The sequence below is a fragment of the Flavobacterium praedii genome (assembly GCF_026810365.1).
GTDB lineage: Bacteria > Bacteroidota > Bacteroidia > Flavobacteriales > Flavobacteriaceae > Flavobacterium > Flavobacterium praedii.
Map to the genome: position 1 here is coordinate 315343 of NZ_CP113948.1, position 57671 is coordinate 373013.

48 protein-coding genes and 3 tRNA genes (2 of these 51 only partly in view) are annotated in these 57671 nt (G+C 33.6%); 28 read left to right on the forward strand and 23 right to left on the reverse strand.

The genetic code is table 11. The features are described 5' to 3' along the window. The 3 genes from OYT91_RS01455 to OYT91_RS01465 all read left to right on the forward strand — a co-directional run. Positions 1-572: the end of a glycoside hydrolase family 27 protein gene (locus tag OYT91_RS01455; protein WP_281239208.1), read on the forward strand. 667 nt of this gene lie to the left of the window's left edge; only the last 572 of its 1239 coding nucleotides appear in the window; the start codon falls outside the window, past its left edge; its stop codon occupies positions 570-572. A gap of 106 nt (positions 573-678) precedes the next feature. Then, complete coding sequence (locus OYT91_RS01460) at positions 679-1644, forward strand: glycoside hydrolase family 5 protein (RefSeq protein ID WP_281239209.1); 966 nt, start codon at positions 679-681, stop codon at positions 1642-1644. 106 nt (positions 1645-1750) lie between these two features. Further along, positions 1751-3865 carry an ATP-binding protein gene (locus OYT91_RS01465; protein WP_281239210.1) on the forward strand — a complete coding sequence of 705 codons (2115 nt, stop codon included), beginning with the start codon at positions 1751-1753 and terminating at the stop codon, positions 3863-3865. Between the two features lie 54 nt (positions 3866-3919). On the opposite strand, the gene OYT91_RS01470 is transcribed toward OYT91_RS01465, so the two are convergent. The 3 genes from OYT91_RS01470 to OYT91_RS01480 form a co-directional block, all read right to left on the reverse strand. Next, positions 3920-5254, reverse strand: coding sequence for an aminotransferase class III-fold pyridoxal phosphate-dependent enzyme (locus tag OYT91_RS01470; RefSeq protein WP_281239211.1), 1335 nt, complete (start codon positions 5252-5254; stop codon positions 3920-3922). A 25-nt stretch (positions 5255-5279) separates the two neighbouring features. Beyond that, complete coding sequence (locus tag OYT91_RS01475) at positions 5280-5729, reverse strand: GNAT family N-acetyltransferase (protein ID WP_281239212.1); 450 nt, start codon at positions 5727-5729, stop codon at positions 5280-5282. Between the two features lie 196 nt (positions 5730-5925). Next, the gene (locus OYT91_RS01480) at positions 5926-7383 is read right to left on the reverse strand and encodes a CoA-acylating methylmalonate-semialdehyde dehydrogenase (RefSeq protein WP_281239213.1); all 1458 of its coding nucleotides are present in this window, start codon (positions 7381-7383) and stop codon (positions 5926-5928) included. 257 nt (positions 7384-7640) lie between these two features. On the opposite strand from OYT91_RS01480, the gene OYT91_RS01485 reads away from it, so the two are divergent. The 20 genes from OYT91_RS01485 to OYT91_RS01580 all read left to right on the forward strand — a co-directional run bounded on the left by OYT91_RS01485 (position 7641) and on the right by OYT91_RS01580 (position 31053). Then, on the forward strand, positions 7641-9167 hold the full coding sequence (locus OYT91_RS01485; RefSeq protein WP_281239214.1) for a Na+/H+ antiporter NhaC family protein: 1527 nt from the start codon (positions 7641-7643) through the stop codon (positions 9165-9167). A gap of 11 nt (positions 9168-9178) precedes the next feature. After that, positions 9179-9832, forward strand: a complete 654-nt coding sequence (locus OYT91_RS01490; RefSeq protein WP_281239215.1) for a GNAT family N-acetyltransferase — start codon at positions 9179-9181, stop codon at positions 9830-9832. A 116-nt stretch (positions 9833-9948) separates the two neighbouring features. After that, positions 9949-10596 carry a GNAT family N-acetyltransferase gene (locus OYT91_RS01495; RefSeq protein WP_281239216.1) on the forward strand — a complete coding sequence of 216 codons (648 nt, stop codon included), beginning with the start codon at positions 9949-9951 and terminating at the stop codon, positions 10594-10596. Between the two features lie 44 nt (positions 10597-10640). Then, entirely contained in the window at positions 10641-11987 is a 1347-nt protein-coding gene (gene gabT, locus OYT91_RS01500; protein WP_281239217.1) for a 4-aminobutyrate--2-oxoglutarate transaminase, read from the forward strand. 79 nt (positions 11988-12066) lie between these two features. Then, a complete protein-coding gene (locus tag OYT91_RS01505) occupies positions 12067-13644 on the forward strand; it encodes an amidohydrolase (RefSeq protein WP_281239218.1) in 1578 nt (525 codons plus the stop codon). Positions 13645-13742: 98 nt separating this feature from the next. Further along, positions 13743-14228: an Lrp/AsnC family transcriptional regulator gene (locus OYT91_RS01510; protein WP_269223394.1), complete on the forward strand. Its 486-nt coding sequence runs from the start codon at positions 13743-13745 to the stop codon at positions 14226-14228. Beyond that, entirely contained in the window at positions 14221-15522 is a 1302-nt protein-coding gene (locus tag OYT91_RS01515) for an aspartate aminotransferase family protein (RefSeq protein ID WP_281239219.1), read from the forward strand. The genes OYT91_RS01510 and OYT91_RS01515 overlap by 8 nt, the downstream gene beginning before the upstream one ends. Before the next feature lie 54 nt (positions 15523-15576). Further along, entirely contained in the window at positions 15577-16995 is a 1419-nt protein-coding gene (locus OYT91_RS01520; RefSeq protein WP_281239220.1) for an NAD-dependent succinate-semialdehyde dehydrogenase, read from the forward strand. Positions 16996-17080: 85 nt separating this feature from the next. Next, positions 17081-17731, forward strand: a complete 651-nt coding sequence (locus OYT91_RS01525) for a GNAT family N-acetyltransferase (RefSeq protein ID WP_281239221.1) — start codon at positions 17081-17083, stop codon at positions 17729-17731. Positions 17732-18012: 281 nt separating this feature from the next. Beyond that, a complete protein-coding gene (locus OYT91_RS01530) occupies positions 18013-19110 on the forward strand; it encodes an ABC transporter substrate-binding protein (RefSeq protein WP_281239222.1) in 1098 nt (365 codons plus the stop codon). A 25-nt stretch (positions 19111-19135) separates the two neighbouring features. Continuing rightward, positions 19136-20212 (forward strand): CaiB/BaiF CoA transferase family protein, encoded by a 1077-nt coding sequence (locus tag OYT91_RS01535; RefSeq protein ID WP_281239223.1) that lies wholly within the window; start codon positions 19136-19138, stop codon positions 20210-20212. A gap of 19 nt (positions 20213-20231) precedes the next feature. Continuing rightward, the gene (locus tag OYT91_RS01540; RefSeq protein WP_281239224.1) at positions 20232-21077 is read left to right on the forward strand and encodes an ABC transporter permease; all 846 of its coding nucleotides are present in this window, start codon (positions 20232-20234) and stop codon (positions 21075-21077) included. Between the two features lie 2 nt (positions 21078-21079). Then, positions 21080-21853 carry an ABC transporter permease gene (locus OYT91_RS01545; RefSeq protein ID WP_281239225.1) on the forward strand — a complete coding sequence of 258 codons (774 nt, stop codon included), beginning with the start codon at positions 21080-21082 and terminating at the stop codon, positions 21851-21853. Between the two features lie 2 nt (positions 21854-21855). Beyond that, on the forward strand, positions 21856-22890 hold the full coding sequence (locus tag OYT91_RS01550) for an ABC transporter ATP-binding protein (RefSeq protein ID WP_281239226.1): 1035 nt from the start codon (positions 21856-21858) through the stop codon (positions 22888-22890). A gap of 65 nt (positions 22891-22955) precedes the next feature. Next, positions 22956-24401, forward strand: a complete 1446-nt coding sequence (locus OYT91_RS01555) for an aldehyde dehydrogenase family protein (RefSeq protein ID WP_281239227.1) — start codon at positions 22956-22958, stop codon at positions 24399-24401. Positions 24402-24503: 102 nt separating this feature from the next. Further along, positions 24504-25856 (forward strand): NAD-dependent succinate-semialdehyde dehydrogenase, encoded by a 1353-nt coding sequence (locus OYT91_RS01560; protein WP_281239228.1) that lies wholly within the window; start codon positions 24504-24506, stop codon positions 25854-25856. A gap of 157 nt (positions 25857-26013) precedes the next feature. Next, on the forward strand, positions 26014-27696 hold the full coding sequence (locus OYT91_RS01565) for a flavin monoamine oxidase family protein (RefSeq protein ID WP_281239229.1): 1683 nt from the start codon (positions 26014-26016) through the stop codon (positions 27694-27696). A 38-nt stretch (positions 27697-27734) separates the two neighbouring features. Next, positions 27735-28589, forward strand: coding sequence for a TorF family putative porin (locus OYT91_RS01570; RefSeq protein ID WP_269223381.1), 855 nt, complete (start codon positions 27735-27737; stop codon positions 28587-28589). A 491-nt stretch (positions 28590-29080) separates the two neighbouring features. Then, entirely contained in the window at positions 29081-30172 is a 1092-nt protein-coding gene (locus OYT91_RS01575; RefSeq protein WP_281239230.1) for an outer membrane beta-barrel protein, read from the forward strand. 140 nt (positions 30173-30312) lie between these two features. Next, on the forward strand, positions 30313-31053 hold the full coding sequence (locus tag OYT91_RS01580) for a tyrosine-protein phosphatase (protein WP_281239231.1): 741 nt from the start codon (positions 30313-30315) through the stop codon (positions 31051-31053). 189 nt (positions 31054-31242) lie between these two features. On the opposite strand, the gene OYT91_RS01585 is transcribed toward OYT91_RS01580, so the two are convergent. The 18 genes from OYT91_RS01585 to OYT91_RS01670 all read right to left on the reverse strand — a co-directional run bounded on the left by OYT91_RS01585 (position 31243) and on the right by OYT91_RS01670 (position 53537). Further along, complete coding sequence (locus OYT91_RS01585; RefSeq protein ID WP_281239232.1) at positions 31243-33612, reverse strand: GumC family protein; 2370 nt, start codon at positions 33610-33612, stop codon at positions 31243-31245. 7 nt (positions 33613-33619) lie between these two features. Next, positions 33620-34411 (reverse strand): polysaccharide biosynthesis/export family protein, encoded by a 792-nt coding sequence (locus OYT91_RS01590; RefSeq protein ID WP_269223377.1) that lies wholly within the window; start codon positions 34409-34411, stop codon positions 33620-33622. A 42-nt stretch (positions 34412-34453) separates the two neighbouring features. Further along, a complete protein-coding gene (locus tag OYT91_RS01595; RefSeq protein WP_281239233.1) occupies positions 34454-35596 on the reverse strand; it encodes a DegT/DnrJ/EryC1/StrS family aminotransferase in 1143 nt (380 codons plus the stop codon). Positions 35597-35739: 143 nt separating this feature from the next. Further along, positions 35740-36741, reverse strand: coding sequence for an ATP-grasp domain-containing protein (locus OYT91_RS01600; RefSeq protein WP_281239234.1), 1002 nt, complete (start codon positions 36739-36741; stop codon positions 35740-35742). 2 nt (positions 36742-36743) lie between these two features. Continuing rightward, positions 36744-37340, reverse strand: coding sequence for a sugar transferase (locus OYT91_RS01605; RefSeq protein ID WP_281239235.1), 597 nt, complete (start codon positions 37338-37340; stop codon positions 36744-36746). Then, entirely contained in the window at positions 37330-38487 is a 1158-nt protein-coding gene (locus OYT91_RS01610) for a glycosyltransferase family 4 protein (protein WP_281239236.1), read from the reverse strand. The genes OYT91_RS01605 and OYT91_RS01610 overlap by 11 nt, the downstream gene beginning before the upstream one ends. Continuing rightward, positions 38487-39557 carry a glycosyltransferase gene (locus tag OYT91_RS01615; protein WP_281239237.1) on the reverse strand — a complete coding sequence of 357 codons (1071 nt, stop codon included), beginning with the start codon at positions 39555-39557 and terminating at the stop codon, positions 38487-38489. Before OYT91_RS01615 ends, OYT91_RS01610 begins: the two co-directional genes overlap by 1 nt. Next, positions 39558-40448 (reverse strand): glycosyltransferase family 2 protein, encoded by an 891-nt coding sequence (locus OYT91_RS01620; protein WP_281239238.1) that lies wholly within the window; start codon positions 40446-40448, stop codon positions 39558-39560. It abuts the gene before it with no gap. After that, a complete protein-coding gene (locus OYT91_RS01625) occupies positions 40445-41521 on the reverse strand; it encodes a glycosyltransferase (protein ID WP_281239239.1) in 1077 nt (358 codons plus the stop codon). Before OYT91_RS01625 ends, OYT91_RS01620 begins: the two co-directional genes overlap by 4 nt. Continuing rightward, positions 41514-43331 (reverse strand): asparagine synthase (glutamine-hydrolyzing), encoded by a 1818-nt coding sequence (gene asnB, locus OYT91_RS01630; protein WP_281239240.1) that lies wholly within the window; start codon positions 43329-43331, stop codon positions 41514-41516. The genes OYT91_RS01625 and asnB overlap by 8 nt, the downstream gene beginning before the upstream one ends. 14 nt (positions 43332-43345) lie before the next feature. Further along, positions 43346-44470, reverse strand: coding sequence for an O-antigen ligase family protein (locus tag OYT91_RS01635; protein ID WP_281239241.1), 1125 nt, complete (start codon positions 44468-44470; stop codon positions 43346-43348). After that, positions 44467-45753, reverse strand: coding sequence for a murein biosynthesis integral membrane protein MurJ (gene murJ, locus OYT91_RS01640; RefSeq protein WP_281239242.1), 1287 nt, complete (start codon positions 45751-45753; stop codon positions 44467-44469). The genes OYT91_RS01635 and murJ overlap by 4 nt, the downstream gene beginning before the upstream one ends. 76 nt (positions 45754-45829) lie before the next feature. Further along, entirely contained in the window at positions 45830-46915 is a 1086-nt protein-coding gene (locus OYT91_RS01645; RefSeq protein WP_281239243.1) for a glycosyltransferase family 4 protein, read from the reverse strand. Positions 46916-47353: 438 nt separating this feature from the next. Then, positions 47354-48259 (reverse strand): N-acetylmuramoyl-L-alanine amidase, encoded by a 906-nt coding sequence (locus OYT91_RS01650; protein ID WP_269223368.1) that lies wholly within the window; start codon positions 48257-48259, stop codon positions 47354-47356. A gap of 35 nt (positions 48260-48294) precedes the next feature. After that, on the reverse strand, positions 48295-48759 hold the full coding sequence (locus OYT91_RS01655) for a hypothetical protein (RefSeq protein WP_269223367.1): 465 nt from the start codon (positions 48757-48759) through the stop codon (positions 48295-48297). A gap of 41 nt (positions 48760-48800) precedes the next feature. Next, entirely contained in the window at positions 48801-50114 is a 1314-nt protein-coding gene (gene rimO / locus OYT91_RS01660; RefSeq protein WP_269224531.1) for a 30S ribosomal protein S12 methylthiotransferase RimO, read from the reverse strand. 836 nt (positions 50115-50950) lie between these two features. Next, entirely contained in the window at positions 50951-52540 is a 1590-nt protein-coding gene (locus OYT91_RS01665; protein WP_281239244.1) for an OmpP1/FadL family transporter, read from the reverse strand. 40 nt (positions 52541-52580) lie between these two features. After that, positions 52581-53537 (reverse strand): hypothetical protein, encoded by a 957-nt coding sequence (locus OYT91_RS01670; RefSeq protein ID WP_281239245.1) that lies wholly within the window; start codon positions 53535-53537, stop codon positions 52581-52583. 103 nt (positions 53538-53640) lie between these two features. Here OYT91_RS01670 and proS point away from each other — a divergent pair, with 103 nt between their 5' ends. From proS to rpsT, 5 genes are all read left to right on the forward strand, one after another. Then, positions 53641-55119, forward strand: coding sequence for a proline--tRNA ligase (proS, locus tag OYT91_RS01675; protein ID WP_281239246.1), 1479 nt, complete (start codon positions 53641-53643; stop codon positions 55117-55119). A gap of 78 nt (positions 55120-55197) precedes the next feature. Beyond that, positions 55198-55269: transfer RNA gene (locus tag OYT91_RS01680), tRNA-Glu, on the forward strand. Positions 55270-55315: 46 nt separating this feature from the next. After that, a tRNA-Glu gene (locus OYT91_RS01685) sits at positions 55316-55387 on the forward strand. Positions 55388-55429: 42 nt separating this feature from the next. Beyond that, positions 55430-55501: transfer RNA gene (locus OYT91_RS01690), tRNA-Glu, on the forward strand. A 34-nt stretch (positions 55502-55535) separates the two neighbouring features. Continuing rightward, complete coding sequence (gene rpsT / locus OYT91_RS01695; RefSeq protein WP_035673520.1) at positions 55536-55787, forward strand: 30S ribosomal protein S20; 252 nt, start codon at positions 55536-55538, stop codon at positions 55785-55787. A 101-nt stretch (positions 55788-55888) separates the two neighbouring features. Here rpsT and OYT91_RS01700 read toward each other — a convergent pair whose 3' ends face one another. Both OYT91_RS01700 and OYT91_RS01705 read right to left on the reverse strand, forming a co-directional pair. After that, positions 55889-56290, reverse strand: coding sequence for a response regulator (locus OYT91_RS01700; RefSeq protein WP_281239247.1), 402 nt, complete (start codon positions 56288-56290; stop codon positions 55889-55891). 4 nt (positions 56291-56294) lie between these two features. After that, positions 56295-57671 carry the 3' portion of a PAS domain-containing sensor histidine kinase gene (locus tag OYT91_RS01705; protein WP_281239248.1) on the reverse strand. It continues 333 nt past the right edge of the window, so 1377 of the gene's 1710 nt are visible here — the last part of the coding sequence; its start codon lies off the right edge, out of view; it ends in the stop codon at positions 56295-56297.

A 57671-nucleotide genomic window follows, 5' to 3' on the forward strand; every position in this document is an offset into this window, starting at 1 on the left:
ACCACGAAGAAGGAAATTGGTCGTCTTGGGGATTCATGAAAATTGCCGAAATGCGCAAAGACATCCGTAAATTTTCAGGCCCAGATCATTGGAACGATTTTGATATGATGGAAGTGGGTGACGGAATGACTAATACTGAGGACAAAACCCATTTTGCGATGTGGTGCATGATGGCTTCCCCATTAATCGCAGGAAATGATTTCCGAAAAATGTCCAAAGAAACCTTGGCTATTTTGACCAATAAAGAATTGATTGCCGTAAATCAGGATAAATTAGGAATACAAGGATTCAAACTTTCTGCCGAAGATGGACTGGAAGTTTGGGTAAAACCTTTATCCGATGGCGCTTGGGCTGTAACTTTCTTAAACAGAACCGATGCTCCAAAAAAAATAAATTACGATTGGAAAAAGAACTCTATTAAAGATGCTGATTTTGGTTATGATGCCGATTTTAATAAATCAATCTTCAAAATCAAAGATCTTTGGAAAAACAAAGAAGCAGGAACAACCAAAAAGAATTTCACTGGTGATATTGCTTCTCATGATGTAATTACATTAAAACTAATTCCTTAAATGTATAAGTCTGAAATATTATTTATCCTAACAGGTTTCTTTTAACCTGTTAGGTATTATTTTAATCTAAATTATCATCCATCGTCAAAATAATATATAATAAAATATGAACTTCAAATCAAAAATAATCCTGCTTTTACTTGCATTGAGTTGCAGTATGGCAAATGCACAATTTGTTAAAAAACACGGGCAACTTAGCGTAAAAGGAACACAGCTAGTAGATAAAGATCAAAACCCAATTGTTTTAAGAGGGGTGAGTTTGGGCTGGCATAGTATTTGGCCCAGATTTTATACAGAAAAAACGGTAGCGTGGCTAAAAAAAGATTTTGATTGCACAATTATTCGTGCCGCAATGGGTATCGAAATAGGAGAGCATCCTTATATGAAGGAGCCCGATTTTGCCAAAGATAAAATTGAATCTGTTATAAAAGGAGCCATCAAATCCGATATTTATGTAATCATCGATTGGCACAGTCACAATGTTAATCTGAAAGAAGCCAAGGAATATTTTGATGAAATCTCTAAGAAATACGGAAAATATCCAAATGTGATCTACGAGGTTTTTAACGAACCGGACTATGAAACGTGGCCAGAAGTAAAAGCATACTCCGAAGAAGTAATCAAAGTGATTCGAGCCAATGATCCGGATAATATTATTTTGGTGGGTTGTCCAAAATGGGATCAGGATGTCAATTTACCTGCGGCAGATCCCATCAAAGGTTATAGTAATTTAATGTACACCATGCATTTTTATGCGGCAACTCACGAAAAATGGTTGCGTGACAGAACTGACGAAGCTATAAAAAGTGGTTTACCTATTTTTGTGTCAGAATCGGCTGGGATGGAAGCATCAGGAGATGGACCAATGAATTATAAAGCTTGGCAAGAATACATTGATTGGATGGAAGAAAGAAAATTAAGTTGGATCGTTTGGTCTGTTTCAGATAAAGATGAAACTTGTTCGATGTTAAAAACGACAGCAGGATCTGAGGGGAACTGGAAGGCTGATGATCTTAAAGAATCAGGTTTTAAAACAAGGGAATTTCTTAAAAAATACAATATTAAGAAATAGATTAACAAATATAAAACACGACTTATCAATGAGTTGTGTTTTTTTTGTTTTCTGAAAAAAAATGTATATTGCAATTTATTTCGGATGATAACCCTATATCTATTGTATGAAATTAACACTTAGGTTAACGACTTATTCCAAACTGGTTATACTTATCATTGGCATTTGCTCGCTTTTTTTATTGTTATTTCTTTCTCTTTATCTTTATACAGTTCAGCAAGAAAGAGGTGTTTACAGAGACAATTCAAGTCAGTACAAAACCGAAGTGAATCGATTATTTGATTTTAATTCAAAGACACAAATTGTTACTATAAATGACTTAACTTATTGGGATGCATTAGTAAAATTCACAAAAAGTAAAGACACAATTTGGTATAAAAATTATATTGCCAATGAGTTTCCAACTTATGAAGTTGACTATGTTGCAGTATATGATTTAAATAAAAAACTGATTGTAAAAACTGCCAAACCGAATTTTAAAACTAAAGATTTTATCTCTATACAAGCAATGAAACATTTGTATAGAAATAGATATTCTAGATTTTACATGCATATTCCAGAAGGTGTTATTGAGGTTTTTGGTGGAACCATACATACATCCAATGATCCAAAAAAAACAAAGACCAAACCTTCAGGGTATTTCTTTATGGCTCGTCTTTTAGATGACAAATTTTTTAGGAATCTAGAAGAAATTACTTCTTCCAAAATTCAACTTTTTAATAAAGTCGAAATGGATTCTAATAGTAATAAAAAAGTAACTTCAATTATTAACCTCAGAGATACTGATGCTAACATAGTAGCGAAGTTGTTTTTTGAAAGGCCTTCAAATCTTAATTTTGAAAGAACCAAAGAGTTGTTGCTAATTGTAGTAATTACAACTTTTATTAGTCTTATTAGTGTTTTTTATTACTCTAGAAAATGGGTATACAGACCACTTCGGTTAATAACAACTATCCTTGAAACCGATCAAGAAATAGCAATAAGTCATCTCAAAAGAGAACCTGGTGAATTTGGTTATATTGGTAATTTATTTGACGACCATAGAAAGAATCGGTTTCAATTGAAAAAGGCTAAAGAGAAAGCAGAAGAAAGCGATAAGCTAAAATCAACTTTTTTGGCCAACTTGTCGCATGAAATCCGAACACCTATGAATGCCATTTTGGGTTTTTCGGATTTACTTATGGATGAAAAACTAACAGATGAATCAAAAAGGAAATACCTTCAAATAATTAATAGTAGCGGCAAAAGCTTGGTTTCAATTATTGAAGATTTAATTGAAATGTCTAAAATTGATGCCAAACAAATTGCACCAAAGGTTATAGGATTGAATATTGATAAATGTTTGAAAGAATTATTTAATACATTGAGAGTTACTATTCCTGAGGAAAAAGAAATTCAGTTTTATTTATTAAAAAGCAATTGCAAATTATACAATACTATTTTAACAGATGAAATAAAATTAAAACAGGTTATTGTTAATTTGTTGACCAACGCTATAAAATTTACAGATAAAGGGCATATCGCTTTTGGATATACTATCAGTCCTGATTATAAATTTTTAGAATTTAGAGTTGAGGATACAGGAATTGGAATTAGTGAAAAAGATTTAGAAGTTATTTTTAATCGTTTTAGAAAAGTAGATAATGATTATTCTATTTCTATGAGTGGATTGGGATTGGGTTTGTCTATTTCCAAGGCTTATGTTGAAATGCTTGGAGGAGAAATTTCAGTAGAATCAATTTACGGTAAGGGTTCCGTTTTTAAGTTTACTATACCATTACTATATGACGAAAGTAAATCCAATGAATATAATGATGATTTTCAGATTGTTCCAAATGACTCTGAAGGAAAAAATATATTGGTTGCCGAGGATGATAATATTAACTACCTATTGCTTAAAACTATTTTAGAGAAAAAAAATCATCGTATCATAAGAGCAAAAAATGGACAAGAAGCAATTGATCTGTACCAATCAAATACGGATATTGATTTGATATTTATGGATATAAAAATGCCAGTTTTAGATGGTTATGAAGCATTTGAAATAATAAAGGCTAAAGATCCAGAATGTATTGTAATTGCTCAAACGGCACATTCCTCATCTGAAGTAAAAGAAAGTATAATGAATGCAGGTTTTTCGGGGTATATTACAAAGCCCTTGGATAAAGACAAAATTTATGAAATTATAAATAATGTTTTTCAAAATGATACAATTTGTTAATATTATAATTTTATAAAAAAAGAGGATTTCTTATGAAATCCTCTTTTTTTATACTTATACAAGATGCTCATCGGCTATAGACAACGCTTGTGAAATAATAGACAAGCCTTCGTCTATTTCAGCTTCGGTGATGCATAATGGTGGAGCTATGAAAATATATCCCCAACGTACAAAAGTGTATAATCCCAATGCTCTCACTTTGGCAGCAATAAGATTAGTAACTTTTAAATCATCACCACTGGCGTTGTAAGGAGCAATCAATTCGCCTGTAGTTTTGTTTTTTAGAATATCCAAACATCCTAAAAGACCTGTGTTTCTAAAAGCGCCCATACTTGGATGCTTGGCTCTCATTTCTTCAATTTTGGATTCTAGATAAGCACCCATTTTTCTGGTATTGGCAATCAAATTATCACTTTCGTAAATATTAATTACAGCCAATGCAGCTGCCAAAGCAACAGGATGAGCATTGTAAGTAAGTCCAATCATCATTGGAGTATTATCGAATTTTGCAGCTATTTTATCAGAAACCATTAAGCAACCTAAAGGAAGATAAGAGGAAGTTAATCCTTTGGCCATACAAACCATATCGGGAATGATATCGTGATTTTCAAAACCAAACCATTTTCCGGTTCTTCCAAATCCACTCATTACTTCATCGGCAATAAAAAGAATTTCGTATTTTTCGCAAAGCGCTTTAACGCCTTTCAAATAGCCTTTTGGATAATGCAAACAGCCCGAAGAACCACTTTCTCCTTCAAAAATAAAAGCAGCAATATTCGTTTTACCTTCAAACTGGATTACTCGCTCTACATATTCTAAACTTAAACTTAATTTTGTGGTATCATCTAAATCTTTCATGCCAAAGAAATAGTAGGGATCATCTAGTAAAACTGCATTGGGCATTTGTTGCGAATCATTAGCCAGTTTTCTAGGATCACCACCCACAGACATTCCACCAATGGATCCACCATGAAAAGCTCTATATCGACCAATAATTTTATGTCTTCCAGTATACAATCTGGCTAATTTGATAGCATTGTCTACAGAAGAAGTTCCACATAAGGTAAAGAAAGCTTTATTCAAATCACCAGGACATATTTCAGAAAGTTTTTTTGATAATTTGGCTCTAATTTCGGTGGTGCAAGTCGGGGTTACAAAACTTACTTTTTGCATTTGTTCCACCACTGCTGCCGTAACTCTTTGATCACCATGACCAATATTTACGGACATTAAACCAGAGGAAAAATCAATTATTTTGTTACCGTCATAGTCATATAAATAAACACCTTCAGCTCTTTCTATAGCTATTGGGTTTACATTGGCTTGTGCTGACCATGAAAATAAACTGAATTCTTTACTGTCACTTATGATTTGTTCTTTACTTAACATTATGTGTTTAATTTATTTATTAATATTAGTTGACTGTAAGGTCATAACTATAGAGATAGTCCTCCCTTACAAAACCCATTTTATGATACAATCCTTGGGCTGCTGTGTTGTTTTTTGCGGTTCTGAGTCGGATAATGTTGGACCCAATTTCTTTTGCTAATGCTACAGTTTTTAAAATTAATTTTTCTCCAATTCCATTTTTTCGAATAGAAGAATCTACAAAAAGATCGTTTAGAATTAAAATTTTGTTCAATGCTAATGAAGAAAATGTAACGTAAATAAGAGCAAAACCATTAATTACTTCTTGATTTGTCTCATCAGTTGATACAAATATTGTGGCTTCATTATTTTCTAATCGTTCCTTTAAATAGGAATAATGTTTCTCCTTATTTGAAGGCTTTTTATAAAAAACTACATATTGATCAAAAAGATTTGTCAATTGATCTAAATCCTGAATTGTGGCTTTTCGTATCATAATGAATTGGTTTTAAGTGGTTAGAAGACTAAATTTACAAAAAAAACTTTAATTTTTGAATATTATACTTTTTGTTTCCAATCTTCATTTGCAAATACCCCTTTTTGTTTTTAATTTTTTTCTAAAAAGCTAAAATCAAATTCAAAACTCTATTTCTATATTCTAAAATCAGGAATCTAGAATCTGCCATATATTCTTAGCTCATCCAGTTGGTTCCTGCTTCAGGATTCCATTTGGTTGTTGTTTTCTTTTCTTTGGTAAAAAAGCCAATTGAACTTTTTCCTGTAATGTCTCCTGAACCAAATCGGGATTCATTCCATCCTCCAAAACCAAATGGCTCTCTAGGAACTGGTACTCCAATATTTACGCCACACATTCCAGCGGAAGCATTTTCCGTCACATAATTGGCCAAACCGCCGCTTTGTGTAAATACAGAACACGCATTGCCATACGGATTCGCGTTTTCTATTGCCAAAGCTTCGTCAATAGTATTTACACGAACTATTGCTAATACTGGACCAAAAACTTCTTCTCTTGCAATCTTCATATCTGCAGTTGCATAGTCAATAATAGTAGGTCCTACATAAAAACCATTTTCTTTTCCTGGTACTACTGTATTTCTACCATCCAAAATAATTTTGGCTCCTTGTTGTTCGGCTTCTGTAATGTATCCTTCAATTCGGTCTTTGGCGGCTTTCGAAATTACAGCTCCTAAAGTTGTACCACATTGAATTTTTTGAGCATCACCAATTAATTTGTCAAGGATGGCATCGCAATTTCCAACAGCAATTAAGGTAGCTGCCGCCATGCAACGTTGGCCAGCACAACCGCTCATTGAAGCAACAATATTTGATGATGCCATTTCAGGATGTGCGTCTGGTAATAATAGGATGTGGTTTTTTGCACCACCAAGAGCCAATACTTGTTTTAGGTTATTGCTAGCTCTTTGGTACACAATTTTGGCCACTTTGGTAGATCCTACAAAAGTAACGGCTTGAATTGCTGGATGATCACAAATGTTTTCTACCGTGCTTTGTGTTCCATTTATAATATTGAACAATCCATCAGGAAGACCTGCTTCTTTAAGGAGTTTGGCAGTATATTGACTACTGATAGGAACAGCTTCAGAAGGTTTTAAGATAAATGCATTCCCAAGGGCAATAGCGTTTACAATTGTCCAATGGGGAACCATAGTTGGAAAGTTAAAAGGAACAATTGAAGCTACAATTCCTAATGGCACTCTGGTCGATGAACAAAAAACCCCTTTGCTTACTTCCATATTCTCTCCATTTACAAATTGTGGTAAAGAACAAGCAAATTCAGTAAGTTCAATCGCTTTGTCAATTTCGGCTTTGGCTTCGCTATGAATTTTTCCGTTTTCTCTATAAATGATCTCGGTTAATTCTTCGCTGTTTTTTTCTAATAATTGTTTGTACTTATAAAAAACTTGAGCTCTTTCTTTTAAGGTGACTTTTTGCCATGCTTTTTGGGCTATTTGTGCTGAGCTGATAATTTCATTCAAATCCTCCATGGTTGATTCGTTGAAAGTAGTCAATTCCTTACCGTCTAAAGGCGAGATAACGGAATGTTTTTTTGTAGAACTACCGGGGGTAAACTCCCCGTTTATAAAGTTTTTTACTTCGTTAAATGACATAATTTTTACTTTTAAATTTTTTCAAATATACAATATTTTACAAAAAAACAATAAATATTTTTGCGTGTATTAAAAATATTGTTAGATTTACAAAATAATCATATACATGTTGATTTATTTACAAACAAGAATAAGTTGGGAATAAGGCGTTATGTATAGATTATTAATTTAAAGAATAACCCATTTAAATTATTTAAAAAAACCAAAAACCAAAAACCAAAAACCAAAAACCAAACCAAACTAAAACTATTAAATTTATGAAATCAGTCTCTACTATTATTGGTGTAGCCTTATTGTTCTTAGCTACTCTTTGTTATTTTATCCATTGGCACGCTTTAGTTCCTGCATTTACTGTTTTGGGAATTGCAATGATTACTAGAAAAGCATTGGAACCTTTAATTATAGGTTGTGCGATCGGATTTGCATTATTGGCACAACATGGAGGGTCTACAGAATATTTTCCTGAAGGAAAAGGAATGATTTTTCCGCTGAATATGTTTGACGGTATGTTTACTTCTATCGCTAGAGACGCACACGATCAAGGACTGATTTGGGTAATTTTAGTTTGTATATTATATGGAGCATTTGTTCAATTGTTAAATGTCTCTGGAGGTATCAAAGCAGTAGCCCGATATTCTGAAAATCATGTAAAAAACAAAAAACAGTCCTTAATAATGACTTATTTCTTGAGTTTTTTCTTTTTTCTAGATGATTATTTAAGCGCTTTGTCTGTTGGGAATACTATGAGACCTATTACTGATAAGTTTGGAGTTTCTAGAGAAAAATTAGCATTGGTATTGACAATGGTTTGTGTGCCTTTTACTATTATTTTTCCTATTTCGACTTGGACAATTTTTTACGGTACACAAATTGTCGCTATAGATGGTGGTGTTTTGGATGCGGCAGGAGTTGCAATAACAAATCCTATTCAAGCATTTTTGGGAACAATACCTTATAATTTTTCGGCATGGATTTCATTGATTATGGGAGGTTTAATTGTTTTTCAATTGATTCCAGATTCTAAAGCAATTAAATTAGCTGAAGCCAATGTAAAACCAATAGAACCAGCCGCAGTTAAAATAGCAAAACCAAATGCTAAACAAGGAAAATTACTTTATTTTATACTTCCAATTCTAGTTTTAATTTGGTGTACTGTTTTTCCTTACCCTTTTGATATGGATTATTGGGGAAGTTTTACTTTCTCTTCTGAATATATTTTTGGTAGTATTGATGCGTTGCGCGGTATTGTTACGGCTGTTGTGTTTACTTACCTTTATTTTTTACTTTTCAAAGTGATTAAATTTAATAAAATTTCGAAACATTTTGTATTGGGATTGGAGACAATCACATTTGTTTTAACTGTTTTGGGTTTTACATATTTATTGAAAGATGTTCAAAATGCTTTAGGATTCAACGAGTTTGTTGTAGAGAACTTACAAGGAATTAGTTGGTTGAATAGTGCTACTTTGCCTTTTATCGTTTTTGCTTTAGTAGCATGGATTTGTTGGGCAACTGGTTCAAACTGGGGGATCTATGCTATTTTGGTTCCTACAACTGCATTGTTGTCTCATACGTTGGGAGCCAATTTTTGGTTGGTTCAAGGAGCATTAGCTTCAGGTACCGTTTGGGGAGCAGCTGCCTGTTTCTTTTCAGATAATAGGGTACTAACGGCTCAATCTTGTAAAGTGAATATGATGCAACATGGAATTTCACAATTTCCGTATCAATTGGTAATATTTGCTGTTTCTTCAATTTTGTATTTGTTAGCAGGTTTTGTTTTGTAAATAAATGGCTTATGATTCCAAAGGATGTTTTATTTAATGAATTTGTGATTCGAAATGCAACTCCAGAAGATGCAGTTCAGATGGAATATGTTCAAAAGCAATGTTATCCTTCTTTGGATCCGACAGAGTTGTTAAATAGGAATCATTTTATCAATCATATCAAAGTATTTCCTGAAGGTCAAATTGTATTGGAAAGAGATGGCGTAATTGTAGGTTCGGCGAGTACATTTCGATCTCATTTTCCAACACACGAAGCTACTTTTTTAGAGTCTTCGGATAATTTATGGATTACCAATGCCCATATTCCAGATGGAGAATGGATGTACGGAATAGATATGGGGATTTTACCTGAATATCGCGGCTTGGGACTTTCGACAGAAATGTATTTGGTTCGACAAGAAATATGTAAAAAACTTGGGTTGATAGGACAACTTATTGCAGGAATGACTATAGGTTACGGAAAAGTAAAACATAAAATGACAATTGAAGAGTATTGTTACGCATTAGAAATTAAAAAATTTACGGATCCTACAGTAACTCCACAAAAAAAAGCAGGTTTTCGATGGATAAAACCATTATACAATCATATCAATGATCCCGAAGCTGGTTTTGCTTGTATTTTAATGTATTATCCAGTAGATGAGAATTTTAAATTAAAAGTATAATAGATTCTAAGTCACTAAGTGGCTAAGATTTATAGAAACAATTTAAAAGAGAAATTTTTTTTAAAAACTCAGAGTCTTAGATGCTTAGAATCTTAGTCTCTTAATAAAATCAAAATATGATTGCTAAAAAGATTTTGAATGATGCATTTATAATTAGAATCGCAAAAGAAGAAGATGCCGTTCAGATGGAATATGTACAATCAAGATGTTATCCAACATTGCACGTGTCTGAAATATTAGATAGGAATCATTTTGCAAATCATGTAAAAGTTTTTCCAGAAGGTCAAATTGTAGTTGAAAAGGATGGAACTATTGTAGCTTCGGCAAGTTCTTTTAGGTGTGATTTTCCAGAACATGATAGTACTTTTTTGGAAGAGACTGATAATTTATGGATTACTAATGTACAAATTCCAAATGGCGATTGGATGTACGGAATAGATATGGGGGTTTTACCAGAATACAGAGGATTGGGACTCTCAAAAGAGATGTACAAAGCCCGTAATGAAGTCTGTGAAGAATTAGGATTGAAAGGACAAATAATTGCAGGAATGACAATTGGTTATGGAAAAGTGAAAGACCAAATGACAATCGAAGAATATTGCAAAAGGGTGATGAATAACGAAATAATAGATCCTACAATTACGCCACAACGCAGTGCAGGTTTTCGATGGATTCGGCCTTTATACAATTACATAAATGATCCTGAATCGGGATTTGGCAGTATATTAATGTATAAACCAGTTGACGAAAATTATTATTTATAGTAATTAAAAGAATAAAGAGTAAAAAGCAAAAAAAAAAAAATAAAATGGGAACTCAAATTAAAAAAGTATCAGAAATTCCTGGTCCAAAAAGTAAAGTAATATTAGCAAGAAGAGCTGCAGCATTACCAGCAGGTCTAGGTAAATCTACCGAAGTGGTGGTTGAAAAGGCTGAAGGTGCCTTAGTATGGGATGTAGATGGAAATCAATTGATTGATTTTGCAGGTGGAATCGGAATGGTAAATTTAGGTCATAGACCACAAGTGGTGATTGATGCTGTAAAAGATCAGCTGGACAAATACATTCATCCAGGTGCTCTTGTTACAACATTTGAACCTTATTTGGAATTTGCAGAATTGCTAAACGAAATTACGCCAGGTGATTTTCCAAAAAAGACTTTGTTGGCAAACTCTGGTTCTGAAGCTGTAGAAAATGCAGTAGCGATTGCAAGATATTATACAAAAAGACCGGCCGTTATTTGTTTTGAAGGCGCCTATCACGGTCGTACCATGCTTACCTTAAGTTTGACTAGTAAATATGGTTTATTCAAAAAAGGTTTTGGAAGCTACGCTCAAGATATTTATCGTTTTCACTCTCCAAATGTGTATAGAAGACCAAATTCTATGACAGAAGAAGAATATATTGATTTTTGTATCGAACGTTTTGATCAAAATTTGATTTCTCACGTTGATCCATCTGCAGTTGCGGCAATTATCATTGAGCCTGTTCAAGGTGAAGGTGGTTTTATTCCGGTACCAAAACGTTTCTTAGAAAAAATCAGAAAAGTATGTGATGAGCACGGAATCGTATTTATTGCCGATGAGGTTCAAGCAGGAGCGGGTAGAACAGGAAAATTCCTTTCTATCGAGCATTCTGGAGTGATTCCAGATATTGTTACCATGGCAAAATCAATTGGGTCTGGACTGCCAATATCTGCCATTACTGGAAAAGCAGAAATCATGGATGCACCGCATTTGGGTGGAATTGGAGGAACATACAGTGGAAGTCCAATTGCAGTTGTTGGAGCTTTGGCAACGGTAAAAGAAATTATCAAGCCAGAATTTTTGGATCGTGCAACGCATGTTGGTAAAATAATTACAGACAGAATCAATGCCATGAAAGAGAAATTCTCGATAATTGGTGAAGTTCGTGGACTTGGAGCTATGCTTGTGGTAGAGTTTGTAAAAGACCGAACAACCAAAGAACCCGATATGGATTTTGCAATGGCTGTAATCAAGAAGTCGGTTGCTAATGGTTTGATTTTAATTAGAGCCGGATTGTATACCAACTGTATTCGTTTCTTGCCTCCAATAGTAATTACAGATGAACAATTGAATGAAGGTCTTGATGTAATTGAAGCCGCTATTCAAGACGTATTGAACGAGAGAGGATAATATATTTTAGAATGTGTTTCCAAACCAGTTTCTAAAACGGGTTAGTAACTTGAAAATCTATAATTAAATAAAAAAAAGAGTGCTACTAATTTTAATACATAATGCCACAATTATTACTATGGATGAGGCTTTCGCCATTGCTGATTCCATAGTAATTAATGATTTGGGAAAAATTGAAGCCATTGGTACAGCAACCGAACTTCGAAATCAATTTGGTTCTTTTGAGAAAGAAATTAATTTTCAAGGGAAAACTATAGTTCCAGGACTCAACGACGCGCATATTCATGTTTGGAAAATTGGACATCTTCGCACCTATATGCTGGATGTTCGAGGCGTAAAATCGATAGTCGAATTCAAACAAAAGCTAAAAGATTTCGCTACCAAAAATCCAAACTCGGAGTGGATTATGGCTCGCGGAATCAATGAAATGGTACTCGAAGAAAAGCGTTTACCTACCAAAGAAGATTTGGATGAAATCATTTTAGACCGACCTGTTTTTGTCATAAGAACTTGTGCCCATATTGGTATTGCCAATTCCAAAGCGATTGAGATTTCGGGAGTGAGTGAAGCTACCGAAGTGCCTTTTGGAGGTGAAATTCGCAAAAATCAAGACGGCAGTTTACAAGGTATTTTTACAGAGAGAGCTTTGGGGTTAATAATGAATAATATTCCGCCTTTTACTTTCGAGGAGTATAAAAATATGATTCTGGAAGCGCATGATTATCTGTTAAGTCTCGGAATCACGAGTGCTACAGATCCTGCGGCCAACGAAGAATTGCTTGCGGCCTATATTCAATTGGATCAAGAAGGCTTGCTAAAAGTGAGAATGAATGTTTTTCCGCTTCGAATTCCAGACGGAAGCGATGAAATTCAGGTTTTGCCGGAACAATATGAATCGGAGTTTTTACAGATAAAAACGGTGAAGTTCTTTTCGGATGGCGGTTTGAGTTCGGCTACTGCTGCCTTGAATGTTCCTTATAAAAACACCGATGGTTACAAGGGAGTTTTGCGATTGGATTATGATAAATTTTATACCACCGCCAAAGAAGCGGTTGACAAAGGTTTCTCTGTAGCAACGCATGCCATTGGTCATCAAGCAGTCGATTTGACTTTGAAAGTGTACAGTGATTTGTTCAAAATCGATCCTACTTTAAGACACAGAATCGAACATGTTGGGTTTTTATCCCAAGAAAATATAAATGATTTCAAACGAATGAATATGACTGCTGCCATGCAACCCATATTTATTTATGAATTGGCTAATAATTTCAAAAGCACATTGACTGATGCATTATTAGATGTGGTTTATCCCTGCAAAACGGTTTTGGATAACGGAATCAATTTGGCTTTATCAACAGATGGACCGGTGGTAAAAGAGATTAATCCTTGGGTTAATATCGAAACTGCCGTAACCCGAAAAGCTGCCGATGGTTTTATTATTGGCGAAAGCCAAAAAATAACACTGCAACAAGCGTTGTACGCATACACGCAAGGAAGTGCTTTTGCCGATAATTTGGAAAACGTAAAAGGAAGCTTATCTATAGGTAAATATGCCGATTTTATAGTTTTAGATAAAAATCCTTTTGAGTTAAAAGATGTTTCTAATGTTGAATCACTCGAAACGTGGGTTGCTGGAGAATTAAAATACAAAAAATAAGTTTGTTTTTTAAAAATAAAACCAAAAAATTGTATTTTATTGTAAATAAATTAATTACTTTTGATTTGTTATTAAAATTTTACAAAAATTAGCTAAAGATGAGTGTATTAGATGATGAATTGGATTTCCAAATATTGACATTATTGCAAAAAGATGGTAGAATGTCTTTTACCGAAATTTCAAAGGAAATTAATGTTGCAGTAAGTACCATACGACACCGTTATATCAATTTGGTTGAAGATGGAACGTTAAAAATTATAGGTAGAATTGATCCTAACAAAATTGGATTCAATGCTTATGCCAGTATTTTAATTTCGGTCAAGCCAAAAACGTTCATGAGCTCTATTTTTGAAGAATTGTCAAGATTACCAGAAGTTAGTTTTTTGGCATCCGTTTCGGGGGATTTTGATATTGAAGCAAATGTTATGTGCCGAGATATGGAGCATTTAAATGAATTAATTGGTGACAAAATTCATCTTTTGGAAGGGGTTTTTGATACCAAAACCAATATGTATATGAAGATTTATAAAATAGCACAACCCGATTTGGAGTTGGCAAAATTATCAAGCAAACAAAATGAGTAATACAGATAAATTATACGAAAGAAGAAAAAAAAGTGTTCCAAACGCTTTGGGAATTTTCAATCCATCAAGTATTCAATCGGCCAAAGGCGCTATAATTATTGATGCTGATGGCAGAGAATTGATTGATTTTGCAGGTGGAATTGGAGTAAATAATGTAGGACATGGCGTTCCTGAAATTATTGAAGCCATTCAAAAACAAGCCGAAAAATTCATTCATGCTTCCTTTAATGTTTCGGTTTACGAACAATATATGGATTTGACTGAGAAATTATGTGAAATACTACCTCACGGAGAATCTACAAAAGCAATGCTAACATTATCTGGTGCTGAATCGGTAGAGAATGCTATCAAAATTGCTCGTGCGGTTACAGGAAAATCGGGAGTTATCTGTTACGATGGGTCTTTTCATGGTCGTACCATGATGGCGATGACTTTGACATCTAATGTGAAATACAAAGAAGGAGCAGGACCTTACGCACCCGAGGTATATCGATTGGAATATCCTTACTACAAGCCGAGCATGAAAAATAGAATGACTCATGATGAGTTTGATGATTTGATGATTATGAAGTTGCATAAAACTTTTTCGTCAACTGTTTCTATCAGTCAAACGGCTGCGATTATTCTTGAATTAGTTCAAGGTGAAGGCGGTTTTACAGTAGCTTCCAAAAAATACGTTCAATATTTACGCAAGTTTTGTACCGAAAATAATATCTGTCTGATTTTTGATGAGGTGCAATCCGGTTTTGGGCGTACTGGAAAATGGGCAGCTTATGAACATTATGATGTAACACCGGATTTGTCTACTTGGGCAAAATCCATGGGTGGTGGAATGCCGATTGGTGCTGTAATTGGTAAACAAGAAATTATGGATGCCATAAAACCAGGACTTATTGGAGGAACTTATTTAGGAGGTCCTTTGAGTTGTGTGGCTTCTTTGGCAAGTATCAATTACATGGAAAAGAATGACATCAATGCTGCCGGTAAAAAAGTCGGTAAAATTGTTCATGATAAATTCAAACACATACAATCTTTATATCCGGAAACCATTACTGATGTTCGCGGATTGGGAGCAATGTTGGCTATAGAATTTACCAATCCCAAAACAGGAATTCCAGATGGTGTGGCCACAAAAGCAATTGTTGATAAATGTTTGGCCAATGGATTGATTGTGATTACTTCAGGAACGTACGGAAATTGTATTAGAATTTTAAGCCCGTTGTTTATCGAAGACGAAGTGTTGCACAGAGGTTTAATGATTTTGGAAGAAGCGATAGAAGAGGTTTTGAAGTAAAATAATCTTTGTCAAAGTTCAAAACTTTGACAAAGATATCTTAAAAGAAAAAAAATGAGAAAGCAATATATAAATGGAGAATGGTGCGACGCAATAGATGGCGCAAAATGGGATTTGCAAAGTCCATCGACGGAAGAAATAGTGGATAAAGTTCCTTTCGGTAATGCTGCCGATTGTAGTTTGGCCATTGATGCTGCCGATGCCGCTTTCAAAGGATGGAAAAATACAACACCTTATTATAGAGCAGAGTTTCTAAAAAAAGCGGCCAACTATATGAGGGAAAATGCGGAGGCTTTCGCCAAAGAAACCGCTTTAGAAACTGGGAAACCAATGCTGGAAGCAAGGGGAGAATGGCAAGTTTCTGCCAACCTTTTTGAATGGTATGCCGAAGAAGGAAAACGCAGTTACGGAAGGGTTATTCCTTCGAGTAGAATTGACAAACGTTCGATGGTCATTTATCAGCCATTGGGTGTTGTTGGTGTAATTACGGCATGGAATTTCCCAGCTTATAATCCAGCAAGAGCTGTAGCTGCTGCATTGGCGGCGGGTTGTACGGTTGTGATGCGCGGTTCCGAATTTACTCCATTGTCGAGTTTTAATATGGCAAAAGCCTTGCACGAAGCGGGAATCCCAAAAGGAGTTTTTAATTTAATCAATACTGAACCTGTTTCGACAGGAACGGAAATGATTGAAAACCCTTTGTTGAAAAAAATAAGCTTTACAGGAAGTACCCGTGTTGGAAAAATATTAATGGATGGTGCTTCAAAAACATCAACCAAATTGTCATTGGAATTGGGTGGAAACGCTCCTGTTATAATTGATAAAGATGTTGATGTAGAATCGATTGCACATCAAGCTTTGGTTGCCAAATTAAGAAATTGTGGACAAGTTTGTGTTTCGCCACAGCGTTTTTATGTGCATTCCAGTATTTTCAATCAGTTTGTTGCTGTTGTAAAAGAGGATATTTCGAAACTAAAAACAGGAATCAATGGTGGAGATATTGATTTTGTGGGACCACTGATTAATAAAACACAGCAAAACCATTCTTTGACTATGCTCGAAAAAGCAAAAAGTGAAGGAGCAATTGTTCATATTGGTGGTGAAAAATCAGAGAAAGGATTTTTTGTGCATCCAGCTTTAATTGAAGCAAGACAAACACAAGCATTTATCAAAACGGAAGTATTTGGACCATTGATGATTGTAATTCCTTTTGATACCCAAGAAGAAGTGATTGAATGGGCAAATGATACGGAATATGGTTTGGCTTCATACGTTTTTACCAATCACATTAAAAACGCAAATGTGTATGCCGAAAACCTTGAATTCGGGATGGTAGGTATCAACGAATGGGCGGCACACGGAACCGAATTGCCTTTTGTTGGAATAAAAAGCAGTGGAATTGGTCATGAATCAGGATCCGAAGGATTGAAAGAATATTTGGAAATGAAATTGATTAGTTACGGTAATATGTAGCCCCCTAGCCCCCGAAGGGGGAAGGAAAGGACTATAAAAAATAATTATTATTAATCTAAATTCCCCCTTTGGGGGCTAGGGGGCTATGAAAAAAGAAATTTTAGGCAAATACATTTTACAGACTGCTACACCAGAATACGCAAAACAAGAAGCAGAACTTCAAAAAATTGTTTTTCCAACTTTATCAGCTGAAGAATTGATGACAGAAGAGCAGTATTTGAGACACATGGAAATTTTTCCTGAAGGTCAAATGATTGTTTTAGATGGAGATAGAGTAATTGCTGCTACTACAACTTTACAGCAAAACTATCACAAAGGACACCATACTTTTCTTGAAATATCGGATAATTTATGGTTGGGAACACATGATCCAAAAGCGGAATGGCTATATGGACTTGACGTTTCGGTGCATCCTGATTATCAAGGAAAAGGAATTGGAAGACAAATTTATAATGCGCGTCAAGATGTAGCAAAAGAATTGGGTTGTTTGGGACAAATGACCGCTGGAATGCCAATTGGTTTTGACAAAGTAAAAGACCAAATGACCATTGCAGAATATTGCGACAAACTGATAAAAGGAGAAATAGTAGATCCAACCGTTACGGCTCAAACCAAATGCGGATTCATTCTAGTTGAGCCTTTATTTGATTATTTAGACGATCCAAGGAGCGGGAATTGTTCGGTTTTGATGTATTGGCCTATTGATCCAGCTACTAAATTAAGCGAACACCATTAAGAAGAAAGTGTTCAATTTTTAGTGTTCATTTATAAACATAAAGAAAAATTTTCACCATTAAGAAATTAAGAAAAATTAAGTTTTCTGGGACTTAATGTACCTTAATTTCTTAATGGTTCAAAGAAAATTAAATTTTTAATTTTTTAAATTCACTTAATTGAGTTTAGAATGTTCTTTATTTATTATTGGTATGATAAAATGAACTCTTAATGAGTATAGAAATTTCTGACTAGATTTCTAAAATTATATAATTTTTTACTATTTAACTAAAACCAAACCAAATGAAAAAAATCGCATTATCATTACTAGTAATTATGGGCTTATTCTCAAGCTGTGGCAAAAAAGCTGAAGAAGCTAAGACGGGAACAGTTGATTTAGAAGCATTAAAAGGTTCTACTTTAAATATCCTAGCTTGGGAAGGATATGCAGACGCCTCTTTTACCAAAGAGTTTGAAGATAAATATGGAGTGACTGTAAAAGGAACTTATTTTGGATCTTCCGATGAGTTGGTTTCAAAATTACAAAGTGGCGGTGGCGCTAGTTATGATGTAATCACTCCTTCATCCGATGTGGCGGGTTATATCGTTTCTTCAGATTTGGCAGAGCCTTTAGATTTAGAACAATTAACGGCTTGGAAATCACTTTCGCCAGTTTTATCTGGAATGAAAGACGTTCAAAAAGACGGAAAAACATACGGTATGCCATTTACTTGGGGACCGGATTATTTAGTTTATAATGCCGATATTATCAAAGAAACTCCAACTTCATGGAACCTTTTCTTTGATCCAAAATACAAAGGAAAAATCGCAATGTATGATGATATTTCTTCTATTTATTTGGCAGCTCAATTGTTAGGATATGACAAAAAAGATCAGTCGGTTTTGTATAATTTAACCGAAGAGCAATTGCTTGCTTGCAAAGCAAAATTGGTAGAATTGAAACCTCAAGTTCGTAAAAATTGGGCTTCCGCAGGGGAATTGGATAATTTATTCAAAAATAAAGAAGTCGTTGCTGCTGTGGGATGGCCATTGACCCCAGCTAATTTGAACAAGCAAGGAATGAACATTAAAGCTGTTATTCCTACTGAAGGCGCAACAGGTTGGATTGACCGTTTGATGATTGTAAAAGGAGCCAAAAATAAACAATTGGCACAACTTTGGTTGGAGTACGTTTCTCAACCAAAAGTGATGGCTCAAGTTGCTGAATTCACACAATATTATGTGTCAAATCCAGAAGCAAATGCATTATTATCTCCTGAAACTCAAAAATTAATGGATGTGGCAAGCATGGACCAAATGTTTAAAACCTTGAATTTTTGGCAACCTGTAAAAAACAGAAAAAGATACAACGAAATCTGGAGTGAAGTGAAAAACCAATAATTCCTTCTTCAAAAATATTTTAGGAATGAAAAAACAAGAACTATTTGCAGGATTAAAAATCGTCGAATTAGCGGGGGTTTTGGCCGGTCCTGCAGTAGGAATGTTTTTTGCCGAATTGGGTGCGACTGTTATAAAAGTCGAAAATCCTTCCAACAATGGAGATGTAACTAGAAGTTGGCTTTTAGAATCAGAATCCAAAGAAAATCAATCAGGGTATTACAGTTCAGTGAACTATAATAAAAGAGTTTTGTGGGCAGATTTAACTGTTGAAAAAGATCTTGAATTAGTCTTGGATGAGATTGCAGATGCGGATATTGTTATAGCCAATTTTAAACCTACCTCTTCAAAAAAATTAGGACTGGATTCGAAAACTTTAAGAAGTAAATTTCCTAGACTCATTTATGCACAAATAAGTGGTTATGGAGCCAAAGATGAAACTCCCGCTTTTGATGTTGTATTGCAAGCAGAAGCTGGATTTATGTACATAAATGGCGAAAAAGAAGGTACAGCTGTCAAAATACCAATCGCCATTATTGATATTCTCGCCGCTCACCAACTTAAAGAAGCCATACTGATCGCATTGCTGAAAAGAAGTATTTCAAATCAAGGGGCTACTGTTCATGTATCATTATATAATGCCGCTTTAGCTACATTGGCCAATCAGGCAACAAATTATTTAATGGGTGGAATTGTTCCAGAAAGAATGGGGAGTTTACATCCAAATATTGCTCCTTATGGTGAAACGTTTTACACAAAAGATCATAAAGCAATTGTTCTTGCGGTTGGAAATGACAAACAGTTTGCATCGCTTTGTTCGTGTTTGAATATAAATGATTTACTGTCGGATGTTCGTTTTAGTTCAAATAGTTTGAGAGTCAAAAACAGAGCGATTTTAAGTCTTTTTTTGTCTAAAGCATTTTGTGAATTTCAAGGTACGTTTTTACTCAAAGAATTAAAAAACAACAATGTTCCCTGTGGTGAAATTAGAAATATGGATGAAGTGCTAAATTGTGAAAGTGCTCAAAAATTAATTTTAAAAGAAGAACTTCCTAACGGGCAAATCACAAAAAGAATGGCAACAGCTATTTTTGATATGGATTAAAAAAGTATAATTTTTTACAATGAAGAACTACAATAAATATGTATTAATTTTTCCACTCTTGCTGTGGTTATTCCTGTTTCTGGTAATGCCGTATTTGTTCATTTTAACACAAAGTGTATTGGCAACAGATGATTTTGGAAAAGTGGTATATGATCTCAATTTTGATTCCTATATCAAGATTTTCACCAATCCATTGTATTACGAAACCTTGATTCGAACTTTTATTTATGCGATAATTGTTGCTTTGGCTTGTATCGTATTGAGTTTACCGTTGGCCTATTTTATTGCTTTTAAAGTAACCAAAAACAAATCGTTCTATTATACTTTAATCGTTCTGCCTTTTTGGATGTCCTACATTGTTCGGGCTTATGCATGGAAAGTAATTCTTGGAGAAAACGGAATTTTTAATTCGTCGTTAATCAATATGGGCATTATAGACAAACCATTGCGTTTTGTGTTGTATTCTGATTTCTCGGTAATTCTCTGTTTGATTTACATCTTTTTGCCTTTTGTTTGTATACCAATTTATACTTCGTTCGAACAAATTTCAAAATCTTTGGTGGAAGCCAGTAAAGATTTAGGAGCCAATTCTTGGGTGACTTTTAGAAAAGTAATTTTTCCATTGATTCTGCCTGGAGTGATTTCTGGAGGTACTTTAGCCTTAGTGTTGACTCTTGGAGATTTCTTGGCGGCCTCGCTTTTGGGCGGTCCCAATACATTGTTTATATCCAGCATCGTTCAAAATTTATTTGGAACATCCAATGACAAACCTCTTGGATCGGCAGTTGGAGTAGTTTTACTCATTTTGGTTTTTATATTACTGGAACTTTCCTCTCGATACGAGAAAAAACACGAAACACAATAATCATGAAAAAAATAAGAGCATTTATAATTTCCTTTTCAGCCTTTTCGGTGCTGTGGTTTTTGTATTTCCCGATATTCATCATTATTTGGTTTTCCTTTAATAAAGAATCGGTAAGTTCATTTCCAATTGAACATTATTCGTTGGATTGGTACGTAAAATTATTTCACAATCAATCAATGATTAATGCTGTCGAAGTCAGTTTTATAATAGCAATATCAAGTACGCTTGCTGCTTTAATAATTGGAATACCGTCTGCTTATGCGCTGCACAAATACAATTATTTTGGTAAAAACTTTTTGCTAAAATTAATTTTACTTCCCATTACGCTTCCAGGAATTGTGACGGGAGTTGCCATGTTGAGTCTTTTTCCTTTAATGGGAATTCCATTGTCATTAAAAGCCGTTTTTATTGGTCATACCACTTTTTTAATTGCCATTATGATTACACAGATTTTGGCTCGATTCAAAAAAATGGATCCCTATTTGGAAATGGCCGCTTTTGATTTGGGAGCCAGTCCATTGCAAGCTTTTTTTAAAGTGATTTTGCCCAATATAAAAACAGCCATTATTGGTGCCGTTTTATTATCACTAGTATTATCAATGGATGAGATTCCTGTTACTTTTTTCTTGATTTCAAGAGAAAACACCTTACCAATAGAAATTTATGGAATGATGAGAAGAGGGATTACACCCGAAGTAAATGCTGTGGCAACTTTGGTATTTTTAATATCGTCAGCAGCCATTTTTATTTCGTTAAAATTTAATAAAGAGAATTAAGCATGAGTAAATTAGAATTAAAAGGAATCAGCAAATCATACGGAAGTTCGCTTATTGTAAACAATTTGGATTTAGAAATCCAAGATGGAGAATTTTTGACCATTTTGGGACCAAGCGGTTGTGGAAAAACAACAACGTTGCGCATGATTGCAGGTTTTGAAACTCCGGACAATGGGCAAGTTTTACTCAATAAACAAGACATTTCGCAATTGCCTCCATATAAAAGAAACGTAAATACGGTTTTTCAAAATTATGCTTTGTTTCCGCATCTTAATGTGGCCGAGAATATTGCTTTTGGTTTGCACCAAAAAAAATTAAGCAAAACTGAAACCAATAAACGAGTAGATGAAATGCTTGAATTGGTTCAAATGACAGCTTTCAAAAGCAGAAAACCTTTTGAAATGTCAGGTGGACAGCAACAACGAGTTGCCATTGCCAGAGCGATTGCACCCGATCCTGAAATTTTATTATTGGATGAACCTCTTGGTGCATTGGATTTAAAATTAAGGAAACAAATGCAGTTCGAATTGAAACAGTTGCACAAAGATTTGAATAAAACTTTTGTGTATGTAACACACGATCAGGAAGAAGCCTTGACCATGTCGGATCGAATTGCAGTAATGAATCACGGAGTTATAGAGCAGTTGTCGGACAGTCAAACTTTATACAATCATCCAAAAACCAAATTTGTAGCTGGATTTATTGGGGAGGCCAATTTGATTCCGGTGAACATTGCCAATAAACAAACATTTTCATTAGAGGATAAAACCTTTAATTTCAATCATGAAATAAGTGATAATAAAGGAATATTATTCATCAGACCAGAGAATGTTTCTTTTGATATCGTGCATGATATTTCGCTTCAGGTTACTATCGAAGATGTCATTTTTGTAGGGAATCACAGAAAGTACAAATTGGTAACCGCATCAGGTAAAAAAATCATTAAAACCGAAGATTCGTCAGTGGCGTTGACAAAAATTATAGGACAATCGGTTACTATTTATTTAGCGCCGAGTTTAATTCAAATTTATAATTAAGATAAAAGTTTGGTTGAAGTTTAAAACTTCTAACCTCTAACTTCTAACTTCTAACTTTAAAAATTATGTATAAAATGTATATCAACGGTGCTTTTGTGGATGCTGCATCAGGCAAAACAAGAGCGATACTGAATCCTGCGACCAAGGCCGTAATTGCTACAGTTCCAGAAGCACAAATTGAAGATGTAAATGCCGCTGTCGATGCTGCAAGAGCTGCTTTTGATGGCGAGGAATGGAAAAGTAAAACGGCACAAGACCGTCAAAAAATATTGTTTGCAATTGCGGGAAAAATTAGAGACAATTTTGATTCTTTTGTAAAATTGGAAGTAGAAAATAATGGTAAACCCATTCGTGAAGCCGAATTTGATATTGATGATGCAGCTTCTTGTTTTGAGTTTTATGCAGGATTAGCCACCAAGATTCATGGAGAAACCATGAGTGTTCCTGGGAATTCATTTAGTTATGTAACTCGTGAGGCCATTGGGGTTTGCGCTCAAATTATACCTTGGAATTTTCCGTTCCTGATGTGCGCCTGGAAACTAGGACCTGCCATTGCAGCAGGAAATACAGTTGTTTTAAAACCATCCGAAGTGACACCGTTGACGGCTTTGTTTTTGGCACAATTAATAGCCGAATTGGATATTCCAAAAGGAGTAATCAATATTGTAACAGGAGATGGACCCATTGCTGGAAACGCACTAATAAGCAATACCAAAATTGATAAAATTGCTTTTACAGGAGGAACTTCAACAGGAAAATACATTGGCAAAATCGCTGCCGAAAATCTCAAAAAAGTTACTTTAGAATTGGGCGGAAAAAATCCAGTAGTCATTTTTGACGATTGCAAAATGGACTTGGCTATTGATTGGGGATTGTTTGCGGCTTTCGCCAATAGCGGACAGGTTTGTACAGCAGGTTCTCGAATTTTGATTCAAGATACCATTTACGATGAATTTGTAAAACAGTTTGTGGCTAGAGCCAAAAATATAAAAGTGGGTGATGGAAGTGTTGCCGAAAATACGATGGGACCAATCGTATCTCAAGCTCATTTTGACAAAATTAAAGCCTATATCGAAGTGGGGAAAAGCGAAGCTAATCTAGCTTTTGGAGGCAATACAGATGACAGTAAAGGATTTTTTATTGAGCCAACCATTTTTACAGATGTTACTCCAAATATGCGAATTGCCAGAGAAGAAATTTTTGGGCCTGTAGTAGCATTATTGAAATTCTCCACCGAAGAAGAAGCAATTGCAATGGCCAATGATACCGAATATGGTTTGGGTTATGGGTTGTTCACGCAAGATGTAACGCGTGTACATCGGGTAATGCCAAAGATACGAGCAGGAATTGGATGGGTCAATTTTTATCATCCTACCTTTAATGAAATGCCTTGGGGTGGTTATAAACAATCGGGAACAGGCAGAGAATTGGGATTGTACGGTATAGAAAATTACCTCGAAGTAAAACAAGTCAACATCAATCTGGATACAGATCCAGTGGGATGGTATTAATAATTTAATGATTGAAAGATTTAATAATTTAAAAATTCGGAATAACAGAATTTAAAATCTTTCTATCTTTCAATTTTTCAATCTTTTAAATTTTTTATTACAATGATATTCAAATCTATAAATCCGTTTACACAAGCAGTTATTGCGGAGCATGAAGTATTAACCAATGCGCAATTGACTCAAAAACTGCAATTATCGGAATCGGCTTTCAAACAATGGCGTACTACCACTTTTCAAGAAAGAGCCGATAAAATGAAAAAACTGGCCGATATATTAAGAGCCAATAAAGACGAATTGGGATTGCTGATTACCAATGAAATGGGTAAAACATTGTCAGAAGGTATTGCCGAAGTCGATAAATCAGCAGGGAATTGTGATTTCTACGCGGAGAATGCTGAAAGAATGCTGAAAGATGAGCAATATGACACGCCTTTCAAGAGCATGTCGGTTTATGATCCATCGGGTGCTGTTTTTGCGATTATGCCTTGGAATTATCCTTTTTGGCAAGTGTTGCGTTATGCTGCACCGGCAATTATGGGCGGAAATGTGACACTTTTGAAGCACGCGCCAAATGTTATTGGTTGTGCCAAAGCCATAGAAAATGCTTTCTTGGAAGCTGGTTTTCCAGAAGGTGTTTTTCAGCAAATAAACATTGATATTCCACAAGTTGAAAGTGTTATTGCTTCGGATATTGTGTCTGGAATTACCTTGACAGGCAGTGAAATGGCAGGTTCTTCTGTGGCGGCATTAGCTGGAAAGCATATCAAAAAATCGGTATTGGAGTTGGGGGGATCGGATGCATTTATTGTTTTGAATGATGCAGATGTAGAAAAAGCCGCAACGGTAGCCACTCAATCTAGAATGTTAAACGCGGGTCAGGCTTGCATTTGTGCCAAACGTTTTATTGTTACCGAAAAAGTAGCGGATGAATTTGCTGCATTGTTTGCTCAAAAAGTAAGTGCGCTACAACAAGGAAATCCTTTGCAAAGCGGAATCAATATGGGGCCTTTGGCAAGAATTGATTTGGCCGAAAAATTAAGTTACCAATTGGAACATTCTCTAAAACAAGGAGCGAAAATTTTGGTTGGAGGAGAGCGGGAGCATTGCAACTTTCAACCCACATTAATTGATTTTGTAGATGCCAATAATATTGCTTTTCAAGAAGAAACTTTTGGGCCTTTAGCAACAATTATTAGAGCTAAAGATGAAAATGATGCGATTGCGATTGCCAATAATCATCGATATGGTTTGGCATCTGCAATTTGGACAGAAGACAGGGAGAATGCTTATAAATTGGCCAGAAAAATTGAAGCAGGTAATGTTTTTGTCAATTCATTAGTACGTTCTGATTCTAGAATCCCTTTTGGAGGCATCAAAAAATCAGGCTACGGAAGAGAATTGTCCGAAATTGGAATCAAAGAATTTATGAATATGAAATCAGTGATTATAGAATAGTTGTTTCGCAAAGATTCGCTAAGAAGACGCTAAGAAGGATGAAATTCAATTACTTTGATTGTATAAAAAGAGTATTGAATAAAAATAAACCTTTGTTTATCTCTGTGTTTACTTCGCGAATCTTTGTGGATAAAATGCTAACCAAACCAAATAACCAATGAGAAATCCAAAATCAACCGTACTTAAGAATATTCTTTTGAATTTGAAACTTGCCCAATTTTCAAATGAAAATCCAGAAATTGAAGTCGACACAATTATTGCTTTCAAAAATAGTGATGCCGTTAGTAGAAGAAAGTTTGTGACCGATGTGGCAAAGTTTAGTTTACTCACAGGAATTATCGGAACTTCAATCGTAAGTTGTAAAAAAGAAGATGAAAAAGCAAGGAACCCAATATCTGATGAAGGTGAAGGTTTTGGTTCTTCAAATGATAAAAAAGTAGTGATAGTTGGTGCTGGAATGGCTGGTTTGAATGCGGCTTATCAATTAAGAAAAGCAGGAATTAGATCGACAATTTACGAAGGTAGTTTTAGATTAGGGGGAAGGATTTTGACACATTATGGTGATGCGTTGCAAATGGGTATTCATCCCGAATTTGGAGGTGATTTTATAGATTCTACGCATGAAGATATGCTTTCTTTGGCCAAAGAATTTGATTTGGATTTAATCGATATGTACGCCGAATCCAAAGCTGCGAATTTGATACATGAAACCTTCTTTTTTGATGGAAGGCATATTTCGGAAGAGGAAATTATCAAAGAGTTCAAGAAAATTGCACCATCAATTCAAAAAGATGCAGCTAGTTTAGGAGAAGATTATGATACCCCTGCCGCTTTAGTTTTTGACAAAATGACTTTGAAGGATTATATAAAGTCTTTGAAATGCAGTCAATGGTTGAAAGATATTTTTACTGCAGCTTATTTGGCAGAATTTGGATTGGATACTTCGGAACAGTCCGCAATCAATCTCTTGGATATGGTTGATACCAATACTTCTGAAGGATTTAAAATTTTTGGAGATAGCGACGAAAAATACAGAATAAGAGAAGGAAATTCGAAATTAATAGAACATTTATCCGGAAAAGTGGCAGATTCAATTGTGATGAAATCCATATTGACAGCCATTTCAAACAAAGACGGGAAATATACATTGTCATTTAAGGATAAAGAAGATGTTCAGGCCGATTATGTAATTATTGCTATTCCGTTTACCATGTTGCGCGACGTAAAAATGGACTTAAGCGACATGACTCCTGAGAAGAGAAATTCAATTCAGGAATTGGGTTATGGACAAAATAACAAATTGTTTTTAGGATACGAAGGCAGACCTTGGCGCGAAGGGAAAAACAATTTTTACGGCTATTTATTTCACAAAGATATTCATGACGGTTGGGATTCTAGCAGTATAAAAAGCGTAGCCAGTAACAAAGGGGTGTATTGTTGTTTCTTTGGAGGAGATGAATCTATAGCCTTGTCAAAAGTGGCTGTACAAAATCCGCACGCGCCCGCAACACATATCTGGAAAACAGATTTGCCTCAAAAAGAAATCGATAAATACATTGGACAAATGGAAGAAGTTTTCCCAGGGTCTAAAAAAGGATATGTAAACAAACATGTTTTTGCCTGTTGGTCTTCCTATCCATTTGTAAAAGCCAGCTATACCTGTCCAAAACCCGGACAATGGAATACGGCCATGTTATATACCGCAGAGCCAATTGGAGATGTTTATTTTGCAGGAGAACATTGCAGTGTCGATTATCAAGGATTCATGAATGGCGCCGCAGAAACTGGACGGTTGGCCGCAGAACAAATTACAGCAAAAATCAAAAAAGCACATATTTAAAATTAATAACCAAAACCTAACCAAAAACCAAAACCAAAATGAAAAAAGTAGTAGTAGTTTTAGCTTTAATGCTAACGAGTAGTTTCGCATTTGCACAAGATGCGCCAGCAGCAGCCCAAGATGCTCCAGAATCAAAATTTACTGCAGCAGTAGATGTCGTAGCTCCTTATATGTGGAGAGGGGTAAAATTGTATTCGAATAATATAGCTTTTCAGCCTTATGCATCGTATGCAGCAACCGAAAAATTAACAGTAGGATTCTGGATGACAACCAATTTGTCTTCTGCAGCAGATGCCTATAATGAGTATGATTGGTATGTATCTTACCAAGTTACTCCAATTTTAAAAGTTATGCTAAGTGATTATTATGCACCTGCCACTAAGAAAAATGTGGAAACGTATGGTTTTTCTAGAGCCAATTATTTTGATTATGGATTTGGATCTGCTCAAGTTATGGATCTATCAATACTTCTTGATTTCTCAGACAAAGGTGTACCTATTGATTTTCAATGGAATACTTTAGTTAATGGAAATGATTACAAAGATGTTGAGTATGATAGTAATGGAGAAGTGTTGAATAAAAACAGAGCTTTTTCTTCTTATTCAGAAATAGGGTATACACATTCAATTGAATCTATTGGTGTAAACTTAAGAGGTTTTGTAGGTGCTGCTGTGATCAATAATAATGCGTATTATGGTTTGCATCAAGACGGAACAGCTGGATTTGCTTTTACGAATGTAGGATTGAATGTAGCTAAAGAGATTAAATTTTCGGAAAAATTCAGCCTTCCTGTTTTCTTGAGATATACTTATAATGAAGATGGAAGAAAAAGTCTTGATGGAGAAAAACAAGTAAATATTATATCAGGAGGTTTGACTTTAACAATCAAATAATAAAACTAAAAAGGATTTTTTTTAAATTTTAGTTCTAAAACCTTAAACTCACAACTAGCATTTTGTTAGTGAGTTTAAGGTTTTTTTTTATGGAATATATTTTGATAGGTATTTTTGGATTTAAAAAAAAGTCTGGTTATGGGTATTTGTTTTATTTGTATTACGACCCCTGTTTTTTATAGGGGTATGATTTTTTTTGTATATTATTTTGGTTTAAAATTGAATTTTTTGTGTGTATAAAATTTATTAATGGTGAAAAATTATGGGTTTTGGTTAAAAATTTGATTATTGAATTTTTAAAAATTTAGGTTTAAAATAGGAATTGCTCATTATTTTTCGATGAATTTTGGATATCAATAATTCTTTTCGGAAAGTTTTAAAAAAGTTTTTCTGTTAACTAAAAGTTAATAATTTCGCCCCAATAAAAAAGAAGAATAACCAAATTCAATTCAATTATCAAGATTGAATAATTAACCAAAAACCGATTAAATATGAAAAAAGTAATTACTATTTTTGCCTTAGTCTTGACTACAAGTTTAGCATTTGCACAAGATGGAGAAACAGCTGTGTCTCCATCAACAACTTTTGCAGGTTCTGCAGATGCGTATTACAAATATGCTTTTTCTGGAATTTCAAGTGGATATACCAGCTTTACGAATTCTAATAATTCATTTGAATTAGGTATGGCATCTATTGAAGCCTCTCACAAATGGAAAAAAGTATCTGTATTTGTAGATTTAGGTTTTGGAGGCAGAGCTAAGGAGTTTACCTATAATGACAATGCTTACACATTTATGATTAAACAATTGACATTCACTTATGATGTGTCAGATAGTTTTAAAATTGTTGCAGGAACTTTTGGAACTCACATCGGGTATGAGTTGCTTGATGCTGTAGACAATAAAAACTACAGTATGTCGTATGCCTTTACTTATGGGCCTTTTTATAACACAGGGGTAAAAGCACAATATACATCTGGTAAATTTAGTTTTATGGCTGGTGTTACTAATCCAACCGATTTTAAATCAGCTATTGAAACACAAACAAATTCAAAAACATATATAGGACAAGTTGCATATGTAGGAGAAACTGGAAGTGCTTATTTAAATATATCTTCGGGACTTGAAAATGGAAGTCCATTGAGAGACAGTTTTGGAAAAATTATTGCTTCTTCAGATGAAAATAGAACTCAATTTGATTTTGTGGGTACTAAAAAATTTGGTGATAAATTTGCTGTTGGATTCAATGCAACTTATGCGGATACCAATAATAATATAGATAGTAGTTTAGATGGAAAATGGTACTCTTTAGTTCTTTATCCAAGTTATACAATTAGTTCAAGTGTATTATTAGCATATCGTTTGGAGTATATGGATTCAAAAGATGCTACTGCTTCTTTAGGAACAATTGCTGGTTCTTCAATAATTGGTAATACATTATCATTAAACTATAAAGTGGGTAATATGACAATTATTCCTGAAATCAGAATTGATTCTGCTTCAAATGATATTTTTGTTACTAATGATGATAGTTTCAAAGGAGTTAATACGTATGCTTTGGTAGCTGCGACTTATACTTTCTAATTAAAAATATTTTTTTTTTTGCTGTCAAGATCCTATTATTGGGTTTTGGCAGCTTTTTTTTGTATTAATGCATTTGTTTTTGAAATAGGTTTATTTGTTTAATTTTCATTTACTTTGTAACTTATTTTAAATGATCGCAATTGTTTTTCTTCAACAAAAATAGGGCTGTTTTAAAGGATTTAATTCCAGATAACCATATTGATATTCATTCGCATTTGCTACCGGGAATTGATGATGGTTCTAAAAGTTTTGAGCATACTTTAGGTTTGGTTCAAGCACTTCAAGGTATTGGTGTGTCTCAGTTTGTAACCACGCCTCATATTATGCAGGATGTTTGGAACAATACCAATGAAGGAATACTTTCTCTAGAAAAGCAGACCGTAGTTGAGCTAAAAAATAATGGTATTGATATTCCTTTTCGTGCCGCTTCAGAGTATATGATGGATGAGTATTTTGTGCAACTTTTTCAAACTGGCGAGTTATTGACTTTGAAAGACAATTATGTATTGGTTGAAATGTCTTATATCAATGCACCTATACAATTGTACACGATACTTTTTGATTTGCAAGTGGCAGGTTATATTCCTATTTTGGCACACCCGGAGCGTTATATTTTTTACCACAATAATTTTGAAGAATATGTAAAACTAAAACGTGTTGGTTGCCTTTTTCAGTTGAATTTATTGGCAGTAGTGGGGTATTATGGGGAATCGATTGCTAATGCTGCAAAAGAATTATTGCAAAAAGGAATGTACGATTTTGTGGGTTCTGATGTACATCACAGTAAGCATATTGCTGCTTTTGGAGATAAAGTAAAATGGAAAGACTTAAGTCCATTGAAAGAAGTGATAAAGAATAATCAATTTTTTAGTATACAGTAGGATTTTTTTTAATATAAATGAATTTCGTTAGCACTAAATATCTTGTTTAACGAGGATGCATGAGGGATAGGAATAAGCTACCGAAGTAGCATGGAGAGCCCGACAGCAATAAAAAAAAGAGGCAACTAGCACGGTGGTGAGTTGGCCTCTTTTTTTTATTGGTGCCATGCCCAAAATATTTTTATTGATTTATTTGCGTCCTATTTTTTTATACCATGGTTTTTTTCTGGATTTTATTCCATAGCCGTAACCATAGCCGTAACCTTTTGTGGAATCGGTGTCGTTGAGGAGCAGGCACATATTGGGGAGTTTTTTCTCTAGGTATAAGTCGTTGGCAATGTGTAGCATTCTTTTTTCAAGATAGTTGGCCCGAATTACAAACAAGAAGCAATCGGCATATTTGGCGATTAACAAGGTGTCTGTCACGAGACTTACAGGAGCAGTGTCAACAATAATATAATCATATTGCGCTTTGACAGTTTTGAAAAGTTCTTCAACTTTTTTACTCAGGAGTAATTCGGCTGGATTGGGTGGAATAATTCCTGCCGGTAGGATATGAAAATTTTCATAGCCCTTTTGCTTGATGATTAAATTTTCTAAAGTGGCGTCATTATGGGACAAATAATTGGTAAGTCCTTGATCGGGCAGGGTAACATAATCATCAAGTTTTGGGTTTCGAATGTCCATTCCTATGAGTAATACTTTTTTGCCAGAAAGGGCAAAGGTTGCTGCAAGGTTTATGGAAACAAAGGTTTTGCCTTCTTTAGAAAATGTCGAAGTTAGGAAAAGCGTTTTGGCTTGTTTTTCAGGAACTTTGCTGAGCATGAATTCCAGATTTGTTCGTATAATTCTTAGCGCTTCGGCAGAGCTGGTTCTGCTTTCGGATTTGATAATTTGTGTGTTTGCAGCAGATGTTGGAATATCACCAAGATAAGGTATGTTGGTTTTTCCTTCGAGATCCAAACGGCTTTTAATTTTGGTATCCAATAAATCAATGAGATAAATGATTCCAAACGGAATTAGAATTCCGATTAGCAATGCTACCAAAAAGACAATTTTTTTCTTGGGGGCAACTGGAATATGTGCAGCTTTGGCAGCATCAATCACTCTAGCATTTGGTTCTGTTGCGGATAATGATATGGCTGTTTCTTCTCTTTTTTGAAGCAAATACAAATAGAGTTCTTCTTTTATTTTTTGTTGTCTTGCTATGATTTTGAATTGGCGTTCTTGTACTGGGATTTTTCCAATTTTGGTATCCATAATTCCTTTTTGACTGCCTATATTTCTTTTTTGAATGAGTAAAGTTGATTTTAATTGATCTAGACTTGAATATAAACTTTGTTTTAAAGATGCAATTTGTTGATCCATTTTTAAAACTGTAGGATTGGCTACTGTTGCCGATTTTAAGATTCTATTGCGATCCAGAACTAATTCATTATACATATTTATAATACCAGATGCATCTTCCTGACCAACAATTAAGTTAGTAGGGAGTAAGTCTGTAGCACTACTTTTTTTGATGTAATCAAGCATCGAATTGACAACATTGAGTTGGATTTCGGTATCTACTGCTTTCTTGTCATAGGAATTGGATCCTTCTATAAAAAGCTTGGCTTCCGAATCGATATCGGTTAAGTTGTTGGTTTTTTTAAAACTTTCGACATCTTGTTCGACTCCATCCAATTCTCTGGTGATTAAGGACAATCGTTCTGCAATGAATTTTGAGGTGTTTTCTGAAATTTGGTTTTTATCTGTAATGGCATCTTGGTTATAAATTTGGATTAAATTATCCAAGAATATTTCGGCTTTTTCATAGACGGGATCGATCAAAGATAATTCAACTACACTACTGGTTTTACTCAGTGGATTTACATTAAGACGACTTCTAAAACTATCTACCACATCATCTATAGCATTTACCTGTATTGTAATTTCGCGATTGTTTACTTTGAATAATTTACTTGCGTTTTTGGTTATAATAAGGTTCCAATTTTGGGTCGAAATAAGTTCGCCATATTGAAAATCATTTTTATTTAAAAAATTATTTTTTGAAGTTTCGTTTTGAAGTTTATTCTCTAATTGAAATGAAGTATCTGAAATTTCTAAGAACTGCAACGTAATATTGGAATCGGAAAATTGAGGAGATTTTGGAATGAATTGGATCTCGATAGGGGTTTTGTCAAACATTTCGGTATAAATGATATTGCCTTTGATAAACATTGAGATATTCAGATGAAGTTTTTTTACGATATTTTCTATTAAAGTTCTGGATTTTAAAATTTCAATCTCATTGTCTACATTGTTTTTTAAACCACTTTCAATTCCCATATCCGCAAATGCAGAAAGCTCGGATAGCATGCCTCCTTTTTTTTCATCCTTTACTAAAATTGTTGCTGTAGCCTTAAATTGAGGTGTGGTGTAACGCAAGTATATATAAGCAATTGTAAGACTTATAAAGATGCCAATTACAAACCATTTCCAATGAACTAGATAGTGATCTATGAAGTTTCGTAATTGAAATTCTCGATTATGATTTTCATTTGAAGGATTTTTTTCCATAGAAGACTTAATTTGAGGTAGTTACAATCAATGTAATTAGCGTTATCAATAAGGAAGTAATGGAAATAATTACGCCCGTATTTGGACCCACGGCCGATCCGTTGACTTTGTTTTTGTTTGGTTCTACATATACCACATCGTTTTGTGCCAAATAGTAAAAAGGGGAATTTATAAAATCGGATTTGGTAATATCGACTCTATTGTATGTTTTAACACCATCAATTTCTCTTATAATTAATAGGTTATTGCGTTTGCCATAAATGGTTAAATCCTTTGCCATTGCTAAAGCTTCAATAAGCGTTATTCTTTCAGATGCTATTGTATAGGTTCCTGGAACTGTGACTTCGCCTTGCACAGAAACTTTAAAATTCATTATGCGCATGTTAATAATGGGATTCTTTATATAAGCTGAAATTTTATCTTGAAAAAGTTGCACAAGTTGGGATCTTGCCATTCCACTTACTTTTAAACGTCCTAATATTGGGAAATCTATAAAACCATTGGCATCGACCAAATAAAGTTGCGTAGCTTGCGAACTAGCCACATCTTGTTTGCCTGGGTTTACAGAGGTGTAACTTTTTAAATTGAAAGGAGCTGCAATTTCGGGGTCCTCGGCAGAAACGATGATCATTAGTAGGTCATCAGGTTGGATTTTTATTTCATATGAATTTTCTTTTTCTTTAAATGCTATTCCATCAATATCTTGATAATAGATTATATCTTTTCGGGAAGCACATGAAAAAAAGCATAGTATCAAAACAAATACCATTAGTTTTTTTAATAAAAAAATAGAATTCATATGTTAGTTTTTTAAAGTGTTTTATTGATGTTTTATAGCTATTTAGCTCAATAATTTTAATAAAACCATTCGTATTCGATCTCTATCCGAATGGGTTAAATTGGATCCTGAAGGCAAACTCAGTCCGTTGTCAAATAGCGTTTCGGCAACTTTATTTCCGTAAAAAGGGTAATTTTTAAACAAGGGTTGCAAGTGCATGGGTTTCCATAGAGGTCTACTTTCAATATTGTATTCCAATAATTTTAAACGGATGGTTTCTCGGTCTATTCCGTTTTTAGTTTCAGTAGGATTTACTTGTATCGATGTCAACCAATAATTGGCAAAGTAATCTGGATTTGTTGTCTTAAAAACAGTAATACCCGGTATATTCTCAAAAAGGCTTAGATAGAAACCATGCATAGCTCTTCTTAATTTGATGTGTTCGTCAAGTACTTCCATTTGGCCTCGACCAATTCCAGCACATATATTACTGATTTGATAATTATAACCTATTTCACTATGTTGATAATGAGGTGCTTCGTCTTTGGATTGCGATGCTAGAAATTGTGCTTTCTTCTTCAACTGGTGGTTTGAAGTTACAATGGCGCCACCTCCAGAAGTGGTAATAATTTTGTTTCCGTTAAACGAAAAAACACCAATATCACCAAAAGTTCCGCATTTTTGTCCTTTGAAACTGCTGCCCAATGCTTCAGCACTGTCTTCTAGAATTGGAATATTGTATTTGTTGGCTATGGCTCGAATTTCCTCTATTTTATAAGGGACGCCATACAAATGTACCGTGATTATGGCTTTTGGGATTTGCCCTTTGTAAATACAATCTGCAATGGCGGCTTCCAGAGCAATAGGGCAAAGATTCCAGGTTTCGAGTTCGCTATCAATAAAAACAGGAGTAGCACCTTGATATAAAATAGGATTGGCTGATGCCGAAAAAGTTAAGGATTGACAAATAACAAGATCACCGGCTTTAACATCCAAAAGGATTAACCCCAAATGAATGGCCGCTGTTGCTGAGTTTAGAGCAGTAACAAAAACACCTTGGGATAAATATTTTTCTAAATCATGTTCAAATTCGGTAATATTTGCCCCCAGTGGAGCGATCCAATTAGAATTAAAGGCTTCGTGTATGTAGTTGAGCTCAGTGCCTCCCATATGCGGGGACGAAAGCCATATTTTGGGGTTGTTCATTCTTGTAATAATTATAGGAATTTGCTTTTGTATAGAATTTACGCTACTTTGAAATGGTAAAAATAAATTACAATTTGCTATATAAAAGTTATTTAGACACCAAGTTTATAAAAAAATCTCTTTCTTGTGATTCTAATCTACTATTAATGATCATAATTAATAGATTTGTTCATTTTTTCTACATAATTATGAATCAAAATTTCATCATCATAGCGCAACATCATTAGGTTTTCTTCCCAATTAGCACAAAAAGGAATTTCTGTTTCGTTTGTTAAATATTCTTGAATTATCCATTTTGGAAAATTGGCTCCTGCCAAATAACTCAACGGAAACCCGCCACTAAATCTCGGGTTGATTTCTATACCATAAATAGCCTCTGTCTTAGTATTGACAAATAATTGGATCGAAATACAACCTCTTAATCCTTCGATATTTTTAAACTTAGGAGCAATTTGTTCTATGAACCAAGCTTTTTTGGTAACGGCTTTGTTGACTTCTCCAGCCCTAACTTCTAGTCTTTCTCTGGGAATGAAACATTTTAGATCATTGTTTTTGTCAAAATACATATCAATAGTATATTCTGTGAAATTGTCATGGTCCAAATATTCAAAAAACAATAATTTATCATTATCGAAATGGTAAGCTGTTAACTCTGATTTTTTTTTTACAATATAATTATCAATGCTTCTGCTGCCATCAATAGGTTTTATATAAAGTGGTAAAGTATAATTATTTTTATCATATTCTTGAGCATACTTAATATTTAATTTTTCGAAAAAGCAATTGGTAAGCCTTTTGTTTATAAAAGTTTTAATGTTTTTATAATCCGAAACTACAATATCAATTTGGTGTTTTTTGAAGAGGTCAATGTTTTGTGATACGGTAATTAATTCCGTATCAATTGTTGGTATAATAAGTTTGATTTTATTGTCAAGGGCAATTTGAAGTAGTTTTTCAATATAATTACTTTCTGTTGCTTTTGGTAACTTAAAATAGCCATCAGAAACACGACAAGCTGCCGATTTTTCAGGTATACAATCTGAAGTAAAAACTTTTGAATCCGAAAAAAGCAGCTTTAATTCTGTTTTAAAAGAGCGAATTAAGGACACTCTTTTTCCAGCACAAGTGATTAAGATGTTACTCATAGTTAATTTTTACCGTTAAACGATTCTGAAGTTGAGTTGTTGTTTTTCAAAGGAATAAGGACCTTTTTAAGAGTTAAAAATACAATTTTTAAATCCAATAATATATTTTTATTTTCAATATACCATAAATCATATTCAAATTTTTTCCCCCAAGAATTAATGTTTTCTTTGTTGACTTGGGCCCATCCCGTTATGCCAGGTTTGACTTCATGACGTCTTTTTTGGGTTTCATTATACAATGGTAAATATTCAGGTAATAAAGGTCTTGGTCCTACAATACTCATGTCACCGCGAATTACATTTAAAAGTTGTGGAATTTCATCCAATGATATTCTTCGGGCAAAACAACCCCATTTTGTCAATCTTTTGATATCGGGAAGTAAGTTTCCATTAGTGTCTTTTTGATTGGTCATTGTTTTGAACTTAATAATGTGAAAAATTTTGCCGTTTTTTCCAGGTCGTTTTTGAATAAAAAAAGGTTCTCCATTATTTGCAACAAAAAGAACTATTGTAATAATTACAAATAGTGGAGCCAATACTACTAGGTTTATAGTCGCAATTATAAGATCTAAAATTCTTTTTAAGGAACTAGGATACATGGCTTTCTAAATTTTTATATTCGGCTAAAAGTGCTTCCCAAACAACAATTTGTTCAAAACGGGAAAGGATCATTGGTCTTGCATTATGTTTTAAATGAGATCGAAAAGATGGGTCAAGTATTACTTTTTTCATTGCAGTAAATAGAGCCTCTGTATCTTTTGGTGGAATTAGAATTCCGTTTTTTTGGTCTTCAATTATCTCGTTGCAACCATTTATATCGCTAGCAATTGTTGGTAATCCCATGGCTCCAGCTTCCAAAATTGCATTAGGGAAACCTTCGCGATAACTAGGGAAAACAAGAACATCAGAAATCGCATAATAGGGGCGAACATCATTTTGGAAAGGCACATGAATTACTTGAGCATTGTTTTTTATTTCGGATAGTGTATCTTTTTGGAGTGGGTCTAAATTTGTTTCGAAAAAACCAACTAGTAACAATTTTGTATTTTTAAACTCCATAGCAATTTTTTGAAAAACCAGTAATAATTCATTGATTCCTTTATCGCCTGTTAATCGGCCAACGTATATAAAAACAAAATCAGTAGGAGCTATGCCTAATTTTTTTTTTAAATGTAGTTGATCTTCATTAGAAACTATTTCGGGATTGAAAATTTGAGTGTTTATTCCGTTGGAGCTTCCATTTGCAATAATTTTTATTTTTTCGGGTTTGCAAAAACCTTCTTGGGTAATTATGTTTTTTAATCCATTGGAATTTGGATATATTTTGGATGCGCAGGCGTATGTTGTTTTTTCAACAAGATTCAAAAGTTTTCGTTTATTTCCTTTCGTTTCTAATAAAGGCAAACCGGCAACGGTGTGCAATCGATGCGGAACTCCTGCCAATTTTGAGGCGATCATCCCTATGGTTCCTGCTTTTGGAGTATGGGTATGCACGATCAAGGGTTGTTCTTTTCTAAAATAGCGATACAGTTTCCATAACGCTTTTAAGTCTTGCCAAGGGGTGATTTTCCGAGTCATTTCAACTGGGTAAACAGATACCTCTTGTAATTTTCCAACTCGTTCCAAGTTTTCTTTATCCGATGAAATAGCTTTCACATCATAATAATCCTTCATGAAAAATAACTGATTTTCTAGTAGTTTTTCAATGGAAATAGGAATAGTAGTAATGCGGATGAGTTTTTCCATTATTGAAGTTCTTTTTCAATAGAAGCAATAAAATTGTCTATGGATTTTTCGTCTAGAAAAGATTTAAAAAGAATATTATTTTTTGAATGATCTTCTTTCAAAGATTTTAGGATCGTATTGCTCAAACTTTTTGAATCTTCGGTATTAGCAATTTCTATCCCTGGAATGGTTTCAATTTCAGCAGTACATTTTGTTGAAACTACACAATTGTTTTGTGACATCATTTGTAATAATACGTTTGGAAATCCTTCAATTCGGGATGAAACTACGCACACTTTTGCTATTTTAAAATAGGCATACACATTTGAAACTTGTCCTTTTAAAATGACCTTTTTTTCTAAATCCAGTTCTTTTATTAGACGTTCTAAATTTTGTTTTTCTTTGCCTTCACCTAAAATAATCAATTGGTATGTAGGATGGATTTTTAGTATTTCTTTAAACGCTTCAATCAAAATGTCAAATCCTTTTTCGGGTATTAATCTTCCAGCACCAACGATGAATGGAAAATCGGCAACAACATCTTCAGTTGATTTTGTTAAATTTAAATTTATTGGATTCGCTATTACTTTTATATTGATTTGCTTATCGATCCAAGGTAAATTTGCAATCAAATTTTGCTTCATTTCTTGAGTTTGGCAAATTAATAGATCAAGATTTGGATAACCCAATTGGTACATTTTTTTATATAAAAACAATTTAAATCCTTTAAATCTTTCAAATATTCGAGTAGATTCTCTTCCTATAAAATGATTTTTTTGAAGGAATCCCAAACGAATAAAAACCCCAACCAAACCTGTAACAAAGACGTGAGAAGTAAATATTAAATCATATTTTTTTTTTGGTTTTAGCAAAAGGTCCCATGCATAATATATAGCTCCCAAATACTCAGAATTTGTTTTTTGGTATTTTAATTTAATTGATCGGTTATCTGTTTTCCATTCTTCATTTGATTTTTTTTTCAAAAATTGTACTTCTACAAGTGATTCTGTATAATGATTCGCTATCATTTTTAAGATTTGCTCTGCACCTCCTAATGTATCATTGGGAATAACGAGAAGTATTTTTTCCATTTATAGGGAAATGATTTTACTTGTTTTTAATCTAATATAACCATTCAATACAAGTCCAAATGGAAATGCCAATGCAATTAAAAAAGCACTGTTTGTTTGTTTCAAAAAGTGAATATCTTTAGCGAAAAGCGAACAAGAAATCAGATGAACCATATTCTTAAATCGTTCGGTGCTATTTTTACTTAATTGTATTTTAAGTACACGGTGTATGGCAAACCCTCTTGGATTATTACGATAGAGCCAAAACAAATTTTTTGTAAAACCATCTTTTTGATAGTTTACAATAACGAATGTTTCATTGACGGGTTTAAGGACATAATCTTTATCAATTAGTCGGTACAAATATCCTGGAGGTATGAATTTTTCTCCTTCAAGAATAGGGTAGGGCGCATATTTATTTATGATTTCGGTACGATATACTATTTTTTTATCTCCTTTTACATGATGTTTATGATAGAGGTCAGAAAGTGTGCTTTGTGTAATGGTGTCTGGAAATTGGGAACCTATCAAATTTCCTTTGGTATAGCGATCCAATCCCACTATTCCAGCAAATTTGGAGTCTAAATTTTGAATGTTTTTAATAATTAACTCAACCGCATCATCGGGCATATAATCATCAGAATCGATGCTGACATTCCAAGGCGTTTTTATGTTGGCATAAGCGGTATTGTGAGCGCTATTCATCCCTTGATTTTCTTGATATAAATATTGAATTTCTATTTTGTTTTCTTTTATCCATTCTTGAATTAGAGGTGCCGTATCATCGGTAGATCCATCATCAATAATCATCCAAATGAAACTAGAATTGGTTTGTCTGACCAAACTTTCATATACCTGATTTAAACAATACCCTCTGTTGTATGTTGCTGTAAAAACGGTCAGTAATTTCATTTTGATACAGATAGGAATAAATCTTCATATTGCCTTAAAATCTTTTTTTTGTCAAATTTTGTAGCAACGCTGCTTAGCACATCTTCTGTTTTTATATTTTGGATAAGATCTAAATTATTTAAAAGTGAAAGTAGTTCTTCTTCATTTTTTACCATAAAACCATTGATTCCATTTTGAATGATTTCTTTGGTTCCACCTGCTACTTCAAATGTTATAACTGGAGTGCCAACAGAACAACTTTCCAGTAAAGCATTTGGAAAACCTTCAACATACGATCCTTGCAAAAAGAAATCGTGTTGCTGTAGTTCGCTTAAAACGTTTTGTGTAAAAGGTATTAACCGAACCTTTTTGCTTAAATTTAATCGGTTGATTTCGTCTTCAACAATCAGGCATTCTTTTGCTAACCCAGATCCTATAATGGTATAAAGAAAATCATATTGCAGTTGTGACAACACTTTTAAAAGCCTTAAATGCCCTTTTATCCAACTCATCCTTCCTACGGTTATAAACTTTATTTTGTCTGATTCTGTTTTGGGCCTTCTGGTTTTGATCTCATTAATAATTGGGTTGTTGATCACCGTAATTTTAGATGAATTTATGTTTAACTTTTGAATTAAATCGGTCTTCATATCGGTACTTTGGCAAATAATGGCATCCAAAAAAGGGTACGATTGTTTCATTAGAAAAAATAAAAAACGATTCTTTTCTTGAGGAAAATCATTTACTGTTGAAACGATGTTGGTTTCTCGGACTATGAATTTTATATTAGAAAATAATAGGCTAAAAATCCCCAAAGTGCTATTAATATGCCCAGAAGAACCAAAAACAATATTCGGTTTTTCGCTTTTAATCATTTGTAACAACAAAGGAATGGCTTTGAAATACCTGGATTTGTTTAAAAAAGAAATATCTATATTTTGTATATCATAAACGACATCTTTTTTAAAACCAACTACAATAAGTTTTGCTTCAAATAGTTTTGGATTTAGATTCTCTGTCAAAAAAGCAGTGATTCGTTCTGCTCCACCTGCTTTTAAACTGGGTACAATAAATAGTATTTTTTTTCTATCCATTATTTTTAAAATAACCAAATTCCTGATACCATTTGGATAATACATAAACACGCCAGATGTAGGAGGAATAATCCTGTTTTCCCGCTAAATGACTTTTGAACATTTTTTTGAATTTTAAAACATTCAAATTGGGAACTTGATTCAGAAAAGAATCCGATAAATTTTGAGTAAACTCTTCTTTTAATTCATTGCGAATCCACGAATCCATTGGAACTGAGAAACCTTTTTTGGGCTGATTGAAGACAGCCTCTGGAATGTACTCTTTCAAGATGTCCCTCAAAATTCTTTTTTTCCTTCCTTTTTCGTAACGAAACGATACAGGCAATGTTCTGGCAAATTCCACAATTCTATAATCCAAAAAGGGACTCCGTATTTCTACCGAATAGGCCATACTGGCTCGATCTACTTTTACATTACTGTCATTTTCCAACCACAATTTGATATTTAAGTCGGCCGTGGCTTGATGCAAATCTTCGCTACCTCTTTTAAAACCATCATAATGAGACAACCAATTTAAATTGCGATTTAGTAAAAGCGAATTATAACCCACAAATATCCCAGCAATAAAATCATACTTGGATTTTGTTTTTAAAATTCTTTTTAAAGGTTCCGTTCTTTTGCCTAAACTATTAAAAAACAATAGTTGGCTTATAAAAAAGCGAATATTATATGGAATTTTTAAAAGTATTTTAAATTTAGAAACCCAATCAAAATGATTGTATCCCAAAAAGCTTTCATCACCTCCATCACCAGACAAAGCCATTGTTACATGTTGTTTTGCCGTTTTATTCAATAACAAGGATGGCAAAGCAGAACTGTCTCCAAAAGGCTCGTCATAGACATAAACCAGCTTACGGATTAGTTTTATAATATCTTCTGGCTTACAAATGGTTTCAATATGTTTGGATTGAATTATTGATGCAAACTGTTTGGCAATTTTACTTTCGTCGTATTTTGGGTTTTCAAAACCAATTGTAAAGGTATGAATAGGTTCATAGGATATTTTTGAAGCAATACTCGAAACGAGAGCCGAATCGATTCCACCAGAAAGGAAAGTGCCAAAAGGGACATCGGCTTGCAATCTTATTTTTATGGCATCTTGCAAAAGTGTATGCAGTTTTTCTTTGGCTTCATCATACCTTAATTTCGAAATTTTGACAGGCTCCAGATCCCAATATTTTGAAATTGTATAACTTTTTGTATTTAAATCAACTTCCAGATTATTTCCAGGAAGGAGTTTGTGTACGTCTTTAAAAATAGTAAACGGACTTGGAATATAAGTACAATCCAGATACATAGAAATGGCAGTTTCATTCAGTTTTTTGTTTTGACAAATGGGGCGTAACTGACTGCATATTTCAAATTCTCCGTTATTCCAAGAATAATAAAAAGGTTTTACACCCAGTCGATCTCGAGAACAAAAAAGTTTGTTTGTTGTAGCATTGTAAATTGCAAAAGCAAACATTCCGTTCAATTTTGGGACAATTTTTTCACCCCATTGTTTGTATCCTTTTAATAAGACTTCAGTATCTCCAGTGGTTTGAAACGAGTGCCCTAAAGCAATTAATTCTGCTTTTATTGCTTTATAATTGTATATTTCGCCATTATAAACAATGGTTAATTCTTCAAAACACATCGGTTGATTCGAACGTACATCAAGATCTACAATTGCCAAACGCAAATGGCCAAAAATCAAATCTCTAGTTTTTTTTATCCCAGTAGAATCAGGCCCTCTAAACTGAATGGTTTCTATTTTTGTTTGAACTTCTTCTATTGAAAAAGGGATGTTTGTGATGTAAATTCCGCACATATTATATTTTGTTTTTAATATGTTACGGATTCAAGAGCTCTAAATTCTTCACTTTTTTTCATTTGGATTTGTTGATACAACCAAATTGAAATCGTTAATAAAATATAATTGTTAAAAAAATTATGAGTGGTGAGCATATAAATAAATAAAGAAAAGGAAACCAACAAAAGCGTATGGTCTTCTTTAAAATAATGTATCCCACTAACTACAAAACCACCGTAAATCCATAAAAAATATAAAAAAACAAAGATTCCAGATTCGCCAATTATTAAAAGCGGTGTATTATGAACGCCTTCTATTCCATAGGCTTTGTCATCTTCACCATACGTTTTTCCGCTAAAACTCAAATATCCATTTCCAAAAAAAGGATTATTAATTATTCGATCATAGTATTTGGCCCAAGTTTCTGTTCTCGAATTTTCGGCTAGGTCTTGACTTATTTTTCCATCGAGTATGGTAGCAAATGCCTCAAGACGTTTTGTATTAAAATCAAATTTATTTCCAAAAGAAACAAATAGACTAATTAAAAGAAGACCTAAAATTATTTTATAAGAGTTCTTGTAGCTTATGGATAATGAAAGGATGTTTACTAGCACCCAAAGCAATAAAAAGGTTCTTGAAAATGTTACAAATCCAGCAAAGGAGAACAAAATTTGGCCTATTATTCTACTTTTTTTATTGGAAATAGAAAAACTAAAACAATATCCTAGGATGCAGATACAGCCTGCAAAATTAGGATTCAGGTACAAACCACTATATCGACCTCCAATGTCAATCACAAAAATGGATTCGTATATAATGCTTAATGCTCCCAAAAATAAAAAGTAAAATATTTCATTTTTGGTGACGTCTTTAATTGCACTTGCACCCATTATTACAAATATTAAATATTTTATAAAAGTGGTTATGAATCCCTCCGAATTTTGAGAATCAACTACAATCGAAATTAAAAAATATAATAGCCCTAAGGTCACTAAAGGAACTATTGGCGTTTCTTTTTTATTAAAAAAATAGATAATTAGCAGCAAAAATAGACCGTAACTTAAAACAGCTCCTGTTGTTGCATCTACATGTACTAATGAAAAACTGGGTAAATTGCCAAAGAGCAATGCTAGAATAATTATTTTTAGATACTTCATTGTACAGACTCTTTTTTGTGTTGATGTCTAACACACAAAAACAATACGATAAAATTAATACTATAGACAAGCGTTGTGGCAATTGCCAAACCGTAAATGGCAAACTTTTTTGCCAAAAAATAATTAAGAGTTACACTCAAAATGAAATTAATTACGGAAGCATAAAACATATAGCTGTTTTTATTAATGCTAGTAAGGAATTTAATAATGATAATCGAAGCTATGTAAAACGGGATATAAATTAAAACTATTTTCTGAATATGAGAAACCACCAAAGTGTTTTGAGCGGTAAAGTTTCCTCTTTCGAATAGAAATGAAATAATTGCATCTGAACATAAAAATAAAATTCCAGCAATAAATAAGGAAACAACAAATGTAATAGCCAAGGTTTGATACAAAACCCTGTAAGCTTTAGCTCTATTTTCTTGAACCAGGGTTGAAAAATAGGGTAAAACAACATTTCCTATGGAAAGCACTAGTATTGTAGCGAGAAAAGCTGGAATCTTCATCCCGTAATTAAAGGAGGCAATAGAACCAATCGCTAATTGAGCTGCAAAAAATTGATTGACAAAACCTGTTGATCCTGTCAAAAAACCAGAACCTATTTTTGACGGCAGTTGTTTGTATACCATTTGAATGTTAAAGGATTTGAAATTTGGTTTTGCAATTTGCACTGTTTTTTTATAAAATGAAACCAGTAAAATATAAATCAATTCTATAATGCTACCCACTAATGTTCCAATAGCCAAAAGGGAGTAACTCATTTGGTTTTTTAAAAAAAACAAGCAAACCAAAATGACAATTGAAGTGAATACAGCAGAAATAGCCGAATAGCCAAAGAATCCTTTTGTTTCTAAGATGCCACTAAATAAAGATGAAAATGACCAAAAAATAACGCAGGGCAAAATGATATAAAACTGTGATCGAATGAGTTGGTAATACTGTAAATTATGATTTTTAAAAACGGATTCGAGAAATATATCCGTACAAAAGTAGGATATAAGCATAAGTAGTATTCCCAGCCCAAAAGTAATAATAATACAAGCACTTAAGAATGATGCTATTGTTGTTGTAGTTCTGGTTTCTGCAATATAATTTGGAATAAACACGTTTTGAAAAGAGCTCATAAAAACAGTGTTAATAAATCCTGGTATTAATAGTGCAATCAAAAAAGTGTCCACTATTTCTGAAAGACCAAAATGGCTTCCAATTTCCATTTCTTTATAAAATCCAATACCCTTTACTAAAATAGTTACAAATCCAATAGTGATGATATTTATCAAAATTGGGTTTTTAAGAAAGTATAATAGAGATCTCTTTTTCAAAATAATACCATTCATCTAAAATGTATTATGTAGACTATACCATTATTGATTCCCATTTTTTATAGATCTCATCTGAGTTGTATTTTAGCGTTGATTGAATTGCATTTTGGCTAAATTTCAAACGTAACACTTCATTTTCCATTAATTCCATCATTTGTTTCTCCAATTGTTTCTGATTGTTAACTTCAAACAAAAAACCATTTTCGTTGTGTTTAATTATTTCAGAGGGGCCCGAATTACAATCTGAAGCTATACAAGGAATACCGAATGACATTGCTTCCAATAAAACATTAGGAAAACCTTCGGATTCAGAGGTAAATACAAATAATTTAGCATTGTTGTAATATTTCTCTATATTGGGTACTGTTTCAATAAAATTGACCTTATTTGCTATGCCTAAATTTTTAGCTAATATTTGACATTCTATTTTTAAATCACCTTCACCTACAAATATTAGTTTCCAATTTTTTGTATTCAAATTAGCAAAAGCTTCCAAAAGGAGTTTCTGATTTTTATTGGCATCTAATCGGCCAACATTCAAAATTACATTCTCTCTTTTTCCATATTCTTCACGTCTTGAAATTAAATTTTTATCAAGTGGATTCGGAATTACCTGAATTTTATGAGCTTTTAATATATGTTGAAAGTGGTTTTTTGAATAAGAAGTTTGAACAATAAGTGTTTTAGTAAAAGGATAAAGGATTCGGATGCAAATTTTTCTTAAATAGGAAAGTTGATATATCTCGGGATTGTTTCTTTCGCTGATATAGGAATTTGATTTATGAAAAAAACTACTTAAAATTGCTAGAATATTTCCAGTTGTTGTAAATCCAATAAGTATATCAATATGATTTTGTTTTACAGTTTTAATTATTTTTTTTAAATAAATAAAATTACTTTTTAGTGCAATTAACCAATTCTTACTTGGAATATATGTTTCTTTTAAAAATTGAATTTGAATACGAGAATCAATGGTAAATGTTATTTTTGTTTTATTCAAAACAAATAAAAATACTTCATTTTCATGTACAAATTTATGGGCAAGTGTGACAGCAACTCGCTCGGCACCTCCTGCTTCTAAACAAGGAATTACGAAAGCTATTTTTTTCTTTTTTACCATGAAAAGCAATTTATTAAAAGGAAAATAGTTAAATCTCTAGTTTAACTAATCTTGAGAATCTACAAGTCACATCTCACAGCTTCGCATTTCCAACTCCCATTTTTAGATTAAAATTGAGAAGCTTGAAAAGTCAAAATTTAGGCTAAATATCTGATAATGATTGATTAAAAGTATAAAAAAAACTTCAAAGTTGGTTTGAAAACATAAAAAAACGCCTTTTGAATCGTTCAAAAGACGCATTTTATAGATTAATGGAAATGTAATTGTTTAGTGTTTGAGGAATATAATTTAGTAACCAGCTCTTGTACTCTTTTTTAGCTTTTAAGAATTCTTGAACTATATAAAATAGTAAAATTTAGAAAGGCATTATATTTCTCAATATAAAAGGTAATAGAATAAAATAATCACTTTTTATTAGTATTAATTTATTCAATTTTTTTATTTCTTGTAAATCGAGTAAATGGTACTAATTGTTTTCTCGTCAAGTAGATCATTCACTTCTGTTTGTATATAATGCAATTTGAAAGCAGAAATAGCAGCCGAAAGATTTTTGGTATTATAGCCAATTATTTGCAAACCTTGTTCGGCATTAAAATCGCTAGGAGGGCAAGGTAAAATGTCGTCTGGCCAAAGTCCAAATCCATTCAAGGCCAAAAGTTTCCAAGGAAAAAACTTAGATGGGTCAACTTTTCTAGTTGGCGCAATATCAGAATGCCCAAGGATATTTTGTGTCGGAATGTTATAATCTTTTTTTAATTTGGTCAATAAAGCCAATAAAGTATTGATTTGATTATCCGAAAAAGGTTCGTTACCATTATTATCTAATTCAATTCCAATTGAACTCGAATTGATATCGGTATCTTTTCCCCATGAACTATTTCCTGCATGCCAAGCTCTTAGGTAATCATTTAGCATATGAATCACTTTGCCATCTCTTGCAATCACATAATGGGCGCTAACATTAGTCTTTTTTAAAGTAAAAGTTTTTAAAGTTTGTTGTATCGAATCTTGTGCAGTATGATGTATGATTATAAAATTTGGCTTTCTTAAATTGAAATTTACAGTGCCTACCCATTCAGACACTATTCCGTTATTTAATATATTTGAATCTGTTTTAGAAATGGTGTCTTTAAAATTTAACAATTGGCTTTTATACCTATAGGCAACACTGTCAATTACTACAAAAGCTTCGTTTTTTAAAGCAATTGGTTCTTTTGCAGAAATGGTTTCTTTCAAATTGTTAATCTGTGCATTGTATTCTTTTTCTGTAGCTTTATGTGGGTTTTTTGTAGCACACGAAGCAACAATGAGTAATAGAATGAAGTAATAAAAGTAATTTTTCATGGTTGAAATTTCAATATGATTTTATGACTAATTCGTTAATGTTTTTGTGCCTCTATTTTACTTTTTCTTTCTTCACTTAAGATTTGAAATTTTTCTTTTTGTTCTTTATTCAAAATTTGCTTTACTTCCAATTCAGTCATTTCAGCTAAAACTTTAAACTCATTTGCTTTATCCTCATCACTGTTTTCTTTTTTTAGTAAAGCATCTTGCTTTTTCAATGATTTGGTATAAACATTAGTAATGACAACTTCTTGAAGAGCATCTAAATTAAGTTCTTTTTTATAAAATGCTACAATTTTGGCAGCTGTTACTTCTGCAGGAATTGGTTTTGGAGCACTCTGTTGTTGACTGCTTTGTCCCATTTGACTCATTTGGTTGGATCTCCCATAACCGTTATTGCCGTATCCGTTACCCCCATATCCATTACCATATTGAGCCGAAACCCTATTTGCAGATAAAAGTAAAAATCCTATAAAAAGCACTGTTTTAAATGTGTTCATAAAAGTAATTTTTGAAAAATTAAAAATCTAATTTCTAACCTCTAAACCGGTTCTCCGTATAAGTCAAATTCTGTTGCTTCAGTAATTTTGATCATCGCAAATTCACCCGTTTTTACATAGTGTTTTGTAGCATCAATCAATACTTCGTTGTCTACATCTGGACTGTCAAATTCAGTTCTGCCCACAAAATGGCCTCCTTCTTTTCTGTCAATAATACATTTAAAAGTTTTGCCTACTTTCTCTTGGTTCAAATCCCATGAAATTTGAGATTGTAATTCCATAATTTCGTTGGCACGTTCTTGTTTTACTGCATCTGGAACATCATCATCCAGTAAATAAGCATGCGTATTTTCTTCATGAGAATAGGCAAAACAACCCATTCGGTCAAATTTCATTTCTTGAACAAATTCTTTCAAAATATTGAAATCTTCCTGAGTTTCTCCAGGATAACCCACAATCAAAGTCGTACGAATAGCCATTCCTGGAACCGCTGCTCTAAAGTCTTTTAATAATTGAGTGGTTTTTTCTTGAGTAGTTCCACGACGCATTGATTTTAAAATAGAATCCGAGATGTGTTGCAACGGAATATCAATATAATTACAAATCTTAGGTTCACGTTTCATGATCTCAAGCACATCCATCGGGAAACCAGTAGGGAAGGCGTAGTGCAAACGAATCCACTCAATTCCTTCTACTTTTACCAAGGCTTCCAACAATTCGCCCAGAGCTCTTTTTTTATACAAATCAAGACCATAATACGTCAAATCTTGCGCAATCAAGATCAATTCTTTTACACCATTTTTGGCCAATCCTTCTGATTCTTTCACCAGTTTTTCAATGGTTTGCGAAACATTTTTTCCTCGCATTAACGGAATGGCACAAAAACTACAAGGTCTATCACAACCCTCAGAAATTTTTAAGTAAGCATAGTTTTTTGGAGTCGTAGTCAATCGTTCTCCCAATAATTCGTGCTTGTAATCGGCACCCAAAGCTTTCAATAAAGCAGGCAATTCGGTAGTTCCAAAATACTGATCCACATTTGGAATCTCTTTTTCCAAATCCGGGCGGTATCTTTCAGACAAGCAACCCGTAACAAAAACTTTATCAACAAGACCTCTCTCTTTTTTGTCAGCATATTCCAAAATCATATTTACCGATTCTGCTTTGGCATTATCAATAAATCCACAGGTATTAATCACAATAATATTTCCTTCATCTTCGGCTTTGGCTTCGTGAGTCACATCTTTTCCGCTCGCTCGGAGCTGACCCATTAACACTTCACTGTCATATACATTCTTGGAACACCCAAGAGTGATCACATTTATTTTGTTCTTTTTTAAAGACTTCGTTCTCATAGTATTACATTCCCGATAATTTAGGAATTTTGCAAAATTACAATTTTTTACCCAAACCCTATCTGTTTCCTTTTCAAAAAGCCTCGTTTTGTTTGCATAAAAGTGATTTGGAGCACAACATTTGATGTATCCAAGACCATTGGTCCCGCTGTCCTTCCAATCTTTTGTAAACTTTGTCAAAGTTCAAAACTTTGACAAAGTTTACAAAAGGATTTTCCCTCCCATCGGGGCTAGGCGAGATGTTTAGTTTTTTTAAGCAAATAAGCAAAGTAATAAAAGGGTTGACATTTTTGAAAAATATTTCAACTAATGCTTTTTTTGCCAGTAAATTTCTAATGCAGATACTGGGTTTAAGAAACCAAAAGCTGTGGATTTGCAATCAATGTCTTGTATAGCGCATGAGGGATGGGAGCCAATGTCATTAAGTTAAGGGTTTCTCACTACGCTTTTTCAAAATATAACTCTCGCAAAGACGCGAAGACGTCAAGAAATTGGCTCTTAACTTTGCGCCTTTGCGTCTTGGCGAGAAAAAAAAGCCAAACTTAATGATATTAAGATGGAAACTAGTTACCGAAGTAATACCATTACTGTTTATAAAATAGTCTAAAGATTCGATTTTATTTTTTTTCAAGTCAACGAAAAAAATCATTGCATTCCCGATAGCTATCGGGATTACTCTGGAATTATTTTTTTGAGAAAGTATTGGAGAATAAGCAGTTTGAAAAATTGGCCACTTTTACAAATGGGGTCTTGCCTAAATCATTTTTAGAATAACAAAAACCACTTCCGAAAGATTTCAAAAGTGGTTTTTATAATATATTAGGAGTACCTAGTTTTTACATTTCAAATGATACGGTCATATTGAAATTGTTTTTATTGCTGTTAATTCTAGCTTTTTCTGTAAATCCTTGAGAGAAAAATTGCTCTTGTCCTGTATTATGTATGTTGACGTATGAAAAGTCAAGCTTAATAGCACCAAAACTATATCCTAAACCTCCCGAAAAACTATTTAAATCTCCTATTGTTGTTGCATTTTTGTAAGGGCTTCCCTCAAAACGATATCCGCCTCTTAATCTAAAATTTTCTATTTTATATTCCGCACCAATTCTTACTTCGCTTGAAGAGCCTAATTCATTTTGGATGATTCTATTTTGTAATCTGAAAAAAGGATCGTTTTGTGGGCTGTATTGAGTGTAGCTGTAATCTTTATACTTATAATCAATACTAATCAGTCCTGTTTTACCAAAAACATATGCAAAGCTTCCAGTCAAACTTCCTGGAGTACGCAAATCATAAGGAGCGTAAACATTGATTACATTTGGATCCACAATATTTGAAAGACTCACATTAGTTGAGTTAGTTCTTACTGAGGATAATCTTTGTGAAAATTCATCTTGTAAATTATACCAAGTTGGTGACTCGTAAGCAAATCCTAATCGTATGGTTTCAGTAGCTTTAATTATTGTTCCAAATTGAAATGAAAATCCCGAACCATACGTATGAAGATTATTGGTAAAGTTTAAACTTTTTACCCTGTAATTGATGTCTTCTGTATTGTTGTTAGATTCAAAGAAGTTCGTAGTTTGTACATAATCAGTAAAATGAGAGTTTAAGTTAAGTCCGAAAAAGACTTTGTCCTTATATTGTAATGCGGAGTTGAATACTAGTTTTCCATTGTAACCACTCGAGACAACAGTGTTTTCTTGATAATAGTATCCTCCCGAGCGAACGTTTGAAATGTACTTACTATTTGGGTTGTTTAAATCTTCGGCATCTATAATAAATCCCTGATCGTAATAGCCTATCATAGCTTGTTGTGCATCAAATCCAGATAAGTTTTGGTATTGTTTGTTCGGAAGTTCGGTTCCTAAAAAATAATATAAATCATTTATGGATTCTCCAACTTGTCGGGTTACAAATTCTAGTGGTACAGGAGTCCCATTATTCCCAGTATTAGCATAACTTAAAAAATAATTACCTACAGAATGTATAGGACTCGTTCCTGCAGAAAATAAGGAGTTATCATAATTGTTGGTGTTTTCATAGTTTATGGATAAACTAAATTTCCTCCAATCATCATTTGGGTTTCTGTTTTTAAACACAAAAACACCTCCAGCTTGATTGAGATCAAATGAATTATCACTTGTTGAAGTCGAAGATCCAAAATAAGTGGATTTATTTTTGGTATTATGATTTCCTAATGTGGCGGCAAATTGATTGTTATTGAAAATAGCAGATCCAGCTGGATTCACTTTGATTGCTGATAAATCACCTCCAAGTGCTCCAAAAGCACCACTCATAGCGGTAAAACGAGCCGTACCTTGCAATTCACTTTGGGAATAACGCATTGCGTCTTTGATTTCCTGTGCATGTGAAGTTGCAAATAGTAGCCCAACTACTAATTGTAATAATAGGTTTTTTTTCATTGGTTTAAGCTTAGGGTTAGTTGTTTATAGTTGAGCTTTTTTATCGTCTACCTCCAGATGACCTTCCACTGCCACCACCACTAGACATTCTACTGCTGCTACCTGATGACATACTGCTACCGCTACTTCTATAGGTAGTATTACTCGGGCTGTAATTAGAATTAGAACGTTGGTAGTTTTGCCCCGAAGAGTTGGATCTATTTTGATTATAAGTACTTCTAGATTCGTTGGTATTGTAATTCCTAGTTGAAGTCGCGTTATTACGGTTTGTAAATGTAGGAGACGTTCTATTTAAGGTAGTACTGTTGTAGTTTCTTGTGTAGGAATTGTTTCTGGTATAAGAACTGTTTCTATTAGTACTTCCATTTCTAGTGTAGGATCCATTTCTGGTGTAAGACCTGTTTCTAGAATAGTTATTGTTCATGGAGTTACTGTAAATTCCACCATAAGAGGAACCTCTTCTGCTGTAATTATAGGAATAAGAAGCTCCGTAACCATAACTTGGATAACCCCAACCGTAACCTGGATAACCCCAGCCATAAACGGGATAACCCCAACCATAACCATAATAAGGATTTCCAAATCCAAAACCGTAATACGGATTGTTCCAACCAAACCCTACGGACCAGTAGTTATTTGGGTAAACCGTTACTGTAGTTTCTTGAGGAGAACTTCCCCATGATGCATATCCAGTAGAGGGTGCTTGTATAGAATCGTTCTCGATATCATAATTACTTCCATAGCTGTTTACATCAGTAAATATTTCTCCTGACGTATCAGTACTTTGTAATGAATTAAAATATTCTTTATATTGTACTGATGCTGCATTGGGTTGGTTTTCTTTTATAACAATTTGCTCTCCATTTGTACCATAAATACCATCATTATCATAATAAGAGCTGTTTTGGTAAGAACCACAAGAAGTTACAAGTGCGCTCAATAGTCCTATTAGGAAATAAAGGGGTACTTTCCGTGTAATTAATGCATTTGTTTTCATAATCAGTAGTTTGTTTTATTGTTGGTTAATGCAAATTTAGTTAGTTTTGCGAAATTATTTAGTTAAATTATTTATAAACAAAAATTATGCCAAATTATTCAATATGAGCAAGAACCTTACAACAAGAGCAGAAGATTATTCAAAATGGTACAATGAGTTGGTTGTTAAGGCCGATTTAGCTGAAAATTCAGGGGTTCGGGGCTGTATGGTAATTAAGCCTTATGGCTATGCTATATGGGAAAAAATGCAAGCAGAACTCGATAGGATGTTTAAAGAAACAGGGCATGAAAATGCTTATTTCCCATTGTTTGTTCCTAAAAGTATGTTTGAAGCAGAGGAGAAAAATGCAGAAGGATTTGCAAAAGAATGTGCTATTGTAACGCATTATAGATTGAAAAATGATCCTGACAAACCAGGTAAATTAATGGTTGATCCCAATGCAAAATTGGAAGAAGAATTAATTGTTCGTCCAACCAGTGAAGCAATTATTTGGTCTACTTATAAAGGTTGGGTGCAATCCTACAGAGATTTACCCTTATTAATTAATCAATGGGCTAATGTAGTGCGTTGGGAAATGAGAACTCGTTTGTTCTTGAGAACCGCTGAGTTTTTATGGCAAGAAGGGCATACGGCTCATGCTACCAAAGCTGAAGCAGTAGAAGAATCAGAGAAAATGATGCACGTCTATGCTGATTTTGCTGAGAATTTTATGGCGATACCCGTTATAAAAGGTTTAAAAACAGAAACGGAGCGTTTTGCAGGAGCTGAAGAAACATATTGTATAGAGGCTTTGATGCAAGATGGTAAAGCTTTACAAGCAGGAACCTCCCATTTTTTAGGTCAAAACTTTGCCAAAGCTTTTGATGTGAAATTTGCCAATGCCGAGGGTAAACAAGAACATGTATGGGGAACTTCTTGGGGAGTTTCAACACGATTAATGGGAGCATTAGTCATGACACACTCAGATGATCAAGGATTGGTATTGCCACCAAATTTAGCTCCGATTCAAGTGGTGATTGTTCCTATTTATAAAAGCGATGAACAATTGGATGCAATTTCGACTGAAGTGGATGTTTTGGTAAAAGCTTTCAAGAAATTAAACATATCAGTTAAATTCGACAATAGAACCACTCAAAAGCCAGGATTCAAATTTGCCGAATGGGAGTTGAAAGGGGTGCCTGTTCGAATTGCAGTAGGTCCAAAAGATTTAGAAAATGGAACTTTTGAAGTGGCAAGAAGAGATACTTTGTCGAAAGAAGTGGTTTTAAAAGAGGGAATTGTGACTTATATCAGCGATTTATTGGAGCAAATTCAAAAAGATTTGTTTGAAAAAGCATTAAACTATAGAAATACCCACATTACCGAGGTAAATAATTTTGATGAGTTTAAAGCTGTTTTGGATGGTGAAGGTGGCTTTGTTTCAGCACATTGGGATGGTACTGCGGCGACTGAAGAGAAGATAAAAGAATTGACCAAAGCAACGATAAGATGCATTCCTTTAGACAGGGTTGAACAAGCGGGAAGCTGTGTGTTTACTGGGAATTCTTCAGTTGGAAGGGTGTTGTTTGCTAAGGCGTATTAAAAAAAAAATATTTTTTTTGCCTCTACTATTGTACTTCTCAAAAATAGTTGTATTTTTGCATCCGCATTAGAGAAGTATGGCCCGTTCGTCTATCGGTTAGGACGCATGGTTTTCATCCATGTAAGAGCGGTTCGATTCCGCTACGGGCTACTAATTTTTTATGCTGTTGAAGTTATCCTGAACTTAGAGGGAAAATGGCCCGTTCGTCTATCGGTTAGGACGCATGGTTTTCATCCATGTAAGAGCGGTTCGATTCCGCTACGGGCTACATATTCGATTTTTAATAGATTGAAAAAACTTAGGGGATACTGGTCCGTTCGTCTAGGGGTTAGGACGCCAAGATTTCGTCTTGGTAACAGGGGTTCGATTCCCTTACGGACTACAAAAAGAAATAGTAAAGATAAAAATATAATAAAATGGCAAATCATAAGTCAGCTCTAAAAAGAATTAGAAGTAACGAAAAGAGAAGAGTATTAAACAGATACCAACACAAAACGACTCGTAATGCTATTAAAGCATTAAGAATTGCAACTGATAAAACTGATGCGACTTCTAAATTGTCAAGTGTAATTTCTATGATAGATAAGTTAGCTAAGAAAAACATCATTCATGATAACAAAGCTTCAAACTTGAAGTCTAAGTTAACTAAGCATGTTGCTAAATTGTAATATTGTAATATTTATATAAAAAGCTCCTTTTGATAAGGGGCTTTTTTTATGAATTAATTTTGGGATTATTCCCTGAATAAGAAGAAATTCATAATTCTTTTTTAGGATGGATTCTCTATTTTATATTTTAAAAAGTTTAATTTTTCAACAGTGATAGGTTTAGATAAAAAATCGATAACATTTGGATATGTTTTTGATTTTTTAATGTCTTTTGGATCTATAGTTGAAGATAGAATAATGACTTTAGTGTAGTTTAAATTAAAGTAGTCCGAATCGTTAAACAAGTCTAGAAATTCCCAACCGCCCATTATTGGCATGTTTAAATCTAGAAAGATCAACTGAGGTTTAGTTTGTTGTTTAGACAAATCAAGGATTAAATTGATAGCTTCTTCGCCATTTGTTGCGTATATTATTTCTTTTGCAAAAACTGCTTTTTGGACCACTTTTTTGAATAGCATTATAGTTATTGGGTCGTCTTCAATACACATTATTAGTTCTAGCATTTTTTTAGGTTTTAAATGTTAGTTTGTATTCAGTTCCTTTTTCTACCTCGCTTTTGATGCTTATTGATCCTCCTAAAGTTTCTATTTGTGATTTCACAAGAAAAAGTCCCAGGCCTTTGCTGTCAGGGTAATTATGAAATCTTTGGTATAGCCCGAATACTTTATCTTTATGTCTTTCTAAATCAATGCCTATGCCATTGTCTTTAAAATAAATGACGATTGTATTGTTTTCGTTACTTATTCTAATATCGATTATTAAGTCTCTTTCTTTTGATCTGTATTTGAATGAATTGGTTAGTAAATTGATGAATATGCTTTCGAAATAGGACTTATTTGTGTGTATTTTTTCAGCATTTCCATATTTAATATTCAATTGAGGCTTGATATTTTCAATTTGTATATGAAGTTGGGAGAGGGTGTTTTTGAATAATTCTTTTATTTGTAGTTCCTCGTGTTGAAGTGTTGTGCTGTCTTTTATTGTGATTACTTTGGCGAGGTCATTAATGGTTTCGTTAAGTAGATTAGTGGATAATTTGAAGCCTTCTAATATTTCATTTAAATTTTCATCTTTTATAGTGTAGTCTTCAATTAAGTTTAATAAGCCTGTCAAATTTGATAAAGGAGCTCTTAAATTATGTGACGTTATGTATGAAAACTGTTTTAAATCTTTGTTGTTTTGAGTTAGTTCTCGTATAAGTATTTCTTTTTCTTTTTCTAATTTTCTTTCTTCGGTAATGTCTCTTTGTATGGATATCCAATGAGAAAGTTCATATTCAAGGTCATAAACAGGAATGAAAGATAGTCTAACCCAATATTCAGATTGATCTTTTTTGTATAAATTGATTTCAAGAAAGCATTCTTGTTGGTTTTTTATACAATTTGTTAGTTTTTCAATTTCTCGTAAATCTGAATTTTTGCCCATAAAGAAATCAAGTGGTTTTCCTATGATTTCGGAATGTTCGTATCCTGACATTTTAGCGAAAGCTGGGTTGGCAAAAACGATATCAGGTGTTTGGTTGTCTAGTGATTCAGCTTGAGTAATTATTATAGAATCTTTGGCTTCGGTAAAAACAGTTTCGAGTAGTTTTAATCGATTTTCTTCTTCTTTTTGTTTCGTGATATCTTGAATTGCGCCAATCATTCGGATCGCTTTTCCATTGTCGTCTTTTAAAATAAAACCTCTATCCAATACATGTTTGTATGTGTTGTCTGCGCATTTAAAACGATATTGATCTTGCCATTTTTCGGTTTTTTGTTCAAGAAAAGAATAGAGTTTAATAGACATTTTGATGCTGTCTTCTGGATGAATGTTGTCGAACCACCATTTTGAAGTGTTTCCCACTTGGTCAATGTTATAGCCAAAAATACCTTTTATGCCTTT

Excerpts from the sequence above, each read along its gene's own strand:
- OYT91_RS01700 (WP_281239247.1), bottom strand. The coding sequence starts at position 56,290 with ATGCTAGAACTAATAATGTGTATTGAAGACGACCCAATAACTATAATG.
- OYT91_RS01560 (WP_281239228.1), top strand. The coding sequence starts at position 24,504 with ATGATATTCAAATCTATAAATCCGTTTACACAAGCAGTTATTGCGGAG.
- OYT91_RS01565 (WP_281239229.1), top strand. The coding sequence starts at position 26,014 with ATGAGAAATCCAAAATCAACCGTACTTAAGAATATTCTTTTGAATTTG.
- OYT91_RS01545 (WP_281239225.1), top strand. The coding sequence starts at position 21,080 with ATGAAAAAAATAAGAGCATTTATAATTTCCTTTTCAGCCTTTTCGGTG.
- OYT91_RS01525 (WP_281239221.1), top strand. The coding sequence starts at position 17,081 with ATGAAAAAAGAAATTTTAGGCAAATACATTTTACAGACTGCTACACCA.
- OYT91_RS01575 (WP_281239230.1), top strand. The coding sequence starts at position 29,081 with ATGAAAAAAGTAATTACTATTTTTGCCTTAGTCTTGACTACAAGTTTA.
- OYT91_RS01510 (WP_269223394.1), top strand. The coding sequence starts at position 13,743 with ATGAGTGTATTAGATGATGAATTGGATTTCCAAATATTGACATTATTG.
- proS (WP_281239246.1), top strand. The coding sequence starts at position 53,641 with ATGAGCAAGAACCTTACAACAAGAGCAGAAGATTATTCAAAATGGTAC.
- OYT91_RS01625 (WP_281239239.1), bottom strand. The coding sequence starts at position 41,521 with ATGGATAGAAAAAAAATACTATTTATTGTACCCAGTTTAAAAGCAGGT.
- OYT91_RS01530 (WP_281239222.1), top strand. The coding sequence starts at position 18,013 with ATGAAAAAAATCGCATTATCATTACTAGTAATTATGGGCTTATTCTCA.
- OYT91_RS01515 (WP_281239219.1), top strand. The coding sequence starts at position 14,221 with ATGAGTAATACAGATAAATTATACGAAAGAAGAAAAAAAAGTGTTCCA.
- OYT91_RS01465 (WP_281239210.1), top strand. The coding sequence starts at position 1,751 with ATGAAATTAACACTTAGGTTAACGACTTATTCCAAACTGGTTATACTT.
- OYT91_RS01520 (WP_281239220.1), top strand. The coding sequence starts at position 15,577 with ATGAGAAAGCAATATATAAATGGAGAATGGTGCGACGCAATAGATGGC.
- OYT91_RS01615 (WP_281239237.1), bottom strand. The coding sequence starts at position 39,557 with ATGGAAAAAATACTTCTCGTTATTCCCAATGATACATTAGGAGGTGCA.
- OYT91_RS01475 (WP_281239212.1), bottom strand. The coding sequence starts at position 5,729 with ATGATACGAAAAGCCACAATTCAGGATTTAGATCAATTGACAAATCTT.
- OYT91_RS01535 (WP_281239223.1), top strand. The coding sequence starts at position 19,136 with ATGAAAAAACAAGAACTATTTGCAGGATTAAAAATCGTCGAATTAGCG.
- OYT91_RS01485 (WP_281239214.1), top strand. The coding sequence starts at position 7,641 with ATGAAATCAGTCTCTACTATTATTGGTGTAGCCTTATTGTTCTTAGCT.
- rimO (WP_269224531.1), bottom strand. The coding sequence starts at position 50,114 with ATGAGAACGAAGTCTTTAAAAAAGAACAAAATAAATGTGATCACTCTT.
- OYT91_RS01620 (WP_281239238.1), bottom strand. The coding sequence starts at position 40,448 with ATGAAATTACTGACCGTTTTTACAGCAACATACAACAGAGGGTATTGT.
- OYT91_RS01610 (WP_281239236.1), bottom strand. The coding sequence starts at position 38,487 with ATGGAAAAACTCATCCGCATTACTACTATTCCTATTTCCATTGAAAAA.
- OYT91_RS01600 (WP_281239234.1), bottom strand. The coding sequence starts at position 36,741 with ATGAGTAACATCTTAATCACTTGTGCTGGAAAAAGAGTGTCCTTAATT.
- OYT91_RS01550 (WP_281239226.1), top strand. The coding sequence starts at position 21,856 with ATGAGTAAATTAGAATTAAAAGGAATCAGCAAATCATACGGAAGTTCG.
- OYT91_RS01585 (WP_281239232.1), bottom strand. The coding sequence starts at position 33,612 with ATGGAAAAAAATCCTTCAAATGAAAATCATAATCGAGAATTTCAATTA.
- gabT (WP_281239217.1), top strand. The coding sequence starts at position 10,641 with ATGGGAACTCAAATTAAAAAAGTATCAGAAATTCCTGGTCCAAAAAGT.
- rpsT (WP_035673520.1), top strand. The coding sequence starts at position 55,536 with ATGGCAAATCATAAGTCAGCTCTAAAAAGAATTAGAAGTAACGAAAAG.
- OYT91_RS01590 (WP_269223377.1), bottom strand. The coding sequence starts at position 34,411 with ATGAATTCTATTTTTTTATTAAAAAAACTAATGGTATTTGTTTTGATA.
- OYT91_RS01670 (WP_281239245.1), bottom strand. The coding sequence starts at position 53,537 with ATGAAAACAAATGCATTAATTACACGGAAAGTACCCCTTTATTTCCTA.
- OYT91_RS01650 (WP_269223368.1), bottom strand. The coding sequence starts at position 48,259 with ATGAAAAATTACTTTTATTACTTCATTCTATTACTCATTGTTGCTTCG.
- OYT91_RS01540 (WP_281239224.1), top strand. The coding sequence starts at position 20,232 with ATGAAGAACTACAATAAATATGTATTAATTTTTCCACTCTTGCTGTGG.
- OYT91_RS01470 (WP_281239211.1), bottom strand. The coding sequence starts at position 5,254 with ATGTTAAGTAAAGAACAAATCATAAGTGACAGTAAAGAATTCAGTTTA.
- OYT91_RS01490 (WP_281239215.1), top strand. The coding sequence starts at position 9,179 with ATGATTCCAAAGGATGTTTTATTTAATGAATTTGTGATTCGAAATGCA.
- OYT91_RS01605 (WP_281239235.1), bottom strand. The coding sequence starts at position 37,340 with ATGTATCCTAGTTCCTTAAAAAGAATTTTAGATCTTATAATTGCGACT.
- OYT91_RS01495 (WP_281239216.1), top strand. The coding sequence starts at position 9,949 with ATGATTGCTAAAAAGATTTTGAATGATGCATTTATAATTAGAATCGCA.
- OYT91_RS01665 (WP_281239244.1), bottom strand. The coding sequence starts at position 52,540 with ATGAAAAAAAACCTATTATTACAATTAGTAGTTGGGCTACTATTTGCA.
- OYT91_RS01570 (WP_269223381.1), top strand. The coding sequence starts at position 27,735 with ATGAAAAAAGTAGTAGTAGTTTTAGCTTTAATGCTAACGAGTAGTTTC.
- asnB (WP_281239240.1), bottom strand. The coding sequence starts at position 43,331 with ATGTGCGGAATTTACATCACAAACATCCCTTTTTCAATAGAAGAAGTT.
- OYT91_RS01480 (WP_281239213.1), bottom strand. The coding sequence starts at position 7,383 with ATGTCATTTAACGAAGTAAAAAACTTTATAAACGGGGAGTTTACCCCC.
- OYT91_RS01645 (WP_281239243.1), bottom strand. The coding sequence starts at position 46,915 with ATGGTAAAAAAGAAAAAAATAGCTTTCGTAATTCCTTGTTTAGAAGCA.
- OYT91_RS01460 (WP_281239209.1), top strand. The coding sequence starts at position 679 with ATGAACTTCAAATCAAAAATAATCCTGCTTTTACTTGCATTGAGTTGC.
- OYT91_RS01595 (WP_281239233.1), bottom strand. The coding sequence starts at position 35,596 with ATGAACAACCCCAAAATATGGCTTTCGTCCCCGCATATGGGAGGCACT.
- OYT91_RS01655 (WP_269223367.1), bottom strand. The coding sequence starts at position 48,759 with ATGAACACATTTAAAACAGTGCTTTTTATAGGATTTTTACTTTTATCT.
- OYT91_RS01555 (WP_281239227.1), top strand. The coding sequence starts at position 22,956 with ATGTATAAAATGTATATCAACGGTGCTTTTGTGGATGCTGCATCAGGC.
- OYT91_RS01635 (WP_281239241.1), bottom strand. The coding sequence starts at position 44,470 with ATGAAGTATCTAAAAATAATTATTCTAGCATTGCTCTTTGGCAATTTA.